General features: G+C 41.1%; 52 protein-coding genes, 3 tRNA genes and 1 pseudogene (1 of these 56 running past the window's edge). 32 read left to right on the forward strand and 24 right to left on the reverse strand.

The window, feature by feature from the left end:
* The 22 genes from QYT14_RS07095 to QYT14_RS07200 form a co-directional block, all read left to right on the forward strand.
* Positions 1-1,330 (forward strand): VapE domain-containing protein (locus QYT14_RS07095; protein WP_289826317.1); only part of this gene is annotated, 1,330 nt, incomplete at its 5' end.
* 152 nt (positions 1,331-1,482) lie between these two features.
* Complete coding sequence (gene map / locus QYT14_RS07100) at positions 1,483-2,337, forward strand: type I methionyl aminopeptidase (protein WP_237039393.1); 855 nt, start codon at positions 1,483-1,485, stop codon at positions 2,335-2,337.
* Between the two features lie 22 nt (positions 2,338-2,359).
* Positions 2,360-3,379: a tRNA (adenosine(37)-N6)-threonylcarbamoyltransferase complex transferase subunit TsaD gene (gene tsaD, locus QYT14_RS07105; protein ID WP_237039392.1), complete on the forward strand. Its 1,020-nt coding sequence runs from the start codon at positions 2,360-2,362 to the stop codon at positions 3,377-3,379.
* Between the two features lie 26 nt (positions 3,380-3,405).
* The gene (locus QYT14_RS07110) at positions 3,406-3,906 is read left to right on the forward strand and encodes a CinA family protein (protein ID WP_289824090.1); all 501 of its coding nucleotides are present in this window, start codon (positions 3,406-3,408) and stop codon (positions 3,904-3,906) included.
* A 104-nt stretch (positions 3,907-4,010) separates the two neighbouring features.
* Positions 4,011-4,271 carry a 50S ribosomal protein L28 gene (rpmB, locus tag QYT14_RS07115; protein ID WP_005841284.1) on the forward strand — a complete coding sequence of 87 codons (261 nt, stop codon included), beginning with the start codon at positions 4,011-4,013 and terminating at the stop codon, positions 4,269-4,271.
* Between the two features lie 20 nt (positions 4,272-4,291).
* Entirely contained in the window at positions 4,292-4,480 is a 189-nt protein-coding gene (gene rpmG / locus QYT14_RS07120) for a 50S ribosomal protein L33 (RefSeq protein WP_005841291.1), read from the forward strand.
* Between the two features lie 9 nt (positions 4,481-4,489).
* Complete coding sequence (locus QYT14_RS07125; protein ID WP_005841293.1) at positions 4,490-4,645, forward strand: DUF4295 domain-containing protein; 156 nt, start codon at positions 4,490-4,492, stop codon at positions 4,643-4,645.
* A gap of 172 nt (positions 4,646-4,817) precedes the next feature.
* Positions 4,818-5,780: a signal recognition particle-docking protein FtsY gene (ftsY, locus tag QYT14_RS07130; RefSeq protein WP_237039390.1), complete on the forward strand. Its 963-nt coding sequence runs from the start codon at positions 4,818-4,820 to the stop codon at positions 5,778-5,780.
* A complete protein-coding gene (rimO, locus tag QYT14_RS07135) occupies positions 5,781-7,079 on the forward strand; it encodes a 30S ribosomal protein S12 methylthiotransferase RimO (RefSeq protein WP_288324802.1) in 1,299 nt (432 codons plus the stop codon).
* A 74-nt stretch (positions 7,080-7,153) separates the two neighbouring features.
* Entirely contained in the window at positions 7,154-7,426 is a 273-nt protein-coding gene (locus tag QYT14_RS07140) for an HU family DNA-binding protein (protein ID WP_288324801.1), read from the forward strand.
* A 31-nt stretch (positions 7,427-7,457) separates the two neighbouring features.
* A complete protein-coding gene (locus tag QYT14_RS07145; protein ID WP_288324800.1) occupies positions 7,458-8,762 on the forward strand; it encodes an HU family DNA-binding protein in 1,305 nt (434 codons plus the stop codon).
* Between the two features lie 194 nt (positions 8,763-8,956).
* Positions 8,957-9,952, forward strand: a complete 996-nt coding sequence (locus QYT14_RS07150) for a MoxR family ATPase (RefSeq protein ID WP_237039387.1) — start codon at positions 8,957-8,959, stop codon at positions 9,950-9,952.
* Between the two features lie 263 nt (positions 9,953-10,215).
* A complete protein-coding gene (locus tag QYT14_RS07155) occupies positions 10,216-11,085 on the forward strand; it encodes a DUF58 domain-containing protein (RefSeq protein ID WP_288324799.1) in 870 nt (289 codons plus the stop codon).
* Between the two features lie 5 nt (positions 11,086-11,090).
* Complete coding sequence (locus QYT14_RS07160) at positions 11,091-12,188, forward strand: BatD family protein (protein ID WP_237039385.1); 1,098 nt, start codon at positions 11,091-11,093, stop codon at positions 12,186-12,188.
* Between the two features lie 19 nt (positions 12,189-12,207).
* Positions 12,208-13,206, forward strand: coding sequence for a VWA domain-containing protein (locus tag QYT14_RS07165; protein ID WP_237039384.1), 999 nt, complete (start codon positions 12,208-12,210; stop codon positions 13,204-13,206).
* Positions 13,207-13,218: 12 nt separating this feature from the next.
* The gene (locus tag QYT14_RS07170) at positions 13,219-14,241 is read left to right on the forward strand and encodes a VWA domain-containing protein (RefSeq protein ID WP_237039383.1); all 1,023 of its coding nucleotides are present in this window, start codon (positions 13,219-13,221) and stop codon (positions 14,239-14,241) included.
* A 6-nt stretch (positions 14,242-14,247) separates the two neighbouring features.
* Positions 14,248-14,955 (forward strand): tetratricopeptide repeat protein, encoded by a 708-nt coding sequence (locus tag QYT14_RS07175; RefSeq protein WP_237039382.1) that lies wholly within the window; start codon positions 14,248-14,250, stop codon positions 14,953-14,955.
* A gap of 38 nt (positions 14,956-14,993) precedes the next feature.
* Positions 14,994-16,826, forward strand: coding sequence for a BatD family protein (locus QYT14_RS07180; protein ID WP_288324798.1), 1,833 nt, complete (start codon positions 14,994-14,996; stop codon positions 16,824-16,826).
* Between the two features lie 19 nt (positions 16,827-16,845).
* The gene (locus tag QYT14_RS07185; RefSeq protein ID WP_288324797.1) at positions 16,846-17,628 is read left to right on the forward strand and encodes a tetratricopeptide repeat protein; all 783 of its coding nucleotides are present in this window, start codon (positions 16,846-16,848) and stop codon (positions 17,626-17,628) included.
* A gap of 9 nt (positions 17,629-17,637) precedes the next feature.
* Positions 17,638-18,345 (forward strand): phosphatase PAP2 family protein, encoded by a 708-nt coding sequence (locus tag QYT14_RS07190; protein WP_237039379.1) that lies wholly within the window; start codon positions 17,638-17,640, stop codon positions 18,343-18,345.
* A gap of 131 nt (positions 18,346-18,476) precedes the next feature.
* Positions 18,477-18,749 (forward strand): DNA-binding protein, encoded by a 273-nt coding sequence (locus tag QYT14_RS07195; RefSeq protein WP_237039378.1) that lies wholly within the window; start codon positions 18,477-18,479, stop codon positions 18,747-18,749.
* Positions 18,750-18,852: 103 nt separating this feature from the next.
* The gene (locus QYT14_RS07200) at positions 18,853-19,980 is read left to right on the forward strand and encodes a universal stress protein (protein WP_237039377.1); all 1,128 of its coding nucleotides are present in this window, start codon (positions 18,853-18,855) and stop codon (positions 19,978-19,980) included.
* Positions 19,981-20,232: 252 nt separating this feature from the next.
* Here QYT14_RS07200 and QYT14_RS07205 read toward each other — a convergent pair whose 3' ends face one another.
* Both QYT14_RS07205 and gyrA read right to left on the reverse strand, forming a co-directional pair.
* A complete protein-coding gene (locus QYT14_RS07205) occupies positions 20,233-21,450 on the reverse strand; it encodes a hypothetical protein (protein ID WP_288324796.1) in 1,218 nt (405 codons plus the stop codon).
* A 40-nt stretch (positions 21,451-21,490) separates the two neighbouring features.
* On the reverse strand, positions 21,491-24,058 hold the full coding sequence (gene gyrA, locus QYT14_RS07210) for a DNA gyrase subunit A (protein ID WP_237039375.1): 2,568 nt from the start codon (positions 24,056-24,058) through the stop codon (positions 21,491-21,493).
* A gap of 320 nt (positions 24,059-24,378) precedes the next feature.
* Here gyrA and QYT14_RS07215 point away from each other — a divergent pair, with 320 nt between their 5' ends.
* The 6 genes from QYT14_RS07215 (at position 24,379) to QYT14_RS07240 (ending at position 31,887) form a co-directional block, all read left to right on the forward strand.
* A complete protein-coding gene (locus QYT14_RS07215) occupies positions 24,379-26,907 on the forward strand; it encodes an ATP-dependent Clp protease ATP-binding subunit (protein WP_237039374.1) in 2,529 nt (842 codons plus the stop codon).
* Positions 26,908-27,022: 115 nt separating this feature from the next.
* On the forward strand, positions 27,023-29,068 hold the full coding sequence (gene htpG / locus QYT14_RS07220; protein WP_288324795.1) for a molecular chaperone HtpG: 2,046 nt from the start codon (positions 27,023-27,025) through the stop codon (positions 29,066-29,068).
* Positions 29,069-29,209: 141 nt separating this feature from the next.
* The gene (locus QYT14_RS07225) at positions 29,210-31,513 is read left to right on the forward strand and encodes a patatin-like phospholipase family protein (protein WP_288324794.1); all 2,304 of its coding nucleotides are present in this window, start codon (positions 29,210-29,212) and stop codon (positions 31,511-31,513) included.
* Positions 31,514-31,595: 82 nt separating this feature from the next.
* Positions 31,596-31,669, forward strand: a tRNA-Arg gene (locus tag QYT14_RS07230).
* Positions 31,670-31,704: 35 nt separating this feature from the next.
* Positions 31,705-31,778 (forward strand) — tRNA-Arg (locus QYT14_RS07235).
* 35 nt (positions 31,779-31,813) lie between these two features.
* A tRNA-Arg gene (locus QYT14_RS07240) sits at positions 31,814-31,887 on the forward strand.
* 104 nt (positions 31,888-31,991) lie between these two features.
* On the opposite strand, the pseudogene QYT14_RS07245 reads toward QYT14_RS07240, so the two are convergent.
* The 3 genes and pseudogenes from QYT14_RS07245 to ligA all read right to left on the reverse strand — a co-directional run.
* A pseudogene (locus QYT14_RS07245) lies at positions 31,992-32,243 on the reverse strand (transposase); the annotation flags it as partial.
* A gap of 378 nt (positions 32,244-32,621) precedes the next feature.
* On the reverse strand, positions 32,622-33,515 hold the full coding sequence (gene dapA / locus QYT14_RS07250; protein WP_237039371.1) for a 4-hydroxy-tetrahydrodipicolinate synthase: 894 nt from the start codon (positions 33,513-33,515) through the stop codon (positions 32,622-32,624).
* A gap of 101 nt (positions 33,516-33,616) precedes the next feature.
* Complete coding sequence (gene ligA, locus QYT14_RS07255) at positions 33,617-35,614, reverse strand: NAD-dependent DNA ligase LigA (protein WP_288324791.1); 1,998 nt, start codon at positions 35,612-35,614, stop codon at positions 33,617-33,619.
* A gap of 99 nt (positions 35,615-35,713) precedes the next feature.
* Between ligA and trmD the strand changes: the two genes are divergently transcribed.
* Positions 35,714-36,388 (forward strand): tRNA (guanosine(37)-N1)-methyltransferase TrmD, encoded by a 675-nt coding sequence (gene trmD, locus QYT14_RS07260; protein ID WP_237039369.1) that lies wholly within the window; start codon positions 35,714-35,716, stop codon positions 36,386-36,388.
* A 363-nt stretch (positions 36,389-36,751) separates the two neighbouring features.
* Here trmD and QYT14_RS07265 read toward each other — a convergent pair whose 3' ends face one another.
* The 5 genes from QYT14_RS07265 to QYT14_RS07285 all read right to left on the reverse strand — a co-directional run bounded on the left by QYT14_RS07265 (position 36,752) and on the right by QYT14_RS07285 (position 41,941).
* Complete coding sequence (locus tag QYT14_RS07265) at positions 36,752-37,663, reverse strand: dihydroorotate dehydrogenase (RefSeq protein WP_237039368.1); 912 nt, start codon at positions 37,661-37,663, stop codon at positions 36,752-36,754.
* Positions 37,651-38,430 carry a dihydroorotate dehydrogenase electron transfer subunit gene (locus QYT14_RS07270; protein ID WP_288324788.1) on the reverse strand — a complete coding sequence of 260 codons (780 nt, stop codon included), beginning with the start codon at positions 38,428-38,430 and terminating at the stop codon, positions 37,651-37,653. The genes QYT14_RS07265 and QYT14_RS07270 overlap by 13 nt, the downstream gene beginning before the upstream one ends.
* Before the next feature lie 114 nt (positions 38,431-38,544).
* Positions 38,545-38,997 (reverse strand): helix-turn-helix transcriptional regulator, encoded by a 453-nt coding sequence (locus QYT14_RS07275; RefSeq protein WP_262914288.1) that lies wholly within the window; start codon positions 38,995-38,997, stop codon positions 38,545-38,547.
* A 1,139-nt stretch (positions 38,998-40,136) separates the two neighbouring features.
* Positions 40,137-41,153 (reverse strand): DNA polymerase III subunit delta, encoded by a 1,017-nt coding sequence (gene holA, locus QYT14_RS07280; RefSeq protein WP_237039366.1) that lies wholly within the window; start codon positions 41,151-41,153, stop codon positions 40,137-40,139.
* 11 nt (positions 41,154-41,164) lie between these two features.
* Entirely contained in the window at positions 41,165-41,941 is a 777-nt protein-coding gene (locus QYT14_RS07285; RefSeq protein ID WP_005938774.1) for an AMP nucleosidase, read from the reverse strand.
* 56 nt (positions 41,942-41,997) lie between these two features.
* On the opposite strand from QYT14_RS07285, the gene QYT14_RS07290 reads away from it, so the two are divergent.
* Entirely contained in the window at positions 41,998-42,447 is a 450-nt protein-coding gene (locus QYT14_RS07290; RefSeq protein WP_288324783.1) for a type I restriction enzyme HsdR N-terminal domain-containing protein, read from the forward strand.
* A gap of 113 nt (positions 42,448-42,560) precedes the next feature.
* On the opposite strand, the gene QYT14_RS07295 is transcribed toward QYT14_RS07290, so the two are convergent.
* Both QYT14_RS07295 and QYT14_RS07300 read right to left on the reverse strand, forming a co-directional pair.
* Positions 42,561-43,352, reverse strand: coding sequence for a C4-type zinc ribbon domain-containing protein (locus tag QYT14_RS07295; protein ID WP_237039364.1), 792 nt, complete (start codon positions 43,350-43,352; stop codon positions 42,561-42,563).
* A gap of 8 nt (positions 43,353-43,360) precedes the next feature.
* Positions 43,361-44,452, reverse strand: coding sequence for a Nif3-like dinuclear metal center hexameric protein (locus QYT14_RS07300; RefSeq protein WP_288324782.1), 1,092 nt, complete (start codon positions 44,450-44,452; stop codon positions 43,361-43,363).
* Positions 44,453-44,577: 125 nt separating this feature from the next.
* On the opposite strand from QYT14_RS07300, the gene QYT14_RS07305 reads away from it, so the two are divergent.
* A complete protein-coding gene (locus QYT14_RS07305; RefSeq protein ID WP_288324780.1) occupies positions 44,578-45,675 on the forward strand; it encodes a hypothetical protein in 1,098 nt (365 codons plus the stop codon).
* 65 nt (positions 45,676-45,740) lie between these two features.
* Here QYT14_RS07305 and QYT14_RS07310 read toward each other — a convergent pair whose 3' ends face one another.
* The 12 genes from QYT14_RS07310 to kdsB form a co-directional block, all read right to left on the reverse strand.
* A complete protein-coding gene (locus QYT14_RS07310; RefSeq protein WP_237039361.1) occupies positions 45,741-46,016 on the reverse strand; it encodes a hypothetical protein in 276 nt (91 codons plus the stop codon).
* A gap of 26 nt (positions 46,017-46,042) precedes the next feature.
* Complete coding sequence (locus QYT14_RS07315; RefSeq protein WP_237039360.1) at positions 46,043-46,840, reverse strand: ABC transporter permease; 798 nt, start codon at positions 46,838-46,840, stop codon at positions 46,043-46,045.
* 14 nt (positions 46,841-46,854) lie between these two features.
* Entirely contained in the window at positions 46,855-47,475 is a 621-nt protein-coding gene (locus QYT14_RS07320; protein WP_237039359.1) for an ATP-binding cassette domain-containing protein, read from the reverse strand.
* A 68-nt stretch (positions 47,476-47,543) separates the two neighbouring features.
* Positions 47,544-49,034, reverse strand: coding sequence for a proline--tRNA ligase (proS, locus tag QYT14_RS07325; RefSeq protein ID WP_237039358.1), 1,491 nt, complete (start codon positions 49,032-49,034; stop codon positions 47,544-47,546).
* An 87-nt stretch (positions 49,035-49,121) separates the two neighbouring features.
* Positions 49,122-50,273, reverse strand: a complete 1,152-nt coding sequence (locus QYT14_RS07330; RefSeq protein ID WP_288324778.1) for a DUF6057 family protein — start codon at positions 50,271-50,273, stop codon at positions 49,122-49,124.
* A gap of 6 nt (positions 50,274-50,279) precedes the next feature.
* The gene (locus QYT14_RS07335) at positions 50,280-52,307 is read right to left on the reverse strand and encodes an alpha amylase C-terminal domain-containing protein (RefSeq protein ID WP_288324810.1); all 2,028 of its coding nucleotides are present in this window, start codon (positions 52,305-52,307) and stop codon (positions 50,280-50,282) included.
* A gap of 37 nt (positions 52,308-52,344) precedes the next feature.
* Entirely contained in the window at positions 52,345-52,785 is a 441-nt protein-coding gene (locus tag QYT14_RS07340) for a YhcH/YjgK/YiaL family protein (protein WP_237039356.1), read from the reverse strand.
* A gap of 34 nt (positions 52,786-52,819) precedes the next feature.
* On the reverse strand, positions 52,820-53,485 hold the full coding sequence (locus QYT14_RS07345; RefSeq protein WP_288324777.1) for a DUF2461 domain-containing protein: 666 nt from the start codon (positions 53,483-53,485) through the stop codon (positions 52,820-52,822).
* 73 nt (positions 53,486-53,558) lie between these two features.
* A complete protein-coding gene (locus QYT14_RS07350; RefSeq protein ID WP_237039354.1) occupies positions 53,559-54,347 on the reverse strand; it encodes an inositol monophosphatase family protein in 789 nt (262 codons plus the stop codon).
* A 4-nt stretch (positions 54,348-54,351) separates the two neighbouring features.
* Positions 54,352-55,470, reverse strand: a complete 1,119-nt coding sequence (locus tag QYT14_RS07355; protein ID WP_237039353.1) for a phosphatidylinositol-4-phosphate 5-kinase — start codon at positions 55,468-55,470, stop codon at positions 54,352-54,354.
* A 69-nt stretch (positions 55,471-55,539) separates the two neighbouring features.
* A complete protein-coding gene (locus QYT14_RS07360; protein WP_288324809.1) occupies positions 55,540-56,826 on the reverse strand; it encodes a pitrilysin family protein in 1,287 nt (428 codons plus the stop codon).
* Positions 56,826-57,590, reverse strand: a complete 765-nt coding sequence (gene kdsB, locus QYT14_RS07365) for a 3-deoxy-manno-octulosonate cytidylyltransferase (RefSeq protein ID WP_237039352.1) — start codon at positions 57,588-57,590, stop codon at positions 56,826-56,828. Before kdsB ends, QYT14_RS07360 begins: the two co-directional genes overlap by 1 nt.
* A 77-nt stretch (positions 57,591-57,667) precedes the next feature.
* Here kdsB and QYT14_RS07370 point away from each other — a divergent pair, with 77 nt between their 5' ends.
* Positions 57,668-57,671: the beginning of a 2-amino-4-hydroxy-6-hydroxymethyldihydropteridine diphosphokinase gene (locus QYT14_RS07370; protein ID WP_237039351.1), read on the forward strand. It continues 395 nt past the right edge of the window; only the first 4 of its 399 coding nucleotides appear in the window; it begins with the start codon at positions 57,668-57,670; the stop codon falls past the right edge of the window.

The following is a 57,671-nucleotide window of genomic DNA, read 5'->3' on the forward strand; positions in this document are numbered from 1 at the left end:
CGATGAAGAAGGGGTGAAGGAAGTGGACAAGTCACAGGTTCTTCTTGCTGAAAACAGCGGGGGAAACTTGTCGGAAAGCAGAAACGGTTTTTCCGGATGTCTGACAGACTTGAAAGACACTGAAAAGGAGTCCGCGCCAATATCTCCGGAAAAAACTGTTAGGAAGGCGAAATCACGCTCCCTGATGCAGGAAGTGACCGCTTTTCTCACCTCCCGCTACCACTTCCGGTTTAACGTGCTGACCGAGGAAACCGAGGTGGCGGGCGTGGAACACAGTATTTCTGATGACCATTTGCGCTACGCCAAAGTGGACGAACGCTGGATGAACTCGCTCAGTCTGGAGGCCATCGAAGCGGGCATAGACTGCTGGGACAGGGACATCCAACGCTTTGTGCGCTCGCGCCGCATCAGCGAATACCATCCCTTTACCGCCTACTTTGAGCAGCTTCCCGAATGGGACGGCACCGACCGGGTATCGGCACTCGCCCGCAGGGTGTCTGATGACCCGGTATGGGTGAACGGTTTCCACCGCTGGATGCTGGGACTCTCCGCCCAATGGATGCAGTTCCATCCGGATACCAACCGTGCCAACAGTGTGGCTCCCCTGCTGGTGAGCAGTCGTCAGGGACTGGGGAAAAGTACGTTCTGCCGCCTGTTGATGCCCGATGCGCTGAAAGCCTACTATACAGAGAGTTACGACCTCAGTTCCCCGGCATCCGCCGAAGCCAGGTTAGCTGCCTACGGCCTGATTAATCTGGATGAATTCGACAAGTTGGGTGCGTCCAAAATGCCCCTGCTGAAGAATCTGATGCAGGCTTCCGCACTGAACATCCGCAAGGCCTACAAACGCAGTGCCTCGGCACTTCCCCGCATCGCCTCGTTTATCGGCACCAGCAACCGGGAAGACCTGCTGGTGGACCGCACCGGCTCGCGACGCTTTCTCTGTGTCAGTCTGGAGCACGCCATAGACTGCACCACCCCCATAGAGCATGAGCAACTGTACGCCCAACTCAAGGCGGAGCTTCTGTCCGGCGAACGCAGCTGGTTCAATAAAGAGGAGGAACAAGCCATACAGCAACACAACGCCCTGTTCTACAAGCATGTACCCGAAGAGGAGGTGTTCCGCCTCTGCTTCCGCTTTGCCACGGAAGAGGACCATCCGCAGGAGGTGCTGACCCTTTCCGCCACCCAGTTGTTCGAGCGGATGAAGTCCGCCCATCCCTCAGCCATGAGGGGCATGACGGCCTACAGCCTGAGCCGCATCCTGCCCCAGTTGGGCGAGCGGGTACATACTGCCAAGGGGAATGTGTATCGGGTAGTGGAATGCTAGGCATCCGCCTTTCTTCTTATTCAGATGGCCCCATTTCCACATATCTTTTCGAAATGAATTAAACTTTTATTTCATAGACTGTTATATAATAAACAAATAAATATTATCTTTGCCAGTCAATAGTAAGCATTTATGGATTACAAACAAAATAAATGAAAAGAAATAAAGTAAACTGGAGAGTTCCTAAAGGTGTGGAACTCACAGACTTAGATAAGAAGGTTCTTTATTATCAGGATAAAGGACATTTGGTTCCCACAAGGGAACTAATCAAAACCCCTGAACAAATAGAAGGTATACGCCGAAGCGGAATCATTAATACCGGAGTCCTGGATTTAGTGGAAAAAGAAATCCATGCCGGTATGAGCACTCTCGAAATTGATAAGTTGGTGTATGATTACACCATATCACACGGTGGTATTCCCGCTACATTAGGTTATGAAGGTTTTCCAAAAAGCTGCTGCACCTCCATTAATGAAGTGGTATGCCATGGTATCCCCAGTGAATTTGATATTTTGGAAGAAGGAGACATTATAAATGTAGACTGTACCACTATTTTGGATGGTTATTATGCCGATGCCTCACGTATGTTTATTATCGGAAAGACCACCCCTAAAAAAGAAAAATTAGTGCAAGTAGCCAAAGAGTGTTTGGAAATCGGTATGGAAGCAGCCAAACCTTTTGGATTTGTAGGCGATATAGGTCATGCTATTGAGAAACATGCCAAAAAGAATGGTTTTTCCGTAGTACGTGACCTCTGTGGACACGGTGTGGGAGTGGAGTTTCACGAAGAACCGGATGTAGAACACTTCGGAAAGAAGGGGACAGGCATGTTATTGGTGCCAGGCATGGTCTTTACTATTGAACCTATGATTAACACCGGAACTTGGGAAGTATTTATAGACGAAGAGGATGGATGGACAGTAGTGACTGAAGATGAACTTCCTTCTGCGCAATGGGAACATACATTCCTTATGACGGAAAACGGACTTGAAATCCTTACACATTAATATATAATAAGGTATATAGATTATGGATACAATTATATTAGGTATAGAATCTTCTTGCGACGACACTTCTGCTGCTGTAATCAAAAACGGTGTCTTGTTGTCGAATGTCGTGTCCAGCCAGGCTGTCCACGAGGCGTATGGCGGTGTTGTTCCGGAATTGGCATCACGCGCACATCAACAAAATATTGTACCTGTAGTGCATGAAGCTTTGAAAAGGGCAGGAGTCACTAAAGAAGACCTAAGTGCAGTGGCTTTCACGCGTGGCCCCGGATTAATGGGCTCCTTATTGGTCGGGGTCTCTTTTGCCAAAGGGTTTGCCCGTTCCTTAAACATCCCAATGATTGATGTTAACCATCTGCAAGCCCATGTGTTAGCTCATTTCATTAAAGAAACAGAAGAAGATACGAACCAGCCTAAATTCCCATTTTTATGTCTCTTAGTATCGGGCGGCAATTCACAGATTATTTTGGTAAAAGCCTATAATGACATGGAAGTGTTGGGGCAAACCATTGATGATGCAGCCGGAGAAGCTATTGACAAATGCTCTAAAGTAATGGGGCTGGGCTATCCCGGTGGTCCCATCATTGACAAACTGGCCCGCCAAGGAAACCCGAAAGCATTTACATTCAGCAAACCGCATATTCCTGATTACAACTACAGCTTTAGCGGACTAAAAACTTCTTTCCTCTACTCCTTGCGCGATTGGTTGAAAGAAGATCCTGACTTTATCGAACATCATAAAAATGATTTGGCAGCTTCACTGGAAGCAACCGTTGTGGATATTCTGATGGACAAACTGAGGAAAGTAGCCAAAGCACACAAGATAAACGAAGTAGCTGTAGCCGGAGGAGTATCAGCCAACAACGGCTTGCGCAATTCATTCCATGAACACGCCGCCAAATATGGATGGAAAATATATATTCCAAAGTTCAGTTACACAACTGATAATGCAGCAATGATTGCCATTACCGGTTATTATAAGTATTTGGACAAAGATTTTTGCACCATTGACAAACCCGCATATTCACGGGTAACAATTTAATATTTATCAAAAAACAGTTTTTCGAAATGTCAGTAGAAGGTAAATTTTTAAGTAAAGAGATTAGCGAATTGTTTTGGAAAGAGAACCTGACACTCGCTACCGCCGAGAGCTGCACGGCAGGAAATGTGGCAGCCGCAATTACAGCCGTAGCCGGAACATCACACTTTTTCAAAGGTGGAATTATTGCCTATTCCAACGAAGTAAAAGAGAATTTATTAGGTGTGAGCCATGAAACATTAGAGACTTATGGAGCAGTAAGCAAAGAAACCGTTGTCGAAATGGTAAAAGGCGCGATGAAATCGATGAATTCCGACTGCGCAATTGCCACTTCAGGTATTGCCGGCCCGACAGGGGGTACTCCCGACAAACCGGTTGGCACCATTTGGATTGCCGCCGGATGTAAAGACAAAGTAATTACGCTCAAAATCGAAGGGGACGAAGGAAGAAACAAAAATATTGCAAATGCCACCCAAAATGCATTGCAATTACTCCGAAAATTGTTCCAAAACGAAGAAAATGAGCAATAAATGCAGAATTATTTGCCAAAAACCTTGTTTTATACAAATAAAAGTGCTTATTTTGCACTCCGTTTGAAACAAGTATTGAAAAAAACTATAAAAATAAGATAGCAATGTCGAAGATTTGTCAAATTACCGGAAAGAAAGCCATGATTGGCAACAATGTTTCACACTCTAAGAGAAGAACCAAAAGAACTTTTGATGTGAACTTGTTTACTAAGAAATTCTACTATGTAGAACAAGATTGCTGGATTAGCCTGAATATCTGTGCTAACGGCTTACGTGTGATTAATAAAAAAGGCCTGGATGCAGCGCTGAATGAAGCGGTTACCAAAGGCTATTGTGATTGGAAAAGCATCAAAATTATTGGTTAATTAAAAAGGAGAGATAGACTATGGCAAAGAAGGCTAAAGGTAATAGAGTACAGGTAATCCTTGAATGCACAGAAATGAAGGATAGTGGTATGCCGGGAACTTCTCGTTACATTACAACAAAGAATAGAAAAAATACCACTGAAAGATTGGAACTTAAGAAGTACAATCCTATTTTGAAAAGAGTAACAGTACACAAAGAAATTAAATAATTATAACCCATGGCAAAGAAAACAGTCGCAACCCTTCAGACAGGTAAAGAAGGACGTTCTTACACTAAGGTTATCAAGATGGTTAAATCTCCGAAGACTGGAGCATACATCTTCGATGAACAAATGGTACCTAACGAAAAAGTTCAAGACTTTTTCAAGAAATAATCCAATCACTCCGATTGGCAAAAAGTTCCTTTCACATTGTGTGAAAGGAACTTTTTTATGCATAACCGTTATCATTATCGCACATTATAACCAATCATTCTGACGCTTTTTTTTGTCCGTGTAAGAGATTAGTTATATCTTTGTAGCATAAACAGATAAATCAAACTCCAATATGGGATTTTTTAATTTTTTCTCGAAAGAAAAGAAGGAAACTTTAGACAAAGGATTGTCCAAAACCAAAGAAAGTGTATTTAGTAAGATAGCCCGCGCCGTGGCCGGTAAATCAAAAGTAGACGATGAAGTATTGGATAATCTGGAAGAAGTACTCATTACTTCCGATGTAGGTGTGGAAACTACTCTGAATATCATCAAGCGTATAGAAGACAGAGTGGCAAAGGATAAATATGTCAACACGCAAGAACTGAACAATATCCTTCGTGAAGAAATCGCTGCTTTGCTGACTGAAAATAATACGGTGGATTCAGAAGAATTCACAGTCCCCGCAGGCAAGAAACCTTATGTCATAATGGTAGTAGGTGTAAATGGAGTAGGTAAAACGACCACTATTGGAAAATTGGCCTACCAATTTAAGAAAGCAGGTAAATCTGTTTATCTTGGAGCTGCCGATACGTTCCGTGCCGCTGCCGTAGAGCAGTTGGATATTTGGGGTGAACGTGTTGGAGTGCCCGTTATCAAACAGAAGATGGGCTCAGACCCTGCCTCTGTTGCTTTTGATACCCTGAGTTCGGCTGTTGCCAACAACGCAGATGTTGTCATCATTGATACTGCCGGCCGTCTGCACAACAAAGTCAACTTGATGAATGAGTTGACTAAAATCAAGAATGTAATGAAAAAAGTAGTACCCGATGCTCCCCATGAAGTATTGCTGGTACTGGATGGCTCTACAGGACAAAATGCCTTTGAACAAGCCAAGCAGTTTACTCTTGCAACCGAAGTTACCGCTATGGCTATTACTAAACTTGACGGAACAGCAAAAGGTGGTGTAGTCATCGGCATTTCAGACCAATTTAAGATTCCTGTAAAATACATCGGATTGGGAGAAGGTATCGAAGACATGCAAGTATTCCGCAAAAAAGAATTTGTAGACTCACTATTTGGAGAGACAGAAAAATAAATGAAACGTAACACAATAGATATTATCACCTTAGGGTGTTCCAAAAACTTAGTAGACTCGGAAAAGCTGATGCGTCAGCTGGAAGCAAACGGTTACAAAGCAACTCATGACGCCGAAAATCCCCAAGGAGAAATTGCAGTTATCAATACTTGCGGTTTCATTGGGGATGCTAAAGAAGAATCCATCAACATGATATTGGAATTCTGTCAGGCTAAAGAGGAGGGAAGACTGAAGAAGCTCTATGTAATGGGTTGTCTATCCGAGAGATACTTGAAAGAGTTGGAGTTAGAAATTCCTCAAGTGGACAAGTTTTATGGTAAGTTCAATTGGAATGAACTACTTGCTGACTTAGGCAAAGCCTATAAATCGGAATTCGCTATTGAGCGTACACTGACCACTCCTCATCATTATGCTTATTTAAAAATATCGGAAGGCTGCGACAGGAAGTGTTCATATTGCGCTATCCCCATTATTACAGGCCGACACATCTCACGTCCGATGGAAGAAATCATCGATGAAGTGAAATTGCTTGTTTCTGAAGGGGTAAAGGAATTTCAGATTATAGCACAAGAATTAACCTATTATGGCATAGATTTATACAAAAGTCAGAAATTGCCCGAACTCATCGAAAGAATTGCCAATGTTCCGGGGGTGGAATGGATTCGCTTACACTACGCTTATCCGGCACACTTCCCTGAAGAGCTGTTCAAGGTGATGCGCGAACACGATAATGTTTGCAAGTATATGGATATTGCTCTGCAACACATCAGCGATAATATGTTAAGCAAAATGCGCCGCCATGTGACAAAAGCAGAAACATACGATTTAATCGAGAAATTCCGTAAAGAAGTACCGGGTATCCATTTACGCACCACATTAATGGTAGGACATCCGGGTGAGAGTGAGGAAGATTTTGAAGAATTGAAGGAATTCATCAGAAAAGTACGATTTGACCGTATGGGAGCCTTTGCTTATTCGGAAGAAGAAGGTACATACGCTGCTCAAGAATATATGGATTCTATTTCGCATGAGGTAAAGCAGCAACGATTGGATGAGTTGATGGCTATTCAACAGGAAATTGCCGGTGAGCTGAGTGCTGCAAAAATAGGGAAAGAATTCAAAGTAATCATCGACCGTCAGGAAGGAGAGTATTACATAGGTCGTACACAGTTTGATTCACCTGAAGTAGATCCTGAAGTTTTAATTAAAGCAGATGGAAAACATTTGAATACAGGCGAGTTCTATAACGTCCGAATTACAGATGCTGATGATTTCGACCTATATGGTAGCATCTTATAAGTAATTTCCTCCGAAAAGTTTGGAGAATGTTTGTTTTTTTATTAATATAGCAGCCAAATTAATAAGCCAAAGCCTTGAATAACAAAGAATTTATATCCGAGCTTTCGCGTAGATTTGGATATACCAACAAAGATACAACTCAATTGGTATCCTCAGTGATAAGCGCCATGACCCAACAGTTGCAAGATGGAAATACTGTCGCAATTCAGGGCTTCGGCACTTTCGAGGTAAAAAAGAAGTTAGAACGTATTTCTATTAATCCTGCTACGCAACAACGTATGTTGATACCTCCCAAATTGGTATTGACATATAAACCGAGTGCAATATTAAAAGAAAAGTTTAAATAAATACTCCCTTAAGACATACGATTGACATACTATGAGTGACAAAATAACCATACAAGATATTATCGAACTTTTGGCAGAGAAACACGGCATGAGCAAAAAGGATGCCGAAGCCTTTGTTAAAGGAGTTTTTGACCTTATCGAAGAAGCATTGGCTTCTGAAAAGTATGTAAAAGTCAAGGGATTAGGTACTTTTAAACTAACAGAAGTAGAAAGCCGCGAAAGCGTTAATGTAAATACAGGTGAACGCTTTCAAATACAGGGGCACAACAAAATATCGTTTACTCCCGATACTACCATGAAGGATTTGATTAATAAACCGTTCGCACATTTTGAAACGGTTATCCTGAATGAGAATACCCAACTGGAAGATACGGAAACAGAATTTGAAGGAGAAAACGATGGAGAGGAGAGTGCGGAGGAAGTCATCTCCACCCCTGAAGTTCCAAAAGACGATGACGCCCACACTATCACCAATGTATCCGACAATGGGGTTGATATTCAACCGGTAACCGATGTTGCCGAACCGGAAAAAACAATAGCGGCGGATGAAACAAGTAAAGTGGTGGAAGAGCAACAACCGACAGAGGAAAACCCTTTGGCGGAAGAAGCTCCGAAAGCAGTAGAAAAAACTTCGAAAGAAGAACCTGTCGACATTGCAGAAGCTGTAGTAGAAGCGCTTCAAGAAGAGAAAACAGTTTCGGAAACAATCACAGTGTCTAAGGCTGTTGCTTCGGAACCACAATTGGTAACAGTTCCGGAGGACTCGTTGAAAACTCCTGAAAAACCGTTGAAAGAGGAGAAGAAGAAAAGCCCATGGGGAATCATTATTGCAATTATTCTTGTCCTTTGCATTGCCGGCGGTATTTATTGGTTCATGCAATCATCATCAAATAAACAGCCGGTAAAGAAATCCGTTACTACAACACTACCACCTACTGTAAAAGAAGTGCCAAACGACTCCGTCAGTCTCCGGCAGCAGGATACCGCTTCGGTAAGCAACTTGCAGACAAAAGAACCGGTTCAACCACAACCGGCAGAGACTCCTTTGCAGCAGCAACCGACAAAACCGGAAAGCCATTCCTCCGTAAAGTCAGCCGTCAATCAAGAGATAGCCAAAGTGACACTGGCGGACACTGTAGAGTATGACATTGTGGGCACCATGACCAATTATACTCTTCAAGAAGGAGAAAGTCTCATAAAATTAGCACTGAAATTTTATGGAACAAAGAAGTTGTGGCCATACATTGTAAAGCATAACAAAAACGTAATCAAAGATGCTGACAGAGTCCCCATCGGAACAACATTACGCATCCCGGAATTGACTCCAAAGAAGTAATAAACCACCGCTAATTTTCATTTTAAAATTCTTTAGCCCAATATCCTTTAAAAAGTAGAGATGCGCTTTACTTTTTTAATAAAAATTAGTTGCCTCAGTTAATTAATTACCGTAATTTTGGCTGCGTTAATCGAACAAGGCCGTCGCAAGGCCGTTATAATGATTTAAAAAAGAAATAACTAAATAACAAAATTATGGCTGAAGCAATTGATATTCGCGAACTAAACGAACGAATTGAAAGACAAAGTGCGTTTGTAACCAACTTGATGACCGGTATGGATCAGGTTATCGTAGGTCAAAAACATTTGGTAGAATCTTTACTTATCGGTTTGTTGTCCGATGGTCACATCCTGTTGGAAGGTGTTCCGGGTCTGGCAAAGACCTTAGCAATCAAGACTCTTGCATCATTGATAGATGCCAAGTACAGCCGAATCCAGTTTACACCGGACTTACTCCCGGCCGACGTTATCGGTACCATGATTTATAGTCAGAAAGATGAGAGATTCATCGCTAAGAAAGGACCGATATTCGCCAATTTCGTATTGGCAGATGAAATCAACCGTGCTCCGGCCAAAGTGCAAAGTGCTTTGCTGGAAGCTATGCAGGAACGTCAGGTTACACTGAGTAAGGAAACATTCCTGTTGCCCGAACCATTTCTCGTAATGGCTACCCAAAACCCGATTGAACAGGAAGGTACTTACCCATTGCCTGAAGCGCAAGTAGACCGCTTTATGCTGAAAGTCATTATAGACTATCCGAAACTGGAAGAAGAAAAGAAAATTATCCGTCAAAACATCAGTGGCGAAAAGATTGAAGTCCGCCCCATTTTGAAGTCAGAAGATATTATGGAAGCTCGCAAAGTCGTTCGGCAAGTATACTTGGACGAAAAGATTGAGCAATACATTGCCGATATCGTATTCGCAACCCGCTATCCTGAAAAGTATGATTTGAAAGAATTGAAAGATATGATTGGTTTTGGTGGTTCACCTCGTGCTTCCATCAATTTGGCTTTAGCTGCACGCAGTTATGCGTTCATCAAGCGTCGCGGCTATGTCATTCCCGAAGATGTGCGCGCTGTTGCCCATGACGTACTTCGCCACCGTATCGGTCTGACTTACGAGGCAGAAGCCAGCAACATGACTTCTGACGAAATCATCAGCAAGATTCTGAACAAGGTGGAAGTGCCTTAAAGAATAAGATTTCTGCAGGATATCAAGTACTTTTTTGTGGATATAACCGTGTTTGCAAGCATTGCATCTGCGGAGATAAACATCATACAGCAGATTTCCTGCGGAAAAGAAGATTAACAAGCCGAAGAAAAGCTCGGAACAACAGTAAAAGTTTATCATTTCATAATAGTGGAATGATAAAGGCATCGGTATATCATCCTATTTCCATGATGAGAAAGGGAAAATCCGATGCACTTGAAAACAAATAACTTAGTACGAACAGTATGGAAACAAGTGATTTATTAAAACGGGTTCGCCAGATTGAAATCAAGACACGCGGACTTTCGAATAATATCTTTGCCGGGCAGTATCACTCTGCATTCAAGGGTAAAGGTATGTCATTCTCGGAAGTGCGTGAGTATCAGTATGGTGACGATGTTAGAGATATAGATTGGAACGTGACCGCACGCTATAACAAGCCCTTTGTAAAAGTGTTTGAAGAGGAACGCGAATTGACGGTCATGCTCCTGATTGACGTTTCGAATAGCTTGGATTTCGGTACGGTGAAACAGATGAAGAAGGATATGGTAACCGAGATTGCCGCCACTCTAGCATTCTCCGCTATTCAGAACAACGATAAAATTGGCGTCATTTTCTTTTCGGATCGGATTGAAAAGTTCATTCCGCCCAAGAAAGGACGCAAACATATTCTGTATATCATCCGCGAACTGCTTGACTTTAAGCCCGAAAGTAAGCGTACAGATATCAAAATGGCAGTGGAATATCTGACCAATGTAATAAAGAAACGTTGCACTACCTTTATGCTGAGTGACTTTATTGATGAAAAGGACTTCCGCAATGCATTGACTATTGCCAACCGCAAGCATGATATTGTCGCCATTCAGGTATACGACCGCCGAATCACCGATCTTCCCGATGTGGGTTTAATGAAGGTACGTGATGCTGAAACGGGACACGAACAATGGATTGATACCTCGTCTCGTACTTTGCGACGCGCACACAACGAATGGTGGTTACAACGTCAGGGTACGCTGAACGAAACCTTTACAAAAAGCAATGTAGACTCTGTATCTATCCGCACCGATCAGGATTACGTAAAAGCGTTGCTTAACTTATTTGCTAAACGAAACTAATGAACATGAAGATAATACATACTAGCAAAAAGTTCTTGAAAGTATTGGCTTGTGCCACGATGCTGCTGACAGCACATCAGGCACAGGCACAACAGGTTACAGTGGATGCAAGCATCGACTCTCTACAGCTTCTTATCGGCGAACAGGCCAAAATAAAGTTGGAAGTCAGTATGGATGCCAATCAAAAATTGATACTTCCCGCTTTGCGTGACACCATTGTGAGGGGAGTGGAAATTCTTGATATTGCCAAGCCTGATACCCAAATATTGAACGATGGACGGCGAATGCTCATCAAACAAGAATATACTATCACTTCTTTCGACTCGGCACTTTACTATCTGCCGCCTCTCGAAGTGTTGGTTAACAATCAGGCATACCGTTCAAAAGCATTGGCACTGAAGGTTTATTCCATTCCGGTCGATACACTTCATCCCGAGCAGTTTTTCGGTCCGAAAACAGTTCGCGAGGTTCCCCTCACTTGGGAGGATATTTCAACTATTGTGTGGCTCGTGTTGCTGATGTGGGCATTGGCGGGACTGGGGTATTATTTATATGTAAGATATAAAGATAATAAGCCTATTATCAAGAAAATAAAGGTAGAACCGAAATTACCGCCCCATCAACAGGCATTACAGGAAATAGAGCGTATCAAGAGCAATAAAACATTGCGCAGCACCGACCCGAAAGAGTATTACACAGAGCTGACCGATGTGCTTCGCAACTATATGGCAGAACGTTTCGGATTTAACGCAATGGAGATGACTTCTTCCGAAATTATTGATAAACTGCAGGATATCAGTGACAAAGAATCTATCAAAGACTTGATGTTCCTGTTCCAAACTGCTGACCTTGTAAAATTCGCCAAACATTCACCGCTGATGAATGAAAACGATATGAACTTAGTCAATGCGGTAGACTTTATCAACAACACCAAGGTGGAACCGGATCCGAATGCCAAACCCGAACCTACGGAAATCACCGTGGAAGAAAAGCGTTCAAAACAAGGAAGAATTATCTTGCTGAGCAGCATAGGAGTGATTGTCATTGCTATCGTAGTGATTCTCTATCAGGTGCTTCGCGGCATATACAATCTCTGGTTTTAACTCATAAATACTAGAAACAATGATTTTTGCAAATATTGAATATCTATTTCTGCTGGTATTACTCATACCTTATATAATATGGTATGTGATGAGGAGGCAAAAGACTGAGCCCACACTCCAAGTCTCTACCACCCGCATGTATATGAAGGCACCCCGAAGCTGGAAAATTTACCTGCTGCATGCCCCATTTGTGCTCCGCATAGTAGCTATCGTTATGGTAATCCTTATTTTGGCACGCCCTCAGACCACTGACAACTGGCAGAATACCGAAATAGAAGGTATCGACATCATGCTGGCAGTAGACGTTTCTACCAGTATGCTGGCTGAGGACTTGAAACCTAACCGCTTGGAAGCTGCCAAACAAGTGGCATCCGAATTTATCAACGGCCGTCCAAACGATAATATCGGTCTGACCATCTTTGCCGGCGAAAGTTTCACCCAATGTCCGTTGACGGTAGACCACGGAGTACTGCTGAATCTTTTTAACGGTATCAAAGGTGACATTGCCCAGCGCGGATTGATAGAAGACGGTACTGCCATCGGTATGGGCATCGCTAATGCGGTAACCCGACTGAAAGACAGCAAAGCAAAGTCCAAAGTGATTATTCTGCTGACAGACGGTAGTAACAACCGTGGAGACATTTCTCCAATGACCGCTGCCGAAATCGCCAAAAAATTTGGTATCAGAATTTACACCATCGGGGTAGGTACTAACGGAACAGCTCCTTATCCGATGCAAACATACGCAGGAACACAATATGTGAATATTCCTGTGGAAATTGATGAGAAGACTTTGACCGAAATTGCCGGAGCAACAAACGGGAACTATTTCCGTGCTACCAGTAACTCTAAGCTAAAGGAAGTTTATCAGGAGATTGACAAACTGGAGAAAACGAAGTTGAACGTAAAAGAGTTCAGCAAACGCGAAGAAGAATACCAGATATTTGCCTGGGTTGCTTTTTTCTGTATTCTGCTCGAAATCTTATTGCGCAACTCAGTATTAAAGAAAATACCTTAAAAACAAGAAGTTATGTTTCGATTTGCAGACCCGAACTTTTTATATTTGCTCATCATACTACCTTTTGTAGTAGCGCTGTACTTGTATTCCAATTACCGCCGCCGCCAAAACATTCGCAAGTATGGTGATCCGGCATTACTCAAACAGTTGATGCCGACTATCTCCAAATATCGCCCTGACATTAAGTTTTGGCTGATTTTTACTGCGCTCACATTGGTAATCCTGATGTTGGCACGCCCCCAATTCGGTTCCAAGATGGAAACGGTAAAACGTAGTGGGGTAGAAGCTGTCATTGCATTGGATATCTCCAACTCAATGTTGGCGGAAGATGTGACTCCAAGTCGTCTGGACAAAGCAAAGAAGCTTATTTCCAGACTAGTGGATACATTCAACAATGATAAAGTAGGTTTAATCGTATTTGCCGGAGATGCATTCACGCAATTGCCCATTACGAGCGACTATGTGTCTGCCAAGATGTTTCTGGAGACCATCAATCCTTCGCTGATAACCACGCAAGGTACAGATATCGGTGCAGCTATTCGTTTAGCAATGAAAAGCTTTACTCCACAGGAAGGCGTGGGACGTGCCATTATAGTCATCACCGACGGTGAAAATCACGAAGGTGGTGCTGTGGAAGCTGCTAAGGAAGCAGCCGAAAAAGGTATGCAAGTGTTTGTATTGGGTATCGGCTCGCCCGACGGTTCTCCTATTCCTTCAGAAAGAGGCAGTAACGATTATCGCCGGGATAAAGATGGAAACGTCATTGTAACTCGTTTGAACGAGCAAATGTGTCAGGAAATAGCCAAAGCCGGCAATGGAATGTACATCCGCGTGGATAATTCCAACTCGGCAGAGAAAATACTTAACAACGAGATTGCTAAACTTTCGAAAGCCGATGTAGAAAGTCAAGTTTATACCGAATTTGATGAGCAATTCCAAGCGTTGGCGTGGCTGATACTCATTCTGCTGATTGCAGAAATGCTTATTTTGGAACGGAAGAATCCGCTTTTCAAAAATGTGAGACTATTTAAATAAATGCTTATGTTACAGAAAACCTATATCACCCTGTTATTCTTGCTTGCGGCAGGAGGCAGTGCCTTTGCCCAAAAGACAGATAGAGATTATCTGCGTAGCGGAAACAAGCTGTACAACGACAGCTTGTTTGTCAAAGCGGAGGTGGATTATCGCAAAGCACTGGAAGTGAACCCGAAGTCGACGGATGCTATGTTCAACTTGGGCAATTCGCTCTTGATGCAACAAAAAGCAAAAGAAGCAATGGAACAATTTGAATCGGCTTCAAAGGTAGAAAAAGATAAGGATAAACTTGCTCAGATTTATCATAATATGGGTGTCATCCTTCAGGCTTCCAAACAATATCCCCAATGCATCGAGGCCTATAAAGAGTCTTTGCGCAATAATCCGAAAGACAATGAAACGCGCTATAATCTCGCTTTGGCACAGAAATTACTAAAAGACCAGCAACAAAACCAGCAAAATCAAGACCAGAACAAAGATCAAAAACAGGATCAGAAAGACGACCAGAAAGACCAAAACAAAGATCAGCAAAATCAAGATAAGAAAGACCAGCAACAGAACCAAAATCAACAACAGCAACAGAATAAGGATGAAATGTCCAAAGAAAATGCCCAGCAATTGTTGAATGCGGTGATGCAGGATGAGAAGAATGTGCAGGATAAAGTGAAAAAACAAATGCAAATTCGAGGAAAGAAGTTGGATAAAGACTGGTAATTGTTTAATTTTGACGATTAAAATAACTAAATAGAAAAATGAGGAAAGTAATTCTCTTATTCATATTAATAACTACGGTGTTGGGAGCATGGGCGGACGGAACTCAGACGCTGACGGCAACAGCACCCGATGTGGTAGTGAGCGGTGACCAATTTCGATTAACCTATACGGTTAATACACAGAAAGTTAGAGATTTCCGAGCTCCAAGCATAAAGGGATTTGAAGTACTGATGGGTCCCACAGCTTCTCGACAGAGCAGCACGCAAATCATTAATGGTAATGTAACTTCGACCAGTTCCGTTACTTATACCTATATATTGATGGCCGATAAGGAAGGAACCTATACCATTCCGGCAGCAACAATCGTTGCCGATGGACATTCCCTTTCTTCCAATACGGTGACTATCAAAGTACTTCCACCTGATCAAGCCAATGGTGTAGGAGGGAATCAGGCAGGAAATCCATCTTCTTCCCGGAGCCAAGCCACAAGTAGCAAGATTACCAATAAAGACTTGTTTATCACAGCTTCGGCAAATAAGACCACCGTTTACGAGCAAGAGGCTATTCTGCTGACTTACAAGGTTTACACGTTGGTAGATTTGAGGGGCCTCCGTGGAAGTATGCCCGACTTGAAAGGTTTCCATACGCAAGAAGTAGAGCTTCCGGGTAAAAAGGTATTCACTTTGGAACACTATAACGGAAGAAACTACAATACTACCGTCTGGAGTCAATACATTCTGTTTCCGCAGCAATCAGGTAAATTGGAAGTACCCTCCATTACCTTCGAAGGTACCGTTGCGCAACGAGTAGCCTCGGATGATCCATTCGATGCTTTCTTCAATGGTGGAAGTAATTACGTAGAGATAAACAAAAACATCGTAACTCCCAAGTTGGTTATCAATGTAAAGGAATTGCCGGCCGGAAAGCCAGCCAATTTCTCGGGTGGAGTAGGTGAGTTCACAATCAGCTCTTCCATCAATACACAAGAACTGAAAACAAATGATGCCGTTACCATCAAGTTGATTATTTCAGGTGTAGGAAATCTGAAGTTGATTAACACACCCGAAGTCGATTTTCCAAAAGATTTCGAGGTTTATGACCCGAAGATTGATAATAAGTTCAATTTGACTCGTGAAGGGTTATCCGGAAATAAAGTGATTGAATATCTGGCGATTCCCAGACATGCGGGAAACTTCACGATTCCTCCTGTAGAGTTCTCTTACTTCGATTTGAAGTCACAAACTTACAAGACGCTGAAAACAGAGCCTTATACGCTGAAAGTAGAAAAAGGAGAAGGAAATGCTGATCAAGTAATTGCCGACTTCACTAATAAAGAAGATTTAAAAGTACTAGGCAAAGATATACGTTATATCAAAATGGGAGAAAGTAAACTGACCCGGAAAGACGATTTCTTTTTCGGTTCTGTCACTTACTATTTATGGTATATTATTCCATTGGCTCTCTTCATTGCATTTGTCGTTGTTTATCGGAAAAAAGCAATAGAAAATGCCAATGTTGCCAAAGTACGTACCAAGAAAGCAAACAAAGTGGCTACCAAACGAATGAAGAATGCGGGTAAATTGTTAGCGGAAAATAAGAAAGAAGCATTCTATGACGAAGTGCTGAAGGCACTTTGGGGCTATATCAGTGACAAACTGAATATTCCAGTTTCTAAACTTTCGAAAGATAATATTGAGGAAGATTTAACCAAGTATGGGGTTTCTCCTGAACTTATCAAAGAATTTATCGAAACATTAAATGAATGTGAATTTGCCCGTTATGCACCAGGTAACCAGAACGAGGCAATGGATAAGGTATATTCTTCTGCCATTGAAGTCATCAGCAAGATGGAGAATAGTATAAAGCACTAATTAATAGGAGGTCATAATAATGAGAAAAATATATTTCATCCTGATATTTTTGATGGGCTTTCTCAGTCTGAATGCTCAGACAGACAGTACTCAAGTCGCGGTTTCTGCCCATATCTCAAAGGCAGAAGCCGATAGCGCCTATATCAATAATGATTTTGCCAATGCAGTGAACTTATATGAAAGCATTTTAAAGAATAAAGGAGAATCGGCAGATATCTATTATAATTTGGGAAACAGCTACTATAAAATGAATAATATAGCCAAAGCTATACTCAATTATGAAAGAGCTTTATTGCTGAATCCAGGTAATAATGATATTCGTTTTAACCTTGAATTGGCACGTAGCAAAACGGTTGATAAGGTAACTCTACCCAGTGAGATGTTCTTTGTTACGTGGACTCAATCACTTATTAATTCAATGAGTGAAAAAGGATGGGCTCAAACAGGTATTGTTACCTTTATTCTGACTATTCTTATGCTAGCCTTATTTATTTTTGGCAAGCGAGTGGTATGGAAGAAAATAGGTTTCATTTCTGCCATTTGTTTCTTTGTCATCTGCATATGCTCTAACATTTTTGCTTCTGAACAAAAAACAGAATTATTGAACCATGATAGTGCCATCATTATAGCTCCCAGCGTTACGGTAAAGAGTACTCCTAATCAAAGTGGAACAGATCTTTTCATCCTTCACGAAGGAAGAAAAGTGATGATTAAAGACAACACAATGAAAGAGTGGAAAGAAATCAGACTGGAAGACGGTAATGTAGGATGGGTACCGACTAATGTAATAGAAATAATCTAAAAACGACTAATGGATATACAGCAGTATATAGCCTTTGACAAGGAACTTTTGTTAAACCTGAATGGAAGTGACTCCCTTTTTTGGGATGGTTTCATGTGGGTAGCGACAAGTACGTATATATGGATTCCGACTGCTATTATACTGTTGTATATCATTATTAAAAATAATAAGATACAGGAAGCTTTATTGACTATTGTGATGATTGCCCTTGTCATTACTTTGGCCGACCAGATTGCTTCAGGCATTTGCAAACCTTATTTTCATCGTTTTCGCCCCACGCAAGACCCTGACATCATGTATATGGTAGACATAGTAAATGGATATAGGGGAGGACGTTTTGGATTTATTTCGAGCCACGCTGCCAACACTTTTGCCCTCACTGTATTCCTATCGTTATTATTTAAAAACAAGTTACTCACTTTTATGCTCATCTTTTGGGCCTCTCTTAACGCATATTCACGCATATATTTAGGTGTGCATTATCCCGGAGATATTCTATTCGGTATCCTCGAAGGATGTTTGATAGGATATTTGATGTATCGGTTATATAGATTCATTCACAAACGCATTTTCTATCAGCCTCGTTGTATTTCCAATCAATATACTGCTAGTGGCTATCTAATAAATGATATCAATTTATTATTTACAGTCCTGTTATTGACGTATTTTATGATTATCCTTCTCGGAATCATTACAATCCACACACTAAACTTATAAAATAGCATTTTTATATCATTCCACTTTCTTCAGTTCAAAAAAAGAAGGAAATACTTTGTTTTATATTATTTTTTGATTAAGTTTATAGCGTGAATTAAATATCACTTGTATAAACTAAAATTTAATACACTATGAACAGAACGATAACATTCAACGAACTGCGTAAAATCAAAGATTCATTACCCAGTGGAAGTATGCATAGAATAGCTGATGAACTTAATATGAGCGTAGAAACTGTGCGCAACTTTTTTGGAGGCCATAATTTCAAAACAGGGAAAAGTGTTGGTATCCACTTGGAGCCAGGTCCGGATGGCGGTTTGGTAATGCTGGACGATACGACAGTCTTAGATAAAGCAATAGATATTTTAAAGGAAATAGAAAAGGAGGAAATACAAGAAGCATAAGATAAGAAAGCCCAGTTGAATGACAACATTCAATTGGGCTTTCTTGTTTTAAAGGTGTATGCAAATAAATTACACAAAATTGGAAACTCTAAAAACAACAGTTATGGAAGATAAATTGGTAACTCTAGCAATCCTCACTTATGCTAAGGCACAGATTCTTAAAAATGTGCTTGAAACAGAGGGCATTGAAGCTTATATTCACAACGTGAACTTAATTCAGCCTGTCATATCTTCTGGTGTGAGAGTTAGAATTAAGGAAAGTGATTTACCTCATGCTTTACAAATCATAGAAAGTTCTACTTGGTTAGCCGAAGATGTAGTAAAGGAACAAGAGGAGAGTAGTAAAGAGAAAAAAGAACAAAGAAAAGTACTGATTCCTGTCGATTTCTCAGACTATTCACTGAAGGCCTGCCAATTTGGTTTCTCATTTGCCAAATCTATAAATGCAGAAGTTATTTTACTACATGCCTATTTCAGTCCTATCTATGTTCCCACAATCCCTTACGGAACAGAAAATTTCAACTTTCAAATAGAAAGAGAGGAGTCTATAAAGAGTATGATAGAGACAGTTCACAAAGAGCTGAATAAGTTATCGGATACGATCAAAAAGAAAGTTGAAAGCGGTGAATTTCCCTCCGTAAAATATACGTGTATTTTGCGTGACGGCATTCCAGAAGAAGAAATCTTACGCTATGCCAAAGAGCATAAACCACAGATTATCATTATGGGTACACGAGGTAGAAGTCAAAAAGACATCGACCTGATAGGAAGTGTAACGGCAGAAGTTATTGAAAGAAGCAGAACTTTTGTATATGCAATACCAGAGCACACTCCGCTAAAGACCTTCAACGATATCAAAAAGGTGGCGTTTGTGACCAACTTCGACCAAAGAGACTTAATCGCTTTCGACTCATTAATAACTGCCTTTAAATCGTTTCATTTTACCATTTCATTTATTCACTTAAGCACAGAAAATGATGCTTGGGACGAAATTAAACTTGCAGGAATCAAAGATTATTTTCAAAAACAATATCCTCAATTGGAATTGCATTATAATGTAATCAAGGAAGATAATATATTGAGTAATCTTGATAAATATGTAAAAGAAGAAAATATAGATGTCCTTTGTATTACAAACTACAAAAGAAATATCTTTGCCCGTTTATTCAATCCAAGTATTGCCCGGAAAATGATATTCCATGCTAATACACCTATATTGGTAATTAAATAAGGATAGCAAAGAATTGCTGTTTTCCATTTGGGTGAATAAATTCGGTCCACCTAAATGGGAAACATATAGAGTGGGAAATAAGGAAGGCAATAATGGATTTTCCTAATCATAATTAAACATAATGCTGATTATAATATATTCGTAATTGAAGCTAATGCCAACCTATGAGTGTTGGATTGTAAAAGCTCAATAAATAAAAAAGGCTATCTCAACTTTATTTTTGAGACAGCCTTTATTTATGCAAATTAAAAATTAGAGTCCTAATTCTTTTTCTAAAGAATCATATTCTGCTCTATTTAATTTCCAGTAGATATTCAGCAAATAATTTCCCCATAATGCATTATTGTCCGGTTTCAACTCTTTAGCCTTTTCGTAGAAAGGTTTAGCCTTTTCATACAAATCTTTAATTTGGTTTTCATTTTCATTGTATTTAGGATTATCAATAGCTAATTCTGAATTCTCTTCTACAATGATTTGTGCTGGGAAGAAATAACAATCACCAATCTTTGCATAAGCTTCAGCTACTAAATCACCACCGTTAGCAATGATTTTATTAAAAGTAGCAATGGCATCGTCATATTGTTTCTTTTCAAATTGCAAAATGCCTTTTACATATAAGAAATACGGAGTTTCATTAGTGGCAAGCAACTTATTAATTTGAGCTAAACCTTCATCAACCATTCCTTTTTGGATATAATAATCCATAATATTACCAACAAAATACTCCTGCTGAGGGAATTTTTCTGTTCCTTCTTTAATTACTTCCAGCCATTTTATTGAGTCGCCAGTTTCTTTATCACCATAAGTCTCAGCCAAACACATTAAAGCTCTATGACCTTCACTCTTATCTTCTTTACCTATTGTACCGTATTTAATAACCGCATCTTTATCTTTTAGCATATTAGCAGCCAAAGTAGCATAACAAGCATATAAAGCATTTAATGTATCTGCTTTGAGAGATTCGTCATCGGCAAATATAGGTTCGTTTACAACATCTACAAATAAGCCAAAATATTTCAAAGCATCAGCATAATCACCTTTATTATAGGCATCTCCACCACCATTAATTAAATTCAAACGTAATGTTTTAAGAGCATCAGCATTCTTCTTTCTATATTTAGGCTTTTTCATCTCACCACTTTTTACTTTAGCCTGCTCCATCTCATCGCATTTCAAATAATACTCATACATTTTTGCCAAACTATTATAAAGTCTGGTTGTATCAGCTTGACCACCCGGCAAATAAAGTTTCATGTTTTCGTCATCATACATAGCTTTCTGGAAGTCACCTGCTAATTTCCAAGTTTCTGGATCATTTGCAGTCTCAGGGTTAGTCAAAGCCGGTTCAATAACTTTTGCAGCTTCTTCAGGTTTGCTTTTTAAAGACTTAGCTTCTTTAACAGCACTAACCTGTGCAGATGCAAAACATGCACCCAATAATAAAGCCACTGTAAATAATACTTTTTTCATAATTTTGTGGATTTAATAATACAATCTTTTATATTCTCTTTTATTCTTCAGTATTCTCTTCGGCAGAGGATTCAATTTCTCTATCCCCTCCTTCTTTATCAGCATTAATCAACGTTTCTGTATCTGTCTGATTCTCATCCTCACCAGCCATTTCTTCTTCTGATTCTGAGGTTACCTTACATACAGAGCCTATTTGATCATTGCGCTTTTCAAGATTTATTAGACGGACTCCCTGAGTGGCACGACCCATAATACGGACATCAGCCACTTTCAAACGAATGGTAATACCGGATTTATTGATAATCATCAAATCGTTTTCATCCGTCACCGACTTAATGGCTACTAATTTGCCTGTTTTATCAGTGATATTCAAGGTTTTAACTCCCTTACCACCACGATTAGTCTTACGATAATCTTCAATGTCTGAACGTTTGCCGTACCCCTGTTCCGACACAACCATAATAGATTCTGTTTCAGGGTCTTTTATGCATATCATTCCGATTACTTCATCACTTCCGTCTTCATCCAAAGTCATACCGCGAACTCCGGTTGCAGTACGTCCCATTACACGGACTGCACTTTCATGGAAGCGGATGGCACGACCATTACGATTAGCAATAATAATTTCATTATTACCATTCGTCATACGCACTTCAATCACTTTATCATCTTCACGAATGGTAATTGCATTCACGCCATTTTGTCGAGGGCGTGAATATTGTTCAAGCAATGTTTTTTTAATAACACCATTCTTTGTACAGAACAAAACGTAGTGGCTATTAATAAATTCGGTATCACTTAAATTCTTCACACGGAGATATGCCGTTACCACATCGTCTGAATCAATATTCAGCAAATTCTGGATAGCACGCCCTTTAGCATTCTTTGTTCCTTCCGGTATTTCATATACTTTCAGCCAATAACACTTGCCTTTCTGAGTAAAGAACATCATCGTGTTATGCATCGTAGCCGGGTAAATATGCTCTACGAAGTCTTCATCGCGCGTTTCACTTCCCTTAGATCCTACTCCGCCCCTATTTTGAGCACGGAATTCGGATAGCGGTGTACGCTTAATGTATCCCATATGTGAAATAGTAATAACCATCTGGTCATCTGCGTAGAAATCTTCAGGATTAAACTCTTCTGACGAATAAACAATTTCCGAACGACGCGCATCACCGTATTTAGCTTTTACCTCGAGCAACTCGTCCTTAATTACTTTTTTACAAAGCTCATCATTAGAAAGTATTTCTTCATAATAGGCTATCTGCTTCATAACTTCTTCATATTCAGCATGAAGTTGGTCTTGCATCAGACCTGTAAGCTGGCGTAGGCGCATTTCAACAATAGCACGTGACTGAATTTCACTTAAGTTGAAACGTTCCATTAAATTAGCTATTGCATCATTTGGAGTTTTGGCAGCACGAATAATACGGATTACTTCATCGATATTATCCGATGCGATAATCAAGCCTTCCAAAATATGGGCACGTTCCTGAGCTTTACGTAAATCGTATTGAGTACGTCGAATTACAACGTCGTGACGGTGCTCTACAAAATATTTAATCAAATCTTTCAGATTGAGCATTTTAGGACGTCCATGTACCAATGCAATATTGTTCACGCCAAAAGAAGTCTGTAAAGCCGTCATTTTGAATAGCTTATTGAGTACCACACTGGCATTAGCATCACGTTTCACATCAATAACAATACGCATACCTTCACGGTCAGACTCATCATTTACATATGAAATACCATCAATTTTCTTTTCATTGACCAACGAGGCAATGTTTTCGATCAACTCTTTTTTGTTTACGTTATAAGGAATCTCGTTGACGATAATCTTATCGTGTGAAGTATGTGCCTCTATTTCGGCTTTTGCACGCATTACTACTCGCCCACGGCCTGTTTCATAAGCATCGCGCACACCGCTTATGCCATATATATAACCTCCTGTGGGGAAATCGGGAGCTTTTACATATTGCATTAAGCCCTCGATATCAATATCATTATTATCAATATAGGCGATACAAGCGTCTATCACTTCCGAGAGGTTGTGAGTTGGCATATTGGTTGCCATACCTACTGCAATACCTGACGCTCCGTTTACCAACAAATTCGGAACTCGAGTCGGCATAACGGTAGGCTCTTGCAATGTGTCATCAAAGTTGTTCTGAAAATCAACGGTTTCCTTATACAAGTCCTGCATCATTTCTTCACCCACTTTTTTCAATCTTGCCTCGGTATAACGCATAGCGGCTGCACTATCACCGTCTACCGAACCAAAGTTACCCTGACCATCAACCAACGGATACCTCATTGCCCAATCTTGAGCCATTCTAACCAAGGCACCATATACGGATGAATCACCGTGAGGGTGATACTTTCCTAAAACTTCACCTACAATTCTTGCTGATTTCTTATAAGCTTTATCCGAGGTGTTCCCCAGTTCCATCATTCCGTAAAGAATACGTCTGTGAACGGGTTTCAAACCATCTCGTACATCAGGGAGGGCGCGTGCCACGATTACTGACATAGAGTAATCAATGTACGACGACTTCATTTCCTCTTCGATGTTAATTTTTATAATTCTGTCTTGTTCTTGCATTTAAAACAAATATTAATTATACATTTTCAGGGTCTATCAAAAACCACGCTAAGGTACGGCTTTTATACGACATACGAAAACAAACCCGCAAAAAAGTTGGGCTAAATGACATATTTTGCCATGTACTTACATGGCTTTAGACAAAAAGACACAGCATATTACGTAATATCACATCTACCGAAGAATGAAGATACAATGTGGCACACATTTTGCAGGCGTAATATTAAATAAAAAGAAAAATAACGGTGCGCATCATTTTTATGCGTATCTTTGCATGAAGAATAAACACTATACTTTTTTTTAAGGAGGATAATAATTTTATGAACAATCAATTTACACAAAGAGTGTCCGACATCATTACGTATAGCAAAGAAGAAGCAAACAGACTTCGAAACAGCTATATCGGTCCCGAACACTTGCTGTTGGGAGTGATACGTGAAGGTGAAGGAAAGGCTATCGAGATTTTATTAAACTTGAATATTAATTTACAAGATATAAAGTATAAATTAGAAAATATCCTGAAAAGAGATTCAGAAACCGATGCCATTTATGATGCTAATATCAACTTTAACGAATCTGCATCCAAGGTGTTGAAACTTTGTATTTTAGAAGCAAAATTACTTAAGAATTCACTTGCAGATTCAGAACATATTCTATTGGCAATTATGAGAGTCAAGGACAACTCTGCTTTCCGTTTGTTGGAGAGCAGTGACGTAACATACGATAAAATAATCGAGCAGCTTACTCTTCAGCCAGATATTCATGCAGGACTTGGATTCAGCGAGGATGAAGACGAAGAAGAGGATGAAATTCAAAATCGTCCTTCAGCGGGAAGCAATCAGTCCGGTGCTGCCCAACAGACACGCTCTACCCAAAAGAAGCCCACTAATGATACGCCGGTACTCGATAATTTCGGTACTGACATAACACGTGCCGCCGAAGAAGGCAAACTAGATCCTGTAGTGGGTCGAATGAAGGAAATTGAACGATTAGCGCAAATACTAAGCCGGCGCAAGAAAAACAATCCTATCCTCATCGGCGAGCCCGGTGTAGGTAAATCTGCTATTGTGGAAGGACTTGCGCTTCGCATTGTGGAGAAAAAAGTTTCACGCATTCTGTTTGACAAACGCGTAATTGCACTTGATATGACGGCTGTTGTAGCGGGTACAAAGTATCGAGGACAATTTGAAGAACGAATTCGTTCTATTCTGAACGAGTTAAAGAAGAACCCCAATATCATCCTTTTCATCGATGAAATACATACTATCGTTGGTGCTGGTTCTGCTGCAGGTTCTATGGATGCCGCCAACATGCTGAAACCGGCATTAGCCAGAGGTGAAATTCAATGTATTGGTGCTACTACACTCGACGAATATCGTCAAAACATTGAAAAAGACGGGGCTTTGGAACGCCGTTTCCAAAAGGTTATAGTAGAACCTACTACACCTGAAGAAACAATCCAAATCTTGCAAAACATCAAAGAGAAATATGAGGATCATCACAATGTGAACTATACCGATGCCGCATTGGAAGCTTGTGTGAAATTGACAGAGCGTTATATCACTGATCGAAATTTCCCAGACAAGGCCATCGATGCTTTAGATGAAGCCGGCTCGCGCGTACATCTTATAAATATAACTGCTCCCAAGGAAATCGAAGAGCAGGAAAAATTGATTGATGAAACGAAATCCCTTAAAAACGAGGCTGTCAGATTGCAGAATTTCGAACTTGCCGCCAGCTATCGCGACAAGGAAAAAGAATACACTGCACAGTTGGATGCACTGAAAGAAGAATGGGAAAAGAGCCTAAAGGAGAACCGCGAAACCGTGGACGAAGAACAGATTGCTGATGTAGTTTCTATGATTTCGGGAGTTCCCGTACAGAAAATGGCACAGGCCGAAGGCATGAAATTATTAGGCATGAAAGATGAATTACTAACTAAAGTAATAGGTCAGGATAAAGCAATTGCCACATTGGTAAAAGCTATCCAGCGCAGTCGCGTAGGGTTAAAAGACCCCAATAAACCTATTGGTACATTTATGTTTTTAGGGCCTACAGGAGTCGGTAAAACTCATCTAGCCAAAGAATTGTCAAGATTGATGTTTGGTTCCACTGATGCTCTGATTCGTATTGATATGAGTGAATATATGGAGAAATTCACTGTTTCACGCCTCGTAGGAGCACCTCCGGGATACGTAGGCTACGAAGAAGGTGGTCAACTGACTGAAAAAGTGAGACGTAGACCTTATTCTATCGTTTTATTGGACGAGATAGAAAAGGCTCATCCTGACGTATTCAATATCTTGTTGCAAGTGATGGACGAAGGCCGGCTGACTGACAGTTATGGCAGAACCGTAGATTTCAAAAATACAGTGGTCATCATGACCTCCAATGTGGGAACCCGCCAACTAAAGGAATTCGGCAAAGGAATAGGCTTCACTGCACAGGTACGTGAGGATAATAAAGAATATGCTAAAGGGGTCATTACAAAGGCTTTAAACAAATCCTTTGCCCCTGAATTCATTAATCGTCTAGACGAAATAATTAACTTTGACCAACTGAATATGGAAGCATTGGTAAAGATTATCGATATTGAACTAAAAGGACTTTACCAACGTATGGAAAATATTGGTTATAAGATGGTTATAGACGATGATGCAAAGCGATTTATCGCATCGAAAGGTTATGATATACAATTTGGTGCACGTCCGTTGAAACGTGCCATTCAAAACTATTTGGAAGACGGATTGTCAGAAATAATTCTTAGTACGGAACTACAGTCCGGAGATACTATTAAAGTATCATACAATAAAGAAAAAGATGCTATCAATATGACTGTAGAAAAGTAAAGAACTAAAAGTTATTCAAAAATAACCGCCAAAATGTCAGATACCTGCGTATCTGGCATTTTTTTTGTCTTAAAGCTTACAATAACAAATAATAATAACTTAAAACATCAATAGTATGCAAAAAGGAAACATTGGGGTAACCACTGAAAATATTTTCCCCATCATTAAAAAGTTCTTATATAGTGATCATGAAATATTTCTTCGTGAACTGGTATCTAATGCAGTAGATGCTACCCAAAAGCTCAAGACTCTTGCCTCCAAAGGGGAATTTAAAGGAGAAATGGGCAACCTCACTATCAAAGTTAGTTTGAATGCAGACACCATTACCATCTCCGACCGTGGTATCGGACTAACTGCTGAAGAAATAGAAAAGTATATCAACCAAATCGCTTTCTCAGGCGCCAATGACTTCCTTGAAAAATACAAAGACGACGCCAATGCCATTATCGGTCACTTTGGACTTGGCTTCTACTCCGCATTTATGGTAGCAAAAAAAGTGGAAATCATCACTAAATCGTATCGTGAAGGTGCCCAAGCCGTGAAATGGACTTGCGACGGAAGCCCCGAATTTACTATAGAAGATGTAGAAAAAGCAGATCGAGGCTCAGACATTATCTTATACATAGACGATGATTGCAAAGAATTCTTAGAAGAAGTACGTATCTCCGCTTTACTTACCAAATATTGTCGTTTCCTCCCCATTCCTGTAGCTTTTGGAAAGAAAAAAGAATGGAAAGACGGTAAACAAGTAGAAACAGACGAAGATAATATCATCAACGAAACTTATCCTCTCTGGACTCGTAAACCGGTGGAGCTAAAAGATGAAGACTATAAAAAATTCTATCAGGAACTCTACCCGATGGCAGACGAACCATTGTTCTGGATTCATTTAAATGTAGACTATCCGTTTAATTTGACAGGTATTCTCTACTTCCCGAAAATCAAGAGCAATATTGAATTACAACGAAACAAAATCCAGTTATATTGTAATCAAGTATATGTAACAGATTCAGTAGAAGGCATTGTACCTGATTTTCTGACTCTTTTGCACGGTGTAATTGATTCGCCGGACATCCCATTAAACGTATCACGTTCTTATCTGCAAAGCGATTCGAACGTAAAGAAGATTTCTACCTATATTTCAAAGAAAGTTTCTGACCGTTTACAAGCTATCTTCAAAAATGACCGTAAAGAATTTGAAGAAAAATGGGATGATTTGAAGATTTTCATCAATTATGGCATGTTGACTCAAGAAGATTTCTATGAAAAAGCTAATAAGTTTGCTTTATTGAAAGATACAGACGGAAAATATTACACTTATGAAGAATATCAGACTTTAATCAAAGACAGCCAAACAGATAAAGACGGAAATCTGATTTATCTGTATTCCAACAATTTGGACGAGCAATACAGTTACATTGATGCTGCCAAAAACAAAGGTTACAATGTATTACTGATGGACGGCCAATTGGATGTAGCCATGGTAAGCATGCTCGAACAAAAATTTGAGAAAAGTCGCTTCACCCGTGTGGATAGTGATGTCATCGACCGCTTGATAGCCAAAGAAGAGCATAAAGAAGCTGATTTGGAATATGGCCAACGTGAAATTCTTTCCTCCGTCTTCCGTAGCCAATTGCCTCAGATAAAGAAAGTGGAATTCAATGTCGAAGCGCAATCACTGGGAGAAAACGGTGCACCGATAATGATTACACAAAGCGAATATATGCGCCGTATGAAAGAAATGGCTAATATCCAAGCTGGTATGAGCTTTTATGGAGAAATGCCAAATATGTATAACCTTGTTTTGAACGCCGATCACAAACTTGTAAAACAAGTATTGGCAGATGCCGATAGCTCATGCAAGGCAACACTTGAACCTATCGAAAACGAGATGGCAACTTTGAACAATCGTCGCAGTGAACTTCAAAAGGCTCAAGAAGGCAAAAAATCAGAAGACATCCCGCAAGCAGAGAAAGATGAATTGAGTGACATCGATAAGAAAATCTCGGATGAAACAACCAAGAAACAAGCCGTCTTAGGCGAATATGCCAGTGGGAATAAAATAATCCGCCAATTAATCGACCTTGCATTATTGCAAAACAATATGCTAAAAGGAGAAGCTCTGACCAACTTTGTAAAACGAAGTATCGAATTAATCTGATTTCATGAGCTTTTCTCATAACTAAAGAGAAGGTGCCAACAGCAAAACCAGACAATTGCTTTTGACACTTTCTCTTTTTTTATTTCCAAAACGAATATATACAAAGATTTATTTCTATATTTGGGGAAATATAGAAAATCCATGAAACGACACATATATATACTCTTGCTCTTAATACTAATTCCTTTTCAATTGGAAGCACAAAAAGTAGGACTTGTATTGAGCGGCGGCGGTGCCAAAGGACTGACTCACATTGGTATTATCCGTGCACTAGAAGAAAACGGAATACCCATAGACTATATTACCGGTACTTCTATGGGTGCCATTGTCGGTTCACTTTACGCTATGGGATATTCTCCCGATGAAATGGAGCAATTACTCAAATCAGATGACTTTAGACGCTGGTATTCGGGAGATGTCGAAGAAAAATATATCTACTATTTTAAGAAGAATCCGCCGACTCCGGAGTTTATCAACATTCGTATTTCATTAAAGGACTCCCTTAAAAGCGTAAAGCCCCATTTTTTGCCCAACAGTATTGTAGATCCTATTCAAATGAATATCGTATTTCTGCAACTTTTTGCCCAATCCACCGCAGCATGCAAAGAAAACTTTGATAGTTTGTTTGTACCTTTTCGTTGCATTGCATCAGACGTTTACAATAAACGCGCCATGGTATTGAAGGACGGTGATTTGGGAGATGCCGTCCGTGCTTCCATGAGTTTTCCAGCCATGTTCAAACCGATTGAGATAGATTCTATACTCGCTTATGACGGAGGAATATACAATAATTTTCCGGTAAATGTGATGAAAGAAGACTTCCATCCTGATATTATTATAGGAAGTGCCGTTTCCACCAACCCCGGAAAACCCAAAGAAGATGACATCATGGGACAATTGGAAAATATGATTATGCAAAAGACAGACTATACGTTACCCGATTCTTTGGGAATTCTATTGACTTTCAAATACGATGATGTCAATCTGATGGATTTCAACCGTTTCGACGAGTTGCATGACATCGGCTACAAACGCACATTGGAAATGATGGACTCCATAAAAAGCCGAATTCATCGAAGAGTGAACCCTGCCCAAATAGAACTCCAGCGCTTGACATATAAAAGCAATTTACCCGAGCTTCGATTCAAAACGGTTAATATCACAGGCGCCAATGAACGACAAAAACAATATATCCGTAAAGAATTCCACGAAAATAATTACGAAACATTCACAATAGAAGATGTAAAACAAGGATACTTCCGCCTATTGTCAGATAATATAATCTCTGAAATTATCCCTCATGCCGTTTATAATAGAGAAGACGGCACTTACGATTTGAACCTGCAGGTCAAAATGGAAGCCAATCTCTCTGCCCGAGTTGGGGGTAATGTCTCCTCTAGTGGAGCCAACCAAGTTTATTTTGGTGCATCATACCAAAACCTGAACTATTACTCGAAAGAATTCACATTCGACGGACAACTTGGTAGGATTTACAATAACCTTCAACTGGCAGCACGTATTGATTTTCCAACCCGAATACCTACTTCATATCGTTTCATAGCCTCTATCTCCACTTTGGACTACTATAAAGAAGAAAAGTTATTCTCCAACAACGACAATCCGGCTTTTAACAAAAAGAAAGAGGAATTTGTGAAGATAAATGCGGCACTTCCCTTTCTCAGCCGAAAGAAAGCTGAATTCGGCATAGGAATCGCACGTATTCAAGATCGCTATTTCCAGACTAACATCATTGATTTCAGCCAAGCGAAGCATGACCGCAGCACTTACGACATCTTTGGAGGCTCCATCGTTTTGGAAGGAAGTACTCTGAACGCACGTCAATTTGCCACCCAGGGGAGCAGAGAAAAAATGGCAGCACAAATATTCACAGGCAGGGAAAAGTTTAAAGCAGGCAATCCGCAAGCCCCTGTAGAAGATCAATACAAGAAGATACAATCATGGTTGCAGGTATCTTACGAAAATGAAACTTATCACAAAATAAGCCCTAAGTTTACACTGGGTGCTTATCTGGAAGCCTACTACTCTTCACGGAACTTTTCAAACAACTATACCGCCACCTTGATGGAAGCGGGTGAATTTACACCCACTGCCCATAGCAAAGTGACCTATAATGAAGCGTTCCGCGCCAATCAGTATGCCGGAATCGGAGCCATTCCCATCTATCAATTGGGAAATTCTATCCAATTACGGGGCGAATTCTATGGCTTCATCCCCATCTTTCCCATTAAAAAAGACGAATATGGAAAAGCATATTATGGTAAAGCCTTCACAAAGTTCGAATATTTAGGAGAAGTTTCTTTGGTATTCCAATTATCTTTCGGTTCTATCAGTGCGTATGTAAATCATTATAGCTCACCGAGTAACGACTGGAATGTAGGGCTCACGCTAGGATGGCAACTATTTAACTCCCGTTTCATCGAATAATTTTTTGAAAAAAGAGTTGCTAAAATACTTGCAGATTCAAAAAAAGTCCGTATCTTTGCACCCGTCAAAACGAAAGAACAATGGCCGCGTAGCTCAACTGAATAGAGTAGCTGACTACGGATCAGCCGGTTACAGGTTTGAATCCTGTCGCGGTCACAAAAAAAATAAATGTTATTAGAAGTTTTGACAATGGCCGCGTAGCTCAACTGAATAGAGTAGCTGACTACGGATCAGCCGGTTACAGGTTTGAATCCTGTCGCGGTCACAAAAAAAATAAATGTTATTAGAAGTTTTGACAATGGCCGCGTAGCTCAACTGAATAGAGTAGCTGACTACGGATCAGCCGGTTACAGGTTTGAATCCTGTCGCGATCACAAAGAAAGACTATCTGCGAAGATGGTCTTTTTTTGTAGTATGCTCGGACAAGGGGTCAATCCGAAAACCGGGTCAATCTGAAAACCCTGTGGGTCTGTTAAATCTACGCTGCTAATTTGCATAATCTAAAAATGAAGAATGGAATATCCCTCACTCCTCTGAACTGTGCTCTGAATGCTTTGATTTTAGCATTGAAGGATTCTGCAAATGCATTTGTTTCCCTGTTTACAAAGTAATTTAGTATTGTTTCATAATAGTTCTGCATGGTATTGGTTACAGTTCTGAAGCATCCGTACCCGAGTTTCTCAATTTTATTGTACCATAAGGCAAGCTTTCCACGTGCTACATCCTTATCACCCACAGGGTTTTCAGATTAACCTGATACAAAGCCAAAACTGACCCGAGGTTTTCCTAAAACAATGGAGACATTTTTTGGAAACAATGGAAACAACTTTCCCAAACAATGGGCATTGTTTAGGGTTAACAATACCTCAATTTTCAAGTTGAGCTTTCTCCATCTCCCAACAAACTTACTAAGGACTGCCTCAAAGCAGAAAAATAAAACAGCTTTATTATAATGGGAGGCCATCATATAAAAATCTCCCTCTTTCAGCCTTATTCATCACAGTACAAGGCAAAACAGGGAGATTTTTCTTCTAGGGTTTAAACTATAAGATTTTCAACGTTCAGTTTTTATTTTAAGATAGAGCCTCCTCTATGACACTTTATCTTTTCAGCATTTAATCTTCAATTCATCCAATATGGCACGCATCTTCTCGAAAGTAGTGATTCGGGTAGGGACCAAAGGCAGGCGCAACTTATTCTCAATCAACCCCATCACGTTCAACATAGCTTTCACTCCGGCCGGATTTCCATCGACAAACAACAAGCTAAACAGTTCTGTAAATTTATGATGAATAGTCAAAGCATTCGCAAAATCTCCCTGAAGAGCCAATCGTGTCATGCGACTAAACTCACGTGGAAAGGCATTGCCAATCACTGAAATAACCCCCACTGCGCCTAGTGTAATTAAAGGAAAAGTTATTCCGTCATCGCCCGAAATCACATCAAAATTAGCCGGCTTATTCTTGATAATATCATCCATTTGGGTAATATTTCCAGAAGCTTCCTTGATGGCAATGATATTTTTAAAATCGCGTGCCAAACGCAAAGTTGTTTCAGCTGTCATATTTACACCCGTACGTCCGGGAACATTATAAAGTACTACCGGAAGATTGGTAGCTTCGGCAATCGCTTTATAGTGCTGATAAATGCCTTCCTGAGAGGGTTTATTATAATATGGTACAGCTACGAGAACAGCATCTACACCGGTAAAATCATCATTTTTCAGCGATTCGACTACAGTGCGGGTGCAGTTACTACTGATTCCTAACAATATGGGAATCCGTCCGTTCACTCTTTCTACCACCAAACGTTTTATCTTATCTTTTTCTTCCTTGGTCAGGGTCGGGGTCTCAGCGGTAGTTCCCAACACACACAAAAAGTCTGTTCCGTTCTGTAGTTGGTAATCTACCAAACGGAGTAACGCTTCATAATCAACGCTATCATCTTCTTTGAAAGGAGTGATCAGTGCCACCCCCATTCCTTTTAATCTTGCTTGTATCATAAATAAATAATAAACTCTTATTCAATAGCCCACAAAAGTACGAATATTTTCTATTTTAGCGATAAAAATCACATGATTTTTAAATTATACATACTAAAAAGTCACTTAATCATCTCCAGAAACTCGTCTTCGCTTATAATGGCAATACCCAACTTCTGCGCCTTTTCCAATTTGCTGGGCCCCATATTGTCTCCGGCCAAAATAAAGCTGGTTTTCGAAGAAATGCTTCCCACATTCTTTCCACCATGTTTTTCGATAAGTTCTTTATACTCGTCACGCGAGTGATGGGTAAACACCCCGCTGATAACAATCGATTTTCCCGCCAACTTGTCAGTATAGCTGGAAGTATCTTGTTCATCAGCTTTCAATTTCACTCCTGCATCCCGAAGACGCTCGACAATATCCCGATTTTTAGCATCCGCAAAATGCAAAATGATACTTTGGGCTATCTTTTCACCGATTTCATCGACATGAATCAAATCATCGAGACTGGCACTTATCAAAGCATCGATGGATTTAAATGCTTTGGCCAAAGTTTTTGCTGTAGTTTCGCCCACAAAACGGATACCCAATGCAAAAAGAACTCTCTCAAACGGCACATTCTTTGATTGCTCGATGCCTGAAATAATATTCTCGGCCGACTTTTCCCCCATACGTTCCAAATTAATAATGTCGGATGCTTTCAGTGTGTACAAATCGGCTATATCATGAATAAGTCCTTCTTGATAAAACTGGTCTACAGTTTCAGGGCCGAGACCTTCGATGTTCATCGCCCGACGGCTGATAAAATGTTCTATCTTCCCTTTGATTTGGGGAGGACAAGCTGTATCATTAGTACAATAATAAGCAGCTTCGCCTTCATAACGCACCAATTTGCTTCCACATTCGGGACAGTGAGTTATAAATTTCACTTTGTCGCCAATCATTATGCGGGCATCCTTGTCCACACCGACAATCTTCGGAATGATTTCGCCGCCCTTTTCCACATATACCATATCGCCAATGTAAAGGTCGAGCCCTTCAATAATATCTGCATTATGGAGAGAAGCACGTTTTACCACAGTTCCCGCCAATTGCACAGGATCAAGATTGGCAACCGGAGTAACGGCTCCCGTACGCCCTACCTGATAAGTCACTTTGTTCAATCGGGTACGTGCCCGTTCTGCCTGGAACTTATAGGCAATAGCCCAACGGGGAGACTTGGCTGTATAACCAAGATTGCGCTGCTGACGCAAGGAGTTGACCTTCAAAACAATACCATCTGTAGCAACCGGCAGATTCTTACGCTCGGTGTCCCAATATCTGATAAATTCAAATACTTCTTCCAGTGTTTTACACTTGCGCGTCACATCAGATATTTTAAAACCCCACCTTTCTGCTTCTTTCAGATTTTCGTAATGGCCGTCACAAGGCAAGCTCTCACCCAATAAATAATATAGGTAAGCATCCAACTTGCGAGAAGCCACGATAGCGGAGTTTTGCAATTTCAACGTTCCTGAAGCCGCATTACGCGGATTAGCAAAAAGAGGCTCCTCACGAGCTTCCCGTTCACGATTCAGTTCTTCAAACACTTCCCATGGCATCAGTATTTCTCCACGAATCTCAAATTCATGCGGGTAACCTTCACCATGCAAAACAAGCGGAATGCTGCGAATCGTTTTCACATTATCCGTCACATCGTCTCCTTGCACACCGTCACCACGAGTGACGGCACGAGTCAATTTCCCATCCTCATAAGTGAGGGAAATGGAGGTCCCGTCATATTTCATCTCACAGCAAATCTCAAACTCTTCATTCAGGGATTTCTTCACACGGTCATAAAAATCCGAAACTTCCGCTTCCGAATAAGTATTGGCAAGCGAAAGCATAGGATATTTGTGCACCACCTGAGTGAAATTCTTATTAATATCACTCCCCACACGCATGGTAGGCGAATTCTCATCCCGATATTCGGGATGTTTTGCTTCCAAGTCTTGCAACTCACGCATCAAAAGGTCGAATTCCCGGTCGCTGATTTCGGGAGCATTCAACACATAATAATTATAGTTATGGCGATGAAGTTCCTCGCGCAATTGATCTATTCTTTCTATTTCAGTCATACCATAAAAGATAGTTTCCTGCAAAAATAGCTATTTTTTGAATGAAAAACACCGTTAGGCAGAGAGGATTTTCGTACTTTTGCAAAAAATAAATAGAAAATGAGAATAGATATCATAACTGTATTGCCCGAGATGCTGGAAGGCTTCTTCAACTGCTCCATTATGAGCCGGGCACAAAAGAAAGGAATCGCAGAAATTCATATACACAACTTGCGTGACTATGCTTTTGACCGTTACCGTAAAGTAGATGATTATCCTTTTGGGGGATTCGCCGGCATGGTGATGAAGATTGAGCCGATAGACCGATGCATTTCTGCCCTGAAAGCGGAACGCGAATATGATGAGGTAATTTTTACAAGTCCCGATGGAGAACAGTTCAATCAACCGATGGCAAACTCTCTCTCACTTGCCAAAAACTTAATCATCTTATGTGGGCATTTTAAGGGGATAGACTACCGGATTCGTGAACATTTCATTACGAAAGAAATCAGTATAGGTGACTATGTTTTGACAGGAGGTGAACTTGCTGCGGCCGTTATTGCCGATGCAGTGGTTCGTATCATCCCCGGAGTAATTTCTGACGAGCAATCTGCTTTGTCTGATTCTTTCCAAGATAATTTATTGGCTGCTCCTGTCTATACACGTCCGGCCGAGTACAATGGATGGGCTGTTCCCGATGTACTCTTATCGGGACACGAAGCAAAAATAAAAGAGTGGGAACTTCAGCAGTCTTTAGAACGAACCCAGCGCCTAAGACCGGATTTGCTAAAATAAAAAATAGATATAAAAATAAAGAGGTGCAGACGGTAATAACTGACGTCTGCACCTCCTCTTTTTTAGGTATATATCTACTTAAAGTTCTACTTCAGCCTTTCAAGCATATTAAAGAATAGATGGAGTCTTTCCACCTCAGAATAAGGTTTTTTCTGCATATTCCGACCTTCTCTTTTGCAAAAACGAACCATTTCATCGAAAAAAATCTTTGAAGTTATCATTTGATACCCTTGTACAAAGTTGCAGATGCAACTTATTCAAGAGCCAAACCACCTCAGGCAACAAGAACAAAAAGCCCCGCAAGGATAAAGAGTAAGACCTCAAAACATCCTTGCGGGGCCAAGTTACACCAAGGTAAAACTATTATACTTCTAATGCACCAATAATATCTTTTACAGATGTATATCCATGACGCTCCAAATAGTCATTTATGCCTTCTGATACTTTGACAGTAACAGCAGGGTCTATAAAGTTTGCCGTACCAATCTGTATAGCAGTAGCACCTGCAAGCATAAACTCTACCGCATCTTTCCAATCCATGATACCCCCCAAACCTATGACAGGAATATTTACCGCTTTAGCTACTTGCCAAACCATACGCAGAGCAATCGGTTTTACTGCTGCGCCACTCATACCGCCGGTAATGGTCGAAAGAACAGGACGGCGTTTCTCTGCATCAATTGCCATACCCAGCAATGTGTTTATCAAAGAAACACTATCGGCGCCCGATGCTTCGGCAGCCCGTGCTATCTCGGTGATATCCGTTACATTAGGCGATAACTTTACAATCAAAGTCTTCTTATACACCTCACGAACTGCTTTTACCACCTCCGAACAACCTTTGGCAGAAACACCGAAAGCCATGCCTCCCTGCTTTACATTCGGACAGGAAATATTCAATTCAATCGCCGGAATCTTATCAAGTTCATTGATAATTTCTGCGGTCTTGGCATAGTCTTCTACAGCCGAGCCTGAGACGTTTACAATCATATTGGTATTGATATCCTTTATCTGAGGATATATATGCTCTACGAAGTAGTGTACACCCTTATTTTGCAATCCTACGGCATTCAGCATCCCCATGGGAGTCTCCGCCATGCGCGGATAAGGATTTCCCTCACGATGATGGAGAGTAGTCCCCTTTACAATGATACCGCCAATTTTTTCCAAATCGACAAAGTCCTCAAACTCTTTTCCATAACCAAATGTACCCGATGCTGTCATAACAGGGTTAGACATCATCAAACTGCCGATATTTACGCTTAAATCTGCCATAATAGTTTCTTTATATTAAATACAGGACCATCTTTACAAACACACAGGTGACCTTCGTCCGTGTTTTCTACACAACATAAGCATGCGCCCACACCACACGCCATCATATTCTCCAATGACACCTCACATTCGATATCATTGGCTTTGGCATATCTGGCAACCGATACCATCATGGGCTTCGGACCACAAGTATATATCATGTTAAAACCATTGTTGTTCAGCAGACTATGCCCGGTCACATAACCCTGTTCGCCCATGCTGCCATCTTCGGTAGTGGTATAAACCTCACCCAGCTTTTCAAATTCGTCCAATTGCAACAAATCCTTAGAGGAGCGTGCACCCAACAGGAAAGTTGGCTTACAGCCGGCCTTTATAAGTTCTGCGCCCAGCATGAGCATAGGAGCGGTACCCACACCGCCGCCCACCAGCAAGGGCTTGAATGCTGTAACATCCCCGGGTATGGTAAATCCGTTTCCTAAAGGCATTACTACATTAACGATGTCACCCTGCTTTACAGTTGCCAATTTACGCGTACCGTCACCAACCAACTGTACCAGGAACCATACTTCGTTTGTTTTCTTATCCACATAGTTAATAGAAATCGGACGGCGCAGGAAAGTAGTATTAGAACCGTCAATTCGTATCTCAGCAAACTGACCCGGCAGCATTTCGGGCAACGGGTTAGCTTGAGTCATTTTAATCAGAACACAATTGGCATGCAATTTAATGTTCTGTGTAACCACAAGGTCTAAAATATATTTTTTCATGAAATAAAATTGGGTAAATTCGTTTTTCAATGCAAAGATACACGAATTTACCCAATTACTTATCTGTGGGAGGGCATTTTAGCAAAATACCTATATTATTTAGTAAAATGCGAGCTATTTTTCAGGGCGAAAGGTTTCATAAGTACCGTTATCGAAGAAAATTCTTATTTCAGTGATTTTTCTGGCAGGTCTCTCTATGTACTTAATCTCCTCACGCACAATCTCTTTAGGGGGTATAACAGAGGTTTTAACCTCAGTTTCCTTGCGATATTCAGATGCATTCGTCCCATTGGACGCAAATAATGAATTCTCGTCAAACAATGGACCGGGAAAACTGCCATTATTATCCGAGTCTACATCGGTCTCCATTTCTCCTTCGCCATAGAGAAGCCAATCCAAACTAATGTAATCACAAGCCTTGTGTATTTTCATGACTACCTCCAGGCTCGGATTATTCCTACCACTCAGGATATGAGAGAGAGAGGAAGGCGAAATTCCTATCTTATCTGCAAATTGCGCAGCAGTCATACCTTCTTTTTGGATGATTTGAGCTATTCTTTCCTTCATTTACAAAAGTAATAAGTCAGATTATATAGAGACAAAAGTAATTCTTATAATTCGGATTTGCAAATTTACAATACATAAATGTATAGTTTATATTTGTATTTGCAAAATTTACACACTTAAACAATGTTGCATTTACAAGCGTAAACTACCATAAAACAGCAATAAATTCAACTTTAATTAACTGGACATAAACCACTCATTATATGATACTTATAAATTCAATATATGTACTATTTACAAGTGAAAATATCGAAAAGAGCAAGTTTTTTGCCCTTTCTTTATCAACCACTTTATAAACAGGTATAAAATAATTGGTTTTCAATGTATTATACACCATATCATAGGCTTAAATAAATATGCATACACATTTATAACCTCACACTTTACAAAATAACACTCTCCTATTTACAATCATAAAATATAAGTTTGTAAATTTGAAGATTTACAAAATAGACTATATTTAATCCTGTTCACAATCCTATATTCATTGTTGAAAATACAAAAACTCGCCAATTGTGAATTTTAACGCCTGAAGAAGAGAAATACACCTCTGCATCTGACTTCGTAAGCCCTCGGTCCAACAGACATTTTACCGATACACACAAATATCCTCCTCACTCCAATAACGATAAAAATGACGATTTGGAATTTGCTTATTACAGTTTGCACGTACGTACGCATCGGCCTACACATATATATGTGTATTGATCTGGTTCCGTTATATCCTGTACCAAGATTTGATTAGTTTATCTCCCTCTCTTGGCAAACCGCTTTTTAGGTGGCATATTTGTCTCTCGCCAAACTTTAAAATAGAGAAATACTTCCATTTTCACGAACAACTACCCACTTCTTACTAAATACGCGACTCTCAAGAAGCAAATTTCCATATAACTATCTAATTATAAATAAGATAAGCTTCATTTTCACTATCAGCAGAAAGGATAATCTAGAAATTTGAAAGAGAAGATGCCTATCAGGATAGCCCCAACAGCATAAAGAAGAAAAAAGAGAATGAATATGTAAAATAATATCGATATGTAACAAAGGCAGTTAACAGGAAAAGAGATACTATAAAAAAACTCCCGATGTTCCCATCACAAAGAACATCGGGAGTTTCTTCCTCCCATCGACAGCTCTATCTAATGAAGAATTTTATAAACAAGCTCCCGAAGTAACTCCCCATCCCCCAAAGAAGAATTTCCCACTCCTTTTGACTTGGCATCGCAGTAACGAATCTCACCAATTATCTGCATCACCTTCACCCCGCTATATTTCCTCATAGCAGCCATATAGTCTTTAGATTGCCAAGGAGATTTCAGCCCCAACTGAGCAGCAATACCTTGCTCCGACTTCTCGGGAGCATAATACGCCAGCATTAAATTAGAGAAGAAATTAAATAACACAGACAATGTCATCTGCAAAGGATTAGTCTTAGGATTCTCCTCAAAATATTTTATTATCTGGTTTGCCTTAAACACATCCTTTATGATTAAGGCATTTCTAAGCTCATAGTTATTATAATCCTTGCTTATGCCTATATTCTGCTCTATTTGCTCCGGTGTGATTCGTTTTTGCCCTTTAGGGAGAGTAATAATAAGTTTTTCCAATTCCCCTGCCATTCTACTCAAATCCGTACCGACAAACTCGGCCATCATTTCGGAGGCTTTCGGTTCAATCTCGATAGATTTACGCTTTAAATAAGAAGTGATAAAGCCTGCCAATTGAGCATCTTTTATCTTCTTTGATTCAAAAAGCACACCCACCTTCTCTATTTCAGCTGCCAATTTTTTTCTTCTGTCCAAAACCCCATGCTTATGGCACAGCACCAAAATAGTAGACTCCAAAGGTCTCTGCAAATAATAAGACAGTTCATCCATATTCTTTACACCCTGTGCTTCCTTTACTATGACAACCTGATATTTGGACATCATAGGATAGCGCTTGGCTGCATTGATAATGGTAGCTATATCCGTATCGGCACCATATATAATCGTTTGGTTGAATTCCTTTTCACTTTCATTTAACACCGTTTGAGCAATATACTCAGAAATTTTGTCTATATAATAAGACTCTTCTCCCATGAGATAATACACAGGTTTATAGATACGGTTTTTCAGGTCACGAGCTATTTCTTCGTAAGTGGTTTCTTTTGCCATAATGAGTAAAATTACCAGTCAAATTTCAAGTGCTTAACCGTCTTCTTTTCATCAATAATCATACGCATGGAAGCAATGCCAATCTCTACGTGCTCCTTCACGAACTGTTGCGTTACAATGTTGTCGCTCTTGTCAGTTTTCACCCCTTCCGGAATCATCGGTTGATCTGACACCAAAAGCAATGCACCGGTAGGAATATGATTATAAAAACCGGTAGTAAACAATGTGGCTGTCTCCATATCCACACACATGGCGCGAGTCTTAAGAAGATACTTCTTGAACTCTTCATCATGTTCCCAAATGCGCCGGTTAGTGGTATATACAGTCCCTGTCCAATAATCACGGGCATGATCACGAATGGCAGACGAAACAGCACGTTGCAACATAAATGCCGGTAATGCAGGAACTTCGGGCGGATAATAGTCATTAGAAGTTCCTTCTCCACGGATGGCAGCTATCGGCAGAATCAAATCGCCTAACTTATTTTTCTTATCTATCCCTCCACATTTTCCAAGAAAGAGACATGCCTTGGGCTGAATGGCACCTAGCAAATCCATAATAATGGCCGCATTAGGGCTTCCCATTCCAAAGTTAATGATGGTCATCCCCTCTGCACTGGCAGATATCATATTGGCATCACGTCCCAACACCGGAACGCCGAATTTCTCGGCAAACAACTCCACATATTTATTGAAATTGGTCAGAAGTATATACTCTCCGAAATCTTCCAGGCTTCTTTTTGTGTAGCGAGGAAGCCAGTTTGCTACAATTTCCTCTTTTGTTTTCATAATCTTTTGTATTTTTGTGCCGGTTATACCGGATCATACTTATGCAAATTTACTAAATGTTATCATTAAACTTACCATCCTACGAAGCTAAAATAGCACAGCGCAACGGAAAAAATGTTATTTTCGATACGCTCCGAAAAAGATATGTCGCCCTTACTCCCGAAGAATGGGTAAGACAGCATTTTGTTCACTTTCTGACGGATTATAAAGGTTATCCTAAAGGATTACTTGCCAACGAGATACAATTGGACTTGAACGGAACAAAGAAGCGTTGCGACACCGTGTTGTATGATAAGAATCTGAATGCAAAACTGATTGTGGAGTACAAAGCCCCCCATATAGAAATAACACAAGCGGTGTTTGACCAGATAACGCGCTATAACATGGTGCTGAAAGTGAAATATCTCATTGTGAGCAACGGTCTGAGCCATTATTGCTGCCAAATCGACTACGACACACAAAGTTACGTCTTCTTACCCGAAATTCCATCTTATTCCCAACTGTAGCAGGGGGGGGGAGAGAAATAGAGATAAAAATACGGATTGCACAAAACAGAACTGTCACATCGGTGACAGTAAGTTCCATGCAATCCGTTCAATATTAACAATAAATAAAAAACTTATTTCTTTACAGATTCCAAGTGTTGTTCTGCTACCACACCTGCCAATTCAGGGTCAATCATGATACGACCACAATATTCGCAAACGATAATCTTCTTACGCATACGGATATCCAACTGCTTCTGAGGCGGAATTTTGTTAAAACAACCACCGCAAGCATCGCGTTGTACATAAACAATACCCAAGCCATTACGAGAATTCTTGCGAATACGTTTAAATGCCTGCAACAAACGAGGTTCGATAGTAGTCTCAAGCACTTTAGCCTTTTCACGGAGCTTTTCTTCCTCCTGCTTGGTTTCAGAAACAATTTCTTCCAGTTCTGCCTTCTTTGCATCCAAGTCTTTCTTTCTTTCTTCCAAAGCCTCATTGCTTTGTTCGATTTCCTCATTCTTGGTCTTCTCAGCAGCTGTATATTCTTTAATACGCTTCTCACAGAGTTCAATCTCCAATGACTGGAATTCGATTTCTTTGGTTAGCACATCATATTCACGGTTATTGCGTACATTATCTTGCTGAGATTTATATTTCTCAACAGAGTTCTTAGCCGTTTCAATCTCAATCTTCTTTGTGGCAATGTTTGATTTCAGCTCTTCTATTTCAGCTTTTATCTTTTCGATACGGGTACTCAAACCTGCTACTTCGTCTTCAAGGTCTTGTACTTCAAGAGGAAGTTCACCTCTCAGTGTCTTAATCTTATCGATTTCGGACACCATGGTCTGCAACTGGTATAAAGCTTTCAACTTCTCTTCTACCGTCAATTCACTCGGGTCTTTCTTTGCTTCTCTAGCCATAGTTCTTCTTACAAATATTTAATGGGATTGGTGTTTACCCGCGTCATCTGGACTTCCAGTGCCGGAAACATTTCCCGTATGATTGAATAAAATATTTCTTTTGTATATTGTTCACTCTCATAATGCCCTATTTCAGCTATCAAAATATCATTCTCATAATTGAAATAGTCATGATACTTCACCTCACCGGTAATAAAAACATCTGCTTTACCGACCGCACGAGGCAATAAAAATGCGCCTGCTCCACCACATAAAGCCACAGTCCGAATCAGACGTCCCGATAAATGGGTATGCTTCACACACCCCACCTCAAAAGTTTTCTTGATGCTTTTCAGAAACTCCAGCTCCGTTTCGGGCTCCTCCAGCTCTCCTATGATTCCGGCTCCCACCTGAGCCCAATCGTTTTTCAACGGATAGAAATCAAATGCAGGCTCCTCATAAGGATGAGCATCCAGCAGAGCTTTTATGACAGTCGCCTTCTTAAAATCGGGAAGAATTGTCTCAATGCGTATTTCGGGCTCTTTATGCAGTTCGCCCACCTCTCCGCAAAATGGATTTGCCCCTTTCAACGCACGGAAAATCCCCTCGCCCTCCACATTATAACTACATGAATCATAGTTGCCTATACATCCACATCCGGCTTCTGCCAATGCTTTTCTTACTTCATCAGCTTGTGCACAAGGAACAAAAGTAACCAATTTCAGCAGACATTCCTGTTTAGGTTCGAGTATACGGATATTCTTCAAACCGATTTTCTCGGCAATCTTGAAGTTCACTCCACCCGGAACATTATCCAAATTGGTATGAGCCGAATAAATAGCAATATCGTTCCTGATAGCTTTCAGGATACAACGTTCCACATAATCTCGTCCCGTAATCGATTTATATCCTTTGAAAATAAGCGGATGATGTGACACAATGAGATTGTATCCCAACATCACTGCTTCATCTACAACGGCTTCAGTAACGTCCAGACACAACAAAGCCCCTGTTGCTTCCGCTTCTGTCAGTCCGATTTGCAGTCCGGCATTATCAAAACCGTCTTGCAAAGGCAGAGGCGCGAACCTTTCAAGGGCACCTATTACTTCTTTAATTTTCATTCCTTTGAGAAAATTTGAATGCAAAGATACATTTTTTTCTTGATGAAACGAAAATAATCGAAGAAAATTTCTATATTTGTTCTCATCTCAAAGTATAAACCTTCTGAACCAACACTACTATATATATGACTATGCGAAGCATCACTTTATATTTTCTACTGGCAACCCTAACGATTGGACTACTGATGGGATGCGGAAACAAATCGTCCGACAAATCCCAGTCCAATTCCCGCATTTTACTTTCGGGAATAAGTTATCCGGCAATGTCAGAAAACAATATAGTAGAGTTCAGCAAGTCTGATTTCACCACAGGAGCCATCCGCTCCATTGAACAGATTCCGCTTGACATGACAATCGAGAATCGGGAATTGGGTATCTATATCAAAGGAAATTATCTGCTTGTCAAGCACTTGGAAAGAAGGAAGGGTGCTCATCTGCTGCATGTAATATCCTTGCCCGATTATAAAATAGCGGCGGAGTTGGCGCCTTTCGGAGAAGGGCCGGACGAATTTACCGACATTCGTATAATAGACACCGAAGAAATAGACAAACTTTGCTACATCCGCAATTTGTACACCAACCAGCTTTTCTGCCTTTCACCGTCGCTGGAACTAAAGGAATGTGGCAAGTTTCTTGCATTTCCAGAATTTACCGGTCAGACAGAAGGAAGCTTATATTTGGGAGACAACAATATGCTGACCGATTTGGGGTCGGGCGACGGACTGGGAATGTGCGCAGTAAACCAAAAGGATTCTACCATTAAAGGAATTATTCCGTTTCACTTTGAAGAGGGCACCCGGGGCTTCTTTTATATAGGAAATATGGTACACAGTTTCTCGAAAAGACGAATAGCCCGCACATTTACTTACCATGACAGGCTTGTCTTTTTCGACTTCGACGGTAAAAACGCGAAAACGATTCGATTTGGAGACAAACATCTGAGAACTAAGACCTCTCTTGAAAACCCCATCTATTACTACAGTTGCTTCGGCAATAACAGATATGTTTATGCCATTTACAGAAAGTCGCAAACGGATGCCGACAAGAGTAATCCCCTCTATCTGGAACAGTTCGATTGGGATGGCAACCTAATCGCTCGTTATCCGTTACCCGAAGGTCGTGGTTTCTTTTCGGGATGTGCTACAGAAAATGATTCGGTTATATATCTTGTGGACTACTACGAAGACCATTTCCTGCATAAAATAATTCTGCGCAAAGGGTAATTTCGCTGAAAAGCAACGGCAGTAAACAAGTTTACGAGATAATAAAACCAATAAAACGTGCAAGATTATTTTCTCTGTTTGATAAACTTATTCTTTAGGGCATAACGCTCATCTACCACACGGTCGGTAGGAAAAAAAGTGAGATGGAGACGCCACTCCCCTTCCTGAAAAGTAAATTTCCGACCTGTGACACCCTGTCGTATCTGTATTATTTTCTCTTCGATAAACACTTCCAGCCCATTCAGTTCCGAACTTCCTTCACGCATGATGTCTGCGGTGATAAAAAAACCGGGAGTCTCCATTTTGGCTATCCTACACCATATTTGTTCTTTATCTGTCATATTGGAATAATATTTGTCAGAAGACCTTATTTTCGCTTTCCCTCTTTGTGCACTTGCAGCAAGCGACCGTAGGAATCAAAAGACTTTCGGGAAGCCAACATAATGGTAATCATCAGTGAAAGCATAGAGGAGGCAACAGTTATCACCACTATCATTATCTGATATTTAATGGCTACATGAGGCGAGCTTCCACCTAATATCTGTCCAATCATAGTTCCGGGAAGTGCCACCAAGCCTGTCACAGCCATATTAGCTATACCGGGACTGAATGCTTTTATTAAAGCCTGACGAATGAAAGGGGCAATGGCCTCACTACGGGTAGCACCGTTGCCCAACAAGTAATAGTAAAGTTGTTGCTCGCGCTTCAAACCTGCATAGTAGGTATTAAGGCCAATCACGTTCACTCCCAGCATATTACCCATAATAATGCCGAATACTGGAATGAAATATTGAGCACTGAAGATGTTATCCAGTCGAAGTACGAATCCCAGGAAGTAAAGCCCCACCAATACCACTGTTACCAAGAAGCCCACGGAGATGGGAATCATCAGAATATGACGTTTCAGGTGAGTGCGGGTAACTGCAGTTTCGGCTGCCACGCCCACCATAATAATTACCCACAAGCAATTAATAAAAGGATTGTTCCACTCAAACAGAAAGCGGAGATAGACACCGATAAAAAACAACTGAATTATCATTCGCACGGCACCGGTTAGAATAGGTTTCAGTAGCCCCGTCTTAAAACGCCACAAGAAGTAAACAGGAATCAGTAAAAGCAACAATCCTACTCCCAGGCTGGTGTAATCTATATCTATCGTTCCCATCTATACACGTTTTATTATAGGTTAAATATATGGTCGCAACCGGCGGCAAACTGCTTATCGTGAGAGACCGCCAAAACTGTCATTCCCTTACCACACAGGCTTTTAAAGAAATCTATCACACGCTCGCAAGAACTGGGGTCGAGTGCTGAGGTCGGTTCATCTACAATAAGTACCGATTTATTGAGCAACCCGGTAACTGCCAGCATAATCCGTTGTCTTTGTCCCCCCGACACCTCGTGCACACGCTTGTGGTAAAGCTCCTCTTCCAAGCCCAGCAAGGCAAAATTATCCAACAAATGCTCCATGCAAAAGCCTGTTTCGCGATTGGCTTTCAACTCGAAAGGCATACGCACCATATCACTTACCCATTCGGACGGCAGGGCAAGCTCTTGTGGAATCCATGCTATTTTCCGTCGGACGGAATCGGCACTTCGGGAAGTCATCTCTACCCCATCTACCCTGATAACTCCTTCATTTATAGGTACAAATCCCAGAATAGCCTTCAGTAATGAAGTCTTTCCACTGCCCGAGTCACCGCAAACGCAAACGCTCTCCCCCCGATTTACATGTAGGTTGAGGTGCCTGAAAAGCAACAAGTCGCCAAAGTTGATAGATAAATTTTCTACTTCAATCATTTCCCAAAGAATAAAAAGGTCGGTAGCATTCACTGCAGCCGACCTTCCCTATTTTTAGACTAAAAAAATCAATAAGCTCTAGCAAAGAGTACACGGCGAGCAGATGGTTTGCCGGTTACCATACATTTGCCCGGAGTAAGGCTTTCTTCATCTGCATCAAAAGGCAGACAACGGATTGTTGCCTTTGTCTCTTCTTTAATGCGGTCTTCCGTCTCAGGAGTTCCGTCCCAATGAGCCAAAATAAAGCCGCCTTTTTCTATTTGTTCTTTAAACTCATCGTATGAGTCCACCTTTACGATATGACTGTTACGATAGTTCAATGCTTTCTGATAGATGTTATTCTGAATATCTTCCAACAAGTTCTGCACGTACTCTTCGATACCGTCGCATGAACGAGTTTCTTTTTCCAACGTATCGCGGCGCATCACTTCCATGGTATTGTTTTCGAGGTCACGGCCGCCCATTACCAAACGGACGGGTACACCTTTAAGCTCGTAATCGGCAAATTTAAAGCCCGGACGCTTGTTGTCGGCGTTGTCATACTTCACCGAGATGCCCATCGCCTTCAGCTTCTTCACGATACCTTCTATCTTGGCATCAATCTTCTTCAGCATTTCGTCGTTCTTGTAAATAGGAACGATAACTACCTGAATCGGAGCCAAATGCGGTGGCAACACCAAACCGTTATCATCCGAGTGAGTCATAATCAACGCACCCATCAAACGAGTAGATACCCCCCATGAAGTGGCCCAAACATAATCCAGTTTATTATTCTTATCAACAAACTGAACATTGAATGCTTTTGCAAAGTTCTGTCCCAAGAAGTGAGAAGTACCGCATTGCAATGCTTTTCCGTCTTGCATCAGACCTTCGATGGTATAAGTATCAAGTGCGCCGGCAAAGCGTTCGTTGGCCGATTTCACACCCTTGACAACCGGAACAGCCATATATTTCTCTGCGAAATCACCATAAACATGCAGCATCTTTTGTGCTTCCGCTTCTGCTTCTTCACGAGTTGCATGGGCTGTATGACCTTCTTGCCACAAGAACTCTGCTGTGCGAAGAAACAAACGGGTACGCATTTCCCAGCGCATTACATTTGCCCATTGATTGCACAGGATGGGAAGGTCACGGTATGAGTTTATCCAGTTCTTATATGTACTCCAAATAATTGTTTCCGAAGTAGGACGGATAATCAGTTCTTCTTCCAGCTTAGCAGCCGGGTCAACAATAACTCCCGAACCGTCTTCCGCATTCTTCAGTCGATAGTGAGTCACCACTGCACATTCTTTGGCAAAGCCCTCTACGTGTTCGGCTTCACGGCTAAGGTAGGATTTAGGAATCAGCAACGGGAAATAGGCGTTAACATGTCCTGTTTCTTTAAACATGTCGTCCAACTGACGCTGCATCTTTTCCCAAATGGCGTATCCGTAAGGCTTGATAACCATACATCCGCGCACAGGTGATTGTTCGGCCAAATCTGCCTTTACCACCAAATCATTATACCACTGAGAATAATTCTCGCTTCTTTTGGTAAGTTCTTTTAATTCTACTGCCATTGCTATATTGTTATTTTTACATTCCTTTTTAGAGTCTGCAAAAGTAGTAAAAAAGCATGGGAAAGTACCAATGATTTCCCAAAAATATTATTGATAACGGTAATACCACCAATAGGTATCGCCAAATTTGCGTCGCATACGGTTCTTCCGCTCTATCGGTGAAGTATATTCTTTTTGAAGTTTATCAAATTCTTGCAGACGTTGTATCATCAACGTATCATTCAAAACACGTGGATAAGCAGGATGCGATTGCTTATAGAGCAGAATCGCCTCGCGGTAGTAACGGGGTAATGTATCTTGCTCAAAGAAGTTGTCTTCCACGACAGAAGCAAATCTATCAAGCTTTTTGTCGAGCAGCAGAGCATTCAGATAATAATCCAATGCTGTATGTTTGCCCACCTCATCCCGGCAGATGCGAGCTAGAAAATCAGTCGTGCTTTCTGTGGCTCGCGGCTTGGCTCCCAAATAATTATACAAACTATCTGCATTCATCCGCAAAGTTTCTTGCGAAAACGAAGCAAACAACAATCCGTCCGAACCATAGTGTTGAGGATATTCAAACAAATGGTCTCCCATCGTTCCTTCACGTGACAAGGCGTATGTCCGAAGCACAGTCAGCGTACGGCTGGGATCTAACGATTCGTAACCCACTCTGCGTGCGGCATTATAGTCTTTCTTGCGGATAGCACTTTCTATAGCCAGTTCGTGATGAAAGTTGATATCCGAATTGCCGATGCAAGCCGTCATCAGACACAGTGCCAACAAGATGGCCAGATTAGAGTTAATCAGTCCGACCACAGAGCCTTCATGGTCTAACCAATGACGTAGTATCCTTCGGAGAGCAAAAACGACTCCCACATATATAATAAGTAGAAGAGGCAGCAACCATAACCATTTATCCGCAAAATTTCCTCCGTGGTAAAGAGAATAATCCACATCCGTCAGCACACCTAACAATAGACAGGAGGGAAAATACGAAAGTGACCTTACCGGACCTTTCAACCCCAACAAACCATTTATTCCCCATCTGAATATCAATAAGACAAGTGTAATGATAACGGCTCCCGCCAAAGGCGAATAATGGGTCTTTCCCTGAGACAACGAATAGTGCAATGCTCCCAATACATCATTCTGAAACAGATAGAGATATATGAAACTGAAAGCGGAGAAAAGAAGGCCGCACGCACCCGTGAGGATGCGGACGGCTCTCTTATAGGATAAATTGGTATTGCTACTCATATAAAGTTATTCTTTCACTTTTTTCAAAACCACCGCCGAACGAGCCGGAATATACAGTTTCAGCCATTCTTTTCCTTCTCTTTTATAAAGAGGGTCAAAGTTGGTCAGGTGACGTATGCTATCGTCTGCCAGGCCAAAACCTCCAAACTCTTTCGCATCGGTATTGAGAACTACCTCGTATGCCCCGTAAGGAACCAGGAAGCCGTAATCCGTAAACGACTGAGTCGGGCTGAAATTGAATACGAAGATATTATTTTTACGACGATATGCCAATACTTGGTCATTGTCATTATGCCATATTTCAATCACCGGAGCGTCCTGTATGTTTTTCATCTCTCTGAGAGTGTGTATCATGGCCGAATCAAAATCACCCAAGTAATGGTAACACAGGTCTTTATTATCTACCAAGTTCCATTGGCGGCGTGCATATTTGTGTGACCATCCGTTACCCTCACGCGGGAAGTCAATCCATTCAGGATGACCGAATTCATTGCCCATAAAGTTCAGATAACCGCCATTGATGGTAGATGCCGTCAACAAGCGAATCATCTTATGCAGGGCAATACCGCGATGCACGTTATAATTTTCGTCCCCTTTCTGGAAATGCCAATACATATCGGCATCTATCAGACGGAATATAATTGTTTTGTCTCCTACCAAAGCCTGATCGTGACTTTCGGCATACGAAATGGTTTTCTCGTCTTTGCGGCGGTTGGTCACTTCCCAGAACATACTGCTCGGTTTCCAGTCTTCGTCTATCTTTTCTTTGATTGTCTTAATCCAATAATCAGGAATATTCATAGCCATACGGTAATCGAAGCCGTATCCTCCGTCTTGATAAGGTGCAGCCAGTCCCGGCATACCCGATACTTCTTCAGCAATAGTAATAGCTTTGGAGTTCACCTGATGAATCAGCTTATTGGCCAAGGTCAGATAACAAATTGCGTTATCGTCCTGATTACCGTTAAAGTAATCACCATAATTACAGAATGCTTCACCCAAACCGTGACTATAATACAGCATGGAAGTCACACCATCAAAACGGAAGCCATCGAAATGAAACTCTTCCAACCAATATTTACAGTTGGACAACAAGAAATGTATAACCTCATTCTTGCCGTAATCGAAGCACAATGAATCCCATGCCGGATGTTCACGACGTGCACCGGGATAGAAGTATTGATTCGGGTCTCCGGCAAAGTTGCCAAGTCCTTCCACTTCATTCTTAACGGCATGAGAGTGAACGATATCCATAATAACAGCGATACCCATTCTGTGAGCTGTATCAATCAGTTCTTTCAGTTCTTCGGGAGTACCAAAACGAGAAGATGGAGCAAAGAAACTGGATACATGATAGCCGAAACTTCCATAGTAAGGATGTTCCTGAATAGCCATAATCTGAATACAAGTATAGCCATCAGCCGCTACTCTAGGCAATATTTTTTCGCGGAATTCGTTATAAGTACCTACCCTCTCCTCATTCTGGGCCATACCAATGTGACATTCATAAATCATCAATGGATCTATTTTGGCACGGAATACCTTTTTTCTGAATTTATAAGGTTTTTCCGGCGCCCAAACCTGAGCACTGAATATCTTTGTCTGTTCATCCTGAACGACACGAGTAGCCCAAGCGGGAATACGCTCGCCTTCACCACCGTGCCAACGGACTTTCAATTTATACAAATCACCATGCTTTACGGCATTAGGATTGAGTTCCACTTCCCACACTCCCGGAGAGTTCTTCACACGATACATCCGAAAATCACCGTGCTCTTTCCAATCATTGAAATCTCCAATAATATAGATTTCTTTCGCATTCGGTGCCCATTCGCGGAACACCCATCCCCTTTTAGTACGGTGCAGACCGAAATAAAGATAACCGGTCGCAAAGTCAGAAAGTGTTGATTTACCGTTTGTCAATTCAAGTTCTTTGTCGATTGCGTGCTGGTGACGTCCTTCAATGGCAGCCGAATAAGGTTCCAGCCATGGATCACTTTCGATAATTCCTAATTTGGGAGTTGTATTTTCCATAATATGATAATTAATACTGTTAGTCATTTCTTTTATTTTATACCAATATTTTTACGATTACTTTTTTCACGCCATCCGGTGTAATTCCCGGCGCATGCGCGTCTTGAGGAAAGAAGATTGCAAACATTCCCGGCTTTACAGGGATATAGCTTTCCGCCAATCCTTGGTAAAAAGAAATATCTTTATCAGCATTATATTCAGTTTCAGGCAAATCCTCGCGCGGAGTGTATCCCATTACTTCTACTCCCGACAAAGGCATCTGTATATCAATGAAACGATTATGCGTTTCCAATTTAGCTTCTTCTTTAGTTTTGGGGTTGGTTTGCGAAAAGTTAACCACCAGGTCATCACCCTGAAGTTTTACTTTTCCCAATTCCTGAGCATTCAAATTGGTTGTCTTCAAAAACTTGATTGCCTCTGCAAACAAGGGATTTAATGAAGCATACTTTTCCAAATTTTCAAATTTGTCTACTACCATAATTTTATATTTTGATGGTTAATATTACTCTCTATCATTCAAAATCGTCAATGGTGAAGTTCGTGAAATCAGCAAAACGCTTCAACTGCTTGAAGACGTCCTCCACGTTATCCATCAGGTGGGGCGCCATGAAAAACTCATCGGGCACCATGTAAGCGCACGTAAACTCCTTGCACTTCAGATAATCTATATATTCAAAATCTTTAGGGAATCCTTTAGGAGCTGTTTTCAGATGTGTTTCGCCGATAATCGGGAAATAGCGCTTGAAAGCAGGATCTTCTACAATGGCTCTATACTCCTCTATATTATCATATACCGCCTGTCTAACGGCTTTCAACACTTTAGAATCGAGACAAAGACTCCCTCCCGCAAGCATACTGTGCCCATTTTCCAGATGAAGGTAATAGCCGCAATGATCCGATTTCTTGCCATGGGCATTGATATAGCCGCCGAAATGTATTTTGTAAGGAGTCTTATTCGCCGAAAAACGAGTATCGCGATAAATACGGTAAGTGCAGTCCTTGGCTTCTATACCTCGGATACTATCATCAAACAAAGAGATTCGGGCGATAACAGCTGTCAATAATTGTTCAAATTCAGCCTGCGCTCTCAAATACTCTTCTTTATGCGCCTGAAACCACTCACGGTTGTTGTTTACAGCCAGTTCCTTTAAAAATTGAAAGATAATAGATATATCCATGTTCTATTTGTCACACGTTTACTTGACAAATATACGATATATATTTGTAACGAACTAGAAAAAAGCAAAGTATTTATCTTTTTCTTACTATCTTCAAAAATTCATTATGCAGCTTTCCATTGGTTGCAAGCACCTCACGGCCGTTATAGAAGTCTTCTCCTCCACTGTAATCGGTCACTTTTCCACCTGCATTCATCAAGATTATTGAACCGGCAGCAATATCCCATGGGCCAAGTAGCCCTTCTATACGGGCTTCAAAACGTCCGGCTGCCACATAGCACAGTTCTGCAGCCGCAGCCCCCTGAAGACGAAGGCCGCCCACATTACCATAAAGTGTATGCACTATATGTTCGGCTAGCGGCTTATAAGATTGAGAATTATACGGAAAGCCTAACGCAACGAAAGCCTCATCCATGTCTGCTATATCCGACACACGGATTTCTCTGCCATTCAGATAAGACGGCGAGCCTTTGTATGTCCAGTAGAGTTCGTCACGACACACTTCATATACCACTCCTACCAGCAATTCTTCTCGGTTTCTCAAAGCAATACTGACACAGTAGGGCGCATTATTATGGATAAAATTGGTGGTTCCGTCCAGCGGATCTACCAACCAGCAATACTCTTCATCAGTCAGACTGCCTGAACCTTCTTCGGCAATGAAGCCCGCTTCGGGTAGCAGTTCGCGCAATTGCGCTACAATTCTGCGCTCCGATTCCTTGTCCACATAAGACACATAATCATGGGCGTTCTTCTTTTCCACTCTGCCACGGTCGAAACTGCTACGCTCATTGCGAAGAAAAGCACCCCCTTGGAGTGCTATTTCACGTACTTTTTTGGTAATTTGTTCTAAGTCTAACATATTCTTATTTTTGAGAGGCATCCAATGTTCCAAATTTATATACGCCTTTACGGATAATCTTTCCGTCTTTATCTGTTTCGACAAAAGCGCCGTGCTTCTTTCCCTGTTTAAAGAATCCGTCAAAACGTACGCCGTTTTTATCCACCAGCACACCTTTGCCATCTTCCTTTCCTTTAGAGAAATGGCCTTTATAGCAACTTCCGTCTTTCATTTGAAGGACTCCTTCACCATCGGCCATATTGTTCTTCCAATCGCCTTCATATTCATCGCCGTTGGCCCAAACATAATGGCCTTTGCCATTACGCTGGTTATTAACCCATTGACCATCATACACAGCACCGTTTGCCCAGGTAAATGTACCTGTTCCGTGTTGTTCCCCATTTTTGAATGTGCCGACATACTTATCACCGTTTTTATGATAATAAATGCCCTCGCCTGTACGCTCGCCATCTACATAATCACCTTCATAACGGTCTCCACTATGGAAATAATAAATGCCTTTGCCATCCTGCACATCTGTTTTCCAATCGCCTACGTATTTATCGCCATTTACATATACAAAGGTACCTTTTCCGTCACGCATATCATCCTTCCATTGTCCTTCGTATTTTGATTTATCGGGCCATACCATCGTACCTTCACCGTTTTTCTTATCATTCTTCCACTCACCCACGTATTGCGCGCCGGCTTTCCACGTATAAGTGCCTTTTCCGCTGCGCTGGTCTTGAAACCAATTGCCTACATAGATGTCGCCATTATAATAATACATCGTACCCTCGCCTTGCTGGTAATCGGTGTACCACATACCTTCATAACGATTGTTGTTCATAAAATAGAAAGTGCCGTTACCGTGCTGCTGGTCCTGATACCACTGTCCCACGTATTTCTCTCCGTCGTGAAATGTATAGGTTCCGTCACCTTCACGCTTTCCTTTTATATACTGACCTTCATAAATGTCGCCATTCTTGAAGACTGTTTTTCCTTTTCCGTTAGGCTTACGGCCTTTCAGTTCTCCTGTATACTCGCTCCCATCCTTAAAAGAATAGTTGCCTATCTTTATTTGGGCGGTAGCCATTGTGCTGACCGAAGCCAAAATCAATAATATATATGCGTATTTCTTCATTGGTTCGTTTCTAGATAATAGATAAGACAAGTCAAAGATACTACTTTCTGCTTTCAGCGTTGCAGGTTATTACACTTTTTTACCCGCAACGACCTCTATTAAGTTTTCTTTGCAGAAGTACGCCTGTGCCAATCTCTGTATTTCCTCCCTCGTGATTCCACGGATGGCATCCAGCGAACGGATAAAGAACTTATCGTCCAGCCCTGCCGTTTCAATATAAATCCATGCATCCGACAGTGAGAACGGACCTTCATACGAACGACATAAATCGCCCAGCATGTAGTTCTTCACCATCTCCAGTTCACCCTGCGGCACCAATTCATTGCAGAGTTTATCCATTTCACGATAAACTTCGGCAATAATGGAATTAATGTATTCATTCGCCGCTTCGGTACTGATAATTAAAATACCGGTATCGGGATAAGATACGATTCCCGCCCCAATGCCGTAAGTATATCCTTTATCTTCACGAATGTTAGACATCAACCGACTGCCAAAGTAGCCTCCGAACAAAGTCACCATCACTCTTGCTTTCAAAAAATCAGGGTGCTGGCGGTCCATTACAAAACTTCCCATTTTGAGGGAGCTTTGCAAAGCATCTTCACGCTCGACAAAGAGATGTTTTTCTGAAGTGGTTCGGGGTGCCACCGCCTGCATCACAGGCTTGTCCTTCACCTCTCCCCAGGCATCATCGCCCAGATTCTCTTCGATACTCCGGATAATATCAGGAGTGACTTTCCCTGATATATAGACCGAACAATTGCCCGAATGATAGTATTTCTGATAAAAATCGCGCAACACTTCAGGAGTAATACGGTCGTAATCTTCGGCCACCGCATAGCGTCCGAAAGGATGTTCCGCACCGAACAAAGCACGGTTTAATTGTTTACGGGCAATCATTTCCACACGCGTACTATTGACCAGGAACTGCTGCTTGTTGGTGTCTGCGACTACCGAAAGTTCCTTTGCCGGGAAAAGCGGGGCTTTCACCATTTCAGCAATGACAGACAAGGTACGAGAGAAATACTTATTTAATGAATAAAGTGTGATAAAACCATAATTCACTGAAGAAGAAAGCTCCAGCCAAGCCCCATAATAATCCAGCTTTTCGGCAATTTGTGCCGAAGTCATACGTCTTGTTCCCTCACGCAACATACGGTTAGTGAACATAGCCTGCAAAGGCTGTTCCTGATGCCATTGTCCGCCACCAATCAACAAATCGAAACGGACAACATCTTCTGTTCCGGCATTGATAATATTCAGCGGCATGCCGTTTTTCATCACTCTCCGTTCCGGAAGTGCGATACTGAATTCGCTTAATTGGCGAATAGGCGGCGGAGTCGTTCTGTCTAAAATCATGCGTTCTTTGCCTCCTGTCGGTTTAAGAATTCTTCTGCACGCGCCAAATCCTGAGGAGTATCAATACCTATCGTTTCCACCTCACTGATACCTACCTTAATTGTATAGCCGTTCTCCAACCAACGAAGCTGCTCCAACGATTCCGCCAGTTCCAGTGAAGACTGCGGAAGAGAGGTTATTTCCTTCAGCACATCAGCACGATAAGCGTAAAGACCGATATGCTTGTAATAGGTGTGTCCGGCCAGCCAATCCTGCTTTTCGGCATTACGCTGATAAGGGATAATAGAGCGGCTGAAGTACAACGCGTTCATATTCTTGTTGACTACCACCTTGGGAGAGTTCACATTCTCCAATGCCGCAAAACCGTCTTCGGGAGTGAAAGGTTTCACCAAAGTGGCAATCTGCGTTGAGGCGTCATCAAAACAAGCCTTGACAGCCTCCAGTTGCGAACGCTGGATAAAGGGTTCATCACCCTGAATATTGACGACAACATCATATCCCTGCCCCACTTTGGTAAACGCTTCGTAACACCGGTCTGTACCGCTTTTATGATGAACAGAAGTCATAATGACCTTGCCTCCGAAAGCCTTTACTGCAGCTTCAATGCGCTCGTCGTCCGTAGCCACGTAAGCCTCATCCAAGATGCCGGCCACTTGTTCATAAACTCTTTGAATCACGGGTTTGCCTCCCAAAAGGGCTAAAGGTTTAGCCGGAAAACGTGTAGAGGCATATCTTGCAGGAATAATTCCGATAAATTTCATGGTTCCATTTCTTTTATATAATCATGCAAAAGTACAAAAACATTTCTTACTTTTGCAGCATTAATGCAATAAATGTTATGA

Origin of the sequence: uncultured Phocaeicola sp., assembly GCF_948499155.1 — a bacterium.
Classification (GTDB): Bacteria; Bacteroidota; Bacteroidia; order Bacteroidales; family Bacteroidaceae; genus Phocaeicola; species Phocaeicola faecalis.

What these genes read in the sequence shown, in the direction of transcription:
- map (WP_237039393.1), top strand. Translation starts at nt 1,483, where the DNA reads ATGAAAAGAAATAAAGTAAACTGGAGAGTTCCTAAAGGTGTGGAACTC.
- tsaD (WP_237039392.1), top strand. Translation starts at nt 2,360, where the DNA reads ATGGATACAATTATATTAGGTATAGAATCTTCTTGCGACGACACTTCT.
- QYT14_RS07110 (WP_289824090.1), top strand. Translation starts at nt 3,406, where the DNA reads ATGTCAGTAGAAGGTAAATTTTTAAGTAAAGAGATTAGCGAATTGTTT.
- rpmB (WP_005841284.1), top strand. Translation starts at nt 4,011, where the DNA reads ATGTCGAAGATTTGTCAAATTACCGGAAAGAAAGCCATGATTGGCAAC.
- rpmG (WP_005841291.1), top strand. Translation starts at nt 4,292, where the DNA reads ATGGCAAAGAAGGCTAAAGGTAATAGAGTACAGGTAATCCTTGAATGC.
- QYT14_RS07125 (WP_005841293.1), top strand. Translation starts at nt 4,490, where the DNA reads ATGGCAAAGAAAACAGTCGCAACCCTTCAGACAGGTAAAGAAGGACGT.
- ftsY (WP_237039390.1), top strand. Translation starts at nt 4,818, where the DNA reads ATGGGATTTTTTAATTTTTTCTCGAAAGAAAAGAAGGAAACTTTAGAC.
- rimO (WP_288324802.1), top strand. Translation starts at nt 5,781, where the DNA reads ATGAAACGTAACACAATAGATATTATCACCTTAGGGTGTTCCAAAAAC.
- QYT14_RS07145 (WP_288324800.1), top strand. Translation starts at nt 7,458, where the DNA reads ATGAGTGACAAAATAACCATACAAGATATTATCGAACTTTTGGCAGAG.
- QYT14_RS07150 (WP_237039387.1), top strand. Translation starts at nt 8,957, where the DNA reads ATGGCTGAAGCAATTGATATTCGCGAACTAAACGAACGAATTGAAAGA.
- QYT14_RS07155 (WP_288324799.1), top strand. Translation starts at nt 10,216, where the DNA reads ATGGAAACAAGTGATTTATTAAAACGGGTTCGCCAGATTGAAATCAAG.
- QYT14_RS07160 (WP_237039385.1), top strand. Translation starts at nt 11,091, where the DNA reads ATGAAGATAATACATACTAGCAAAAAGTTCTTGAAAGTATTGGCTTGT.
- QYT14_RS07165 (WP_237039384.1), top strand. Translation starts at nt 12,208, where the DNA reads ATGATTTTTGCAAATATTGAATATCTATTTCTGCTGGTATTACTCATA.
- QYT14_RS07170 (WP_237039383.1), top strand. Translation starts at nt 13,219, where the DNA reads ATGTTTCGATTTGCAGACCCGAACTTTTTATATTTGCTCATCATACTA.
- QYT14_RS07175 (WP_237039382.1), top strand. Translation starts at nt 14,248, where the DNA reads ATGTTACAGAAAACCTATATCACCCTGTTATTCTTGCTTGCGGCAGGA.
- QYT14_RS07180 (WP_288324798.1), top strand. Translation starts at nt 14,994, where the DNA reads ATGAGGAAAGTAATTCTCTTATTCATATTAATAACTACGGTGTTGGGA.
- QYT14_RS07185 (WP_288324797.1), top strand. Translation starts at nt 16,846, where the DNA reads ATGAGAAAAATATATTTCATCCTGATATTTTTGATGGGCTTTCTCAGT.
- QYT14_RS07190 (WP_237039379.1), top strand. Translation starts at nt 17,638, where the DNA reads ATGGATATACAGCAGTATATAGCCTTTGACAAGGAACTTTTGTTAAAC.
- QYT14_RS07195 (WP_237039378.1), top strand. Translation starts at nt 18,477, where the DNA reads ATGAACAGAACGATAACATTCAACGAACTGCGTAAAATCAAAGATTCA.
- QYT14_RS07200 (WP_237039377.1), top strand. Translation starts at nt 18,853, where the DNA reads ATGGAAGATAAATTGGTAACTCTAGCAATCCTCACTTATGCTAAGGCA.
- QYT14_RS07205 (WP_288324796.1), bottom strand. Translation starts at nt 21,450, where the DNA reads ATGAAAAAAGTATTATTTACAGTGGCTTTATTATTGGGTGCATGTTTT.
- gyrA (WP_237039375.1), bottom strand. Translation starts at nt 24,058, where the DNA reads ATGCAAGAACAAGACAGAATTATAAAAATTAACATCGAAGAGGAAATG.
- QYT14_RS07215 (WP_237039374.1), top strand. Translation starts at nt 24,379, where the DNA reads ATGAACAATCAATTTACACAAAGAGTGTCCGACATCATTACGTATAGC.
- htpG (WP_288324795.1), top strand. Translation starts at nt 27,023, where the DNA reads ATGCAAAAAGGAAACATTGGGGTAACCACTGAAAATATTTTCCCCATC.
- QYT14_RS07225 (WP_288324794.1), top strand. Translation starts at nt 29,210, where the DNA reads ATGAAACGACACATATATATACTCTTGCTCTTAATACTAATTCCTTTT.
- dapA (WP_237039371.1), bottom strand. Translation starts at nt 33,515, where the DNA reads ATGATACAAGCAAGATTAAAAGGAATGGGGGTGGCACTGATCACTCCT.
- ligA (WP_288324791.1), bottom strand. Translation starts at nt 35,614, where the DNA reads ATGACTGAAATAGAAAGAATAGATCAATTGCGCGAGGAACTTCATCGC.
- trmD (WP_237039369.1), top strand. Translation starts at nt 35,714, where the DNA reads ATGAGAATAGATATCATAACTGTATTGCCCGAGATGCTGGAAGGCTTC.
- QYT14_RS07265 (WP_237039368.1), bottom strand. Translation starts at nt 37,663, where the DNA reads ATGGCAGATTTAAGCGTAAATATCGGCAGTTTGATGATGTCTAACCCT.
- QYT14_RS07270 (WP_288324788.1), bottom strand. Translation starts at nt 38,430, where the DNA reads ATGAAAAAATATATTTTAGACCTTGTGGTTACACAGAACATTAAATTG.
- QYT14_RS07275 (WP_262914288.1), bottom strand. Translation starts at nt 38,997, where the DNA reads ATGAAGGAAAGAATAGCTCAAATCATCCAAAAAGAAGGTATGACTGCT.
- holA (WP_237039366.1), bottom strand. Translation starts at nt 41,153, where the DNA reads ATGGCAAAAGAAACCACTTACGAAGAAATAGCTCGTGACCTGAAAAAC.
- QYT14_RS07285 (WP_005938774.1), bottom strand. Translation starts at nt 41,941, where the DNA reads ATGAAAACAAAAGAGGAAATTGTAGCAAACTGGCTTCCTCGCTACACA.
- QYT14_RS07290 (WP_288324783.1), top strand. Translation starts at nt 41,998, where the DNA reads ATGTTATCATTAAACTTACCATCCTACGAAGCTAAAATAGCACAGCGC.
- QYT14_RS07295 (WP_237039364.1), bottom strand. Translation starts at nt 43,352, where the DNA reads ATGGCTAGAGAAGCAAAGAAAGACCCGAGTGAATTGACGGTAGAAGAG.
- QYT14_RS07300 (WP_288324782.1), bottom strand. Translation starts at nt 44,452, where the DNA reads ATGAAAATTAAAGAAGTAATAGGTGCCCTTGAAAGGTTCGCGCCTCTG.
- QYT14_RS07305 (WP_288324780.1), top strand. Translation starts at nt 44,578, where the DNA reads ATGACTATGCGAAGCATCACTTTATATTTTCTACTGGCAACCCTAACG.
- QYT14_RS07310 (WP_237039361.1), bottom strand. Translation starts at nt 46,016, where the DNA reads ATGACAGATAAAGAACAAATATGGTGTAGGATAGCCAAAATGGAGACT.
- QYT14_RS07315 (WP_237039360.1), bottom strand. Translation starts at nt 46,840, where the DNA reads ATGGGAACGATAGATATAGATTACACCAGCCTGGGAGTAGGATTGTTG.
- QYT14_RS07320 (WP_237039359.1), bottom strand. Translation starts at nt 47,475, where the DNA reads ATGATTGAAGTAGAAAATTTATCTATCAACTTTGGCGACTTGTTGCTT.
- proS (WP_237039358.1), bottom strand. Translation starts at nt 49,034, where the DNA reads ATGGCAGTAGAATTAAAAGAACTTACCAAAAGAAGCGAGAATTATTCT.
- QYT14_RS07330 (WP_288324778.1), bottom strand. Translation starts at nt 50,273, where the DNA reads ATGAGTAGCAATACCAATTTATCCTATAAGAGAGCCGTCCGCATCCTC.
- QYT14_RS07335 (WP_288324810.1), bottom strand. Translation starts at nt 52,307, where the DNA reads ATGGAAAATACAACTCCCAAATTAGGAATTATCGAAAGTGATCCATGG.
- QYT14_RS07340 (WP_237039356.1), bottom strand. Translation starts at nt 52,785, where the DNA reads ATGGTAGTAGACAAATTTGAAAATTTGGAAAAGTATGCTTCATTAAAT.
- QYT14_RS07345 (WP_288324777.1), bottom strand. Translation starts at nt 53,485, where the DNA reads ATGGATATATCTATTATCTTTCAATTTTTAAAGGAACTGGCTGTAAAC.
- QYT14_RS07350 (WP_237039354.1), bottom strand. Translation starts at nt 54,347, where the DNA reads ATGTTAGACTTAGAACAAATTACCAAAAAAGTACGTGAAATAGCACTC.
- QYT14_RS07355 (WP_237039353.1), bottom strand. Translation starts at nt 55,470, where the DNA reads ATGAAGAAATACGCATATATATTATTGATTTTGGCTTCGGTCAGCACA.
- kdsB (WP_237039352.1), bottom strand. Translation starts at nt 57,590, where the DNA reads ATGAAATTTATCGGAATTATTCCTGCAAGATATGCCTCTACACGTTTT.